This window comes from Bacillus salipaludis, from assembly GCF_004358205.1.
In genome coordinates this window covers 57,672-115,342 of record NZ_SMYO01000012.1, presented here as the reverse complement: position 1 = coordinate 115,342, position 57,671 = coordinate 57,672, and the positions used below count along the sequence as shown (strand labels likewise).

Here is a 57,671-nt window from a genome sequence, read left to right as displayed (position 1 = left end):
ATATGGCTTAATAATTGCTCCCTTGTCCACGGCTCCATGTTAGGGAAACAAACCTTCCCCAAGGCGATAATGGCATCAATATCATCCACACGTATATTACGGATTATAATTTTCTTTTCATATTTCGATATATCTGTCTCTGACATACTTTCACTTCCTGGTTTTCATGATTGGTAATTGATTATATAATTCCCTCTATTTCTAAAAACTAACGTATTTCTTCCATTAATCGATTTTTGAGTAAAAAAGACCCAAACTAAATGGAATATTAAGATTATGTAATTTTCTTGTAATTAGGGTTGAAATAACAATAGAGATGAGACTATACTTCCTTATACAAATTGACCAATGAAGGGATTAAGAAAAATGCATGAGAATCTCATCGCTTTTATTTTAGGAATCGTAGAAGGTTTAACAGAATATTTGCCTGTATCCTCCACCGGGCATTTAATTTTAGTAGGGAACTTATTAGGATTTAAAGGTCAAAAGGCCAATACCTTTGAGGTTGTGATTCAACTTGGCTCAATGCTTGCGATCTTAGTACTGTATTGGAAAAGATATTTATCTCTATTAAATTTCAGTACGATTGGAAAACCAGCTAAGAAATTAGATGCTATCCACATCATATTAGGAGTTATACCTGCGGCAATTGCCGGTTTGGTACTGCATGATTTTATAAAAACTCAGCTCTTTTCACCGAAGGTTGTAGTTTATAGCCTTATTGCTGGTGCTATTTTAATGTTATTCGCAGAAAAAAGACATGGAAAATTCACCTCTAATACAGTTGATGAATTGACGTACAAACAAGCATTAGCCATTGGACTTTTTCAATGCTTAGCTGTGATCCCTGGTTTTTCTCGAGCGGGATCCACTATTTCAGGAGGACTTTTAGTTGGAGCAAATCATCGAACGGCTGCCGAATTTTCCTTTTTAGTCGCTCTCCCCATTATGGTAGGTGCGACCGGCTTGGACTTAATTAAGAGTTTGGATTTTCTTCATACAAGCGACATCCCCATGTTTGCCATCGGTTTTATTACGGCTTTTGTTGTTGCGATGGTTGTTGCTGTCGTGTTCCTTAAATTAATTCAAAAAATTGGTCTAACCGTGTTTGCTTATTATCGAATTGCATTGGCTATTCTATTTACGGTATTTGTTATTCTTTAATTTCACTAAACTCTGAAATCTACCCGCTTTAAACAAACCAAAGAGCCATTAATAAAAGGGGATAATGCTCCCCTTTTATTAGTGGCTCTTACAAACTCTTTACATACTTTTAATAGTTGATTAATCTTGAAATCACAATTTCTTCAATATAATAAAAGTAACTTTATTATTTGGAGAGTGGTCAAATGGACACATTTTCTCACGTAATCATCGGTATAGGATTAGGTGCTCTAGCTCAAGTCGACCCGGCAATCGCAAATCAACCCATCCTATCCAATGCTGTCATTGCAGGGACCATCATTGGTTCAAATGCACCTGATTTTGACTTTATTTGTCGCTTAAAGGGAAAAGGCAGCTATCTCCGAAATCATCGAGGCTTTTCTCATTCACTCCCTGCTATTCCAATATGGAGTATTGTTGTCTCAAGCGTCATCTACCTTTTTTTTTCAAACACTTCATTTCTCCACCTGTATTTTTGGACACTTATAGCCGTATTGGTACATGTCTTTTTGGATTTATTTAATGTGCACGGTACGCAGGTTTTACTGCCTTTTTCTCGTAAATGGATTGCCTTTGATTCCATCCCGTTGGTCGATCCTTATATTTTATTCCTTCATGTTCTAGGAATCAGCTTACTCCCCTTCTATATGGCAGGGAAAACTTTTCTAATCATTTATATTCTCATCCTCATATACCTTGTTATTCGAGCACTTTCCTCCCTTTTAATAAAAAGACACTTACAAAATCATTTTAAAAATGCAGTTCGTTTAAAATTAATTCCAAGAATGACTATGTTTAAATGGGACGTTATCATTGAGACAAAGGAAGATTTATTATTTGGAGTTTACTTAAAGAATGATCTTTTTATTGACCACACTCTCTCTAAAAAAATTGACCTTCCAGAATTAGTTGAAGAGAGTAGAAATGACCCTTCCGTTTTAGACTTTTTATCAAGTACACACTTTGCCTATCCTTTTGTTAAGAAAAGAAAAAAGGGATTTTATGTTTATTGGAAGGATGTAAGATTTCGCACAAATAAATTTTTCCCTGCACTTGCAATTATGTTCATTTCATCTGACCTCAAAAACAAAAATAGTTTTATAGGGAAATTACATTCCTTAAAACAATACAAAAAGGTGCTTAGAGATTTAAAACGCTTCGATTCAAATTAGTAAATTCCTTGACTAGGTTTGTTAAAACTTAACATGGTTTTTACATTATTCAACTATGAAATTATTCTTATTTTGTTATGGTTTTACTAGGTCATTATGAGAGGCTGATAACATGGGGAAAACTGTACTTATTATTTCTTCCGATTATACCGGTCAAGGTCATAAAAGCATAACAGAGTCTTTATGTGAAAAAACTGAATTTCATCCTAACGTTAAAATTCATGTTGTAGATGGCTTTTCGCTCGGTGGACCATTTCTACTGAATATCGGCAAAATGTATGGACCCCTTACAAGAAATTCAGAGAATTTATGGAAGTATTTATGGAAATTATCAGCTATTAATCCTTCGTACCTTAACGATTTTTTAGAAGTTCTTATCAGAGATAACCTTCAAAAATTATTGGATGAAGTAAAACCTGATATGATTTTATCTGTTCATCCTAATTTTAATGGTTCTATCTTAAACATCTTAGAAAAACAGCATCTCAAAATACCTTTTATTACGCTTATTGCAGATCTTGTAAATATTTATCCTCTATGGGCTGATCTGCGGGCAGATTATATTATCAGCCCCACGTTTGAAGCTCGTCACAGGTGTTTAGAATATGGTATTCCAGATAAGAAAATAAAAGTTTTAGGATTTCCAGTCCGTTCTAAATTTTTCAAAAAAAATAAAATAGAAAAAGTTCATTATAAGAAAGAACAACCCTTCACATGCCTAATTATGAGCGGAGGTGAAGGCGTTGGAAATATGAAAAAGATCGCTCAAACCTTGCTTAATCATTTTGATTGCTCAGTAAAAATTGTAGCTGGAAGAAATGAAAAACAAAGAATTAAGCTAGAAAAATTGCTTAAAAGTCAATATGGAGAGAAAGTGGAGATTTACGGTTTTATCAAAAACATTCAGGACCTAATGTTAGCTTCTGATATCATTTTTACTAGAGGCAGTCCTAATGTAATGTTTGAGGCGATTGCTACTGCAACTCCTCTTATCATTACAGGTGCCTTACCAGGTCAAGAGGAAGATAATCCTGCTTTTGTTGAAAAATTAAATTTAGGAGTGGTATGTAAAAATCCGCATGATATTAAAAATACCATAAACACATTGCTTGAAAATAACGGTGAAAAACTAAAGATAATGAAGAAATGCCAGCAGGAATTTATCAATTCAAATGCTGCAGAAGATATCTTCCGATTTATAGTAGAATCTGCAGATCCTTATTATGAAGAGAAAATACTCCCCAAAAAGAAGCGATTACTATAATAGAGTAATGATTACAACTGCTGCGGTTTGATTTTACAAAAATTCTGTATTCTAATATGATTAAGACAATATAGATGAACTTTTCTAAAAATGAGGTCAGAATGATGCTGCAAAAGTTTGGTTTTTCACAGTATGAAAGTAAGGTTTATGAGATCCTTTCCTCCAATGATGAACCGCTGGATGCCACTCAAATTGTAAAATACTCCGGGGTTCCAAAAGCAAAGGTATATGAAGTGTTGACGCGGATGATTGAAAAAGGGCTGGTGCTGGATTCTGTTTCAGAGAAGAAAAAGCTCTATACGGCGCTGCCGTTGAATCTAGTCATAGAAATGCTGACAAAGCAATTCCAAGCCAATATCGATCGTTTGAAACAAAATTCATCAAAAAAACAAATAACCGATGACCGGGTGTGGAGTCTCAAGGTCGATTCCTCGATTCAATTAAAATGTAAACAGCTGCTACAAGAGGCAAAGAAAACAATACAAATTTCCCTTTGGGAAGAAGACTTCCAAGACTTTCTGCCTGTTTTACTCGAAAAAGAACAAGCGGGTGTGAAAGTAGAGGCACTTGTTGTCGGGAGTGTGGAGGCCGCGTTATCCTCGCTCACGATTTTGTCTCCGAATGAAGAGCATCAAATGTTAGAAAATAGCCGCTTAATCATAACGGATGAAGAGGAAATTTTGTTCGCCGGTGTGGAAAACGGTGCATGGCAGGCAATGATCACAAAATCACCACCCTTTGTAAAATTTTTTGCTGACTTTTTCTACCATGATTTAGCCTTAGCAAAAATTACGAAAAGATTTGAAGATACATTAATGCAGGATGAGGAAATAAAAAACCTTTTAATGAGGCTTCGATATTAAAATGGCAGCGGGGTTTGTGACCCGCTGCCTTTATTTTATAATGCATCCAGCGCAATAACGACCATTTCATTAAATGTCGTTTGGCGTTCTTCGGCTGTCGTTTCTTCCCCGGTAAAAATATGATCACTGACGGTTAAAATCGATAGGGCGTTCACGCCATATTTTGCTGCCAGCGTATATAATGCGGTGGTTTCCATTTCCACTGCGAGCACACCATAATCAGCCAGTTTTTTCACAATATCCATGCTGTCCCGGTAGAATACATCCGCTGACAATACATTGCCAACCTTTAGTTCCATCCCCTTTTGCCTGCCTGCTTGATAAGCATTATGCAGTAGATTAAAGTTGGCACACGGTGCATAATCAATTCCTGGAAAAGCCATGCGGTTGGTATTCGAATCAGTTGAAGATGTCATCGCCAGAACCACATCCCGGACCTTTATATCCTTCTGGATTGCCCCGCAGGAACCTACACGAATTAAGTTTTTCACTCCATATTCTCGGATTAACTCATTCACATAGATGGATATCGACGGAATTCCCATCCCTGTTCCTTGAACAGATACTTTTTTTCCTTTATACGTACCGGTAAAACCAAGCATACCGCGCACTTCATTGTAACAAGTCACATCTTCCAAAAAGGTCTCCGCGATATACTTGGCACGCAAAGGATCTCCAGGTAATAAAATATTTTCTGCAATTTCCCCTTGTTTTGCATTGATATGAACACTCATTCGGCCATGATGCTGAAGTGGATATTCCTACTCCATCATCATGCTCACCTCCTCTTGTCTATTTTCGGTTGGTTTTCTTGTGATAGAAAAAATGGCACATAGTAAAGCAAAGATGATAAAGACCCCGCCCACTGATGCATTCGCTTGAACTGAATATTGATTAATCACCATTCCGCCGATTACGGAGCCTAGTGCAATCCCAATATGCAAGGCTGAATTATTCAAGCTCTGCTGGATATCGGATGTTTCTGGCGCTGTTTCAATTAAATAATTTTGCTGTGCCGGTGTAATGGCCCAGCTTAACGCACTCCAAATCATCATCACGATGACAAAAATCGTAATTGAAGATGTAACATTCGGCAGGACAAACAGAGTTACAGCAAATACGGTTACGATGGTTAAAATGCTTTTCTTTGAACCCCATTTGTCGGCCAGCCAGCCGCCAAAGCCACCGCCAAACACTGCCGAGATCCCAAAAATAAAGTAAAAAATACTGACCCATGTTGCATCTAAATGTAAGGTTGATTTTAAAAACGGGGTCAGGTACGCATAGAGAGTTAAATGACCCGTTAGAAATAAAACAGATGTTAATTGTGCTGATAATGTCTTTGAATTTTTTAAAGTTTGTAATTGCTGTTTTAGTGAAATCATAGGTCTAGGCTCGATTTTATTTAAAAGGGCATAAACCCCAGCCATCGAAATCAGTGTCAGCACAGCGATAAACAGAAATGGTGAGCGCCAGCCGAAATGATTCCCAATCACCAGTCCAATCGGCACTCCTAATACGAGAGATCCGCTGATTCCCATAAAGATGACCCCAATTGCCCGCGCCCGATACTCTTCTTTTACAATACTTGAAGCAATGGTTACGGAAAGAACCACTAATAGAGATCCACTTGCAGCAGAGATAATTCTTGAAAGAAATAGAACAATAAAATTAGGGCTGATGAAGGCGATCATATTCCCGATTAAGAATATTAGCAGTGTCCAAAGCAGCAGCCGTTTTCTTTCAATTTTTGCGGTTACTGTTAAAAGGACCGGTGAGGCGATCGCAAAAACAAGCGAGTATACCGTGATTAGTTCTCCGGCTGTACTAATTGAAATTCCAAGGCCGTCTGAGACGATGTCAAGAATCCCGCCAACAATTAGCTCCGCCATTCCAACCACAAACGAAACAATCGCTAAAAGATAAATGCTAAAATTCACGAGGTGACTCCTCCCTTCGATTAGTTAATATTTCGAATGTTATCCATTTGGTTACTACCATTATAGTAACCCCTAGTAAACCTTATGGCAAGAGATTTTTTCAATAAAAAAAACCTAGTGAAATCACTAGGTTTGATTTTTATAAGACAATACTCACAATCACACCAGAAAGAACGCTGACAAGTGTCGCTCCGTAAAGAAGTTTTAAACCGAAGCGGGCGACGACATTTCCTTGTTTTTCATTTAACCCTTTAACCGCACCTGCAATAATACCAATTGAGGCAAAATTCGCAAAGGATACTAAAAATACCGAGAGAATTCCAACCGTCCGCGGGTCAAAACTTTTTACCGCTTTCGATAAATCCATCATCGCCACAAATTCATTTGTTACTAGTTTGGTCGCCATGATTCCACCCGCACGAACAGTTTCAGATGGGGTAATTCCCATAATAAAGGCCACCGGCGCAAAAATATATCCTAAAATTTGCTGGAAGGAAATCGAAAACAATAATTGAAATAAATTATTAATCGCAGCCATTAAGGCAACAAAGCCAATTAGCATTGCACCTACGATTATGGCCACCTTAAATCCATCCAGGATATACTCACCAAGCATTTCAAAGAAGGACTGTTTCGCTTCTTCATGGATCTCCAAAATATCTTCATTCGGTTCCACCCTATAAGGGTTAATAATGGATGTAACGATAAAGCCGCCAAAAAGGTTAAGGACAAGGGCTGTAACAACAAATTTCGGCTGAAGCATATTCATATAGGCTCCGACAATCGACATTGACACGGTGGACATCGCGGAGGCACAAAGAGTATACAAGCGATGCTCCGGCAGCTGTCCGAGCTGTTTTTTAACCGTAATAAACACTTCCGACTGTCCGACCATCATCGATGCCACTGCATTATACGATTCCAATTTCCCCATCCCATTGACCTTACTAAGAACCAGTCCAATTCCTTTCATGATAAGGGGGAGAATTTTTAGATACTGGAAAATCCCGATTAAGACAGAAATAAACACAATGGGCAACAGCACATTTAAAAAGAAAGGTGCCTCTCCTTTATTCGCCAGTCCGCCAAACACGAAGCTTACCCCTTCATTTGCGTATTCCAGTAATTTACTGAAAACAGTAGAGATCGCCCGAATAATGATTAAACCAATTTCGGTATTCAAGAGGATCCAGGACAAAAGAATTTGAATGACCACCATGATGATAATCGGTTTTACTCTTACCCTTTTCCGATCTTTGCTAGCCAATAGTGCTAAACCGAATACAAAAAGAAGACCAATAATTGAAATGACATATTTCATACATTACCCCCAGATGATATCAAACGGCAGCCTCTTGTAGACGCTTACAAACGTTTGTTTTGGTTACTACCAATATAGTAACTATTTTTAGAATTTTGTGCAAGAACTATTTATCTTTAATATGCCCCATAAACCAATAACATTTATCCCTTTTACAACTTTGTCCACCTCAGACGCACAAAATCATGTTTTTGTCCACGAACGGTGACAGGCACCGTATGAAATAAAAAAAGCGGCTAGTTGGGCACATGTATTGTGCACTCAGCTAACCGCCTTACTTTTGTTATTTTGTCACTTTGATTGTATATGGCTTGATTGTTGCGTTGCCATTAATATCCTTGACTTTGATATAGTATTTTCCTTTTTTGAGATGGACGCGCATGACTTCAGATTGCCCTTGAGCATAATAATCAGCAAGGGAGACTCTTTTACCTTTATGGTAAAGGGAGATGACCGTATCAATCTCAGGTCCGCCCGATACCGAAATATATCCGTTCCATTTGTCTTTTACATTCAACACATACCAATCTTCATCGCCATACCCTACTCCGCTGTTTAAATTGCCAGTAGCCATCAGCGTATGGGAGCCTTTCTTTTTCAAAGCAAGCGGTTTAGAAGGCACATTTTTCTTCACTTTCGATTTTGCGTCTTCATCTTTTGTCGGAACAGGTGCAATTGATAAATTATACGGTACTAAAGATATTTGAGAAGAACTCGCCGTGAGCCCAATAATGACGACAATATAGTTACTTCCCTTTTCCACTTTAAAGGAGCCGTAATTATTTGATGCACCCTCGAACAGCCCTTTTGCCATCACGCTGGCCATTTCGGCATCTGCTCCATCGATTTTCCGGTTCTTATTGACATCCTTGTAAACAATCGCCGCTCCGTAAATTTGTGAGAATAGCTCTTTTGGATATTTTTTCAGCAAGGCCGCACTAGGCTTTCCGCCCTCAAATAACAGACTGTAAGTACTTGATTTCTTCCCTTTTAAATAAAACATGTCCACATCATTTGGCGTTGCAAAATTTCCATGGACGGTTGAGGACGGCAAATTTTTTGGAACTGTATCATTGTCCTCATATTTATCTCCAGTATTCGAAATCAATAACTTTGATGATAATTGATACGGATTAAGGGAAATACCTCCCCCTGTCATTGGATTCCCCATTAAATGAATCAAATAAGTTTCATTCTTTTTTAATCCGGCAAAAATGGTATCGCTTAATTCTCCTGATACCCAGTTCGCATCATTCATATTGGTTCCAACTAAATCAAAATCAACAACATCCTTGCCATTTTCATCCTTGCCATTCAGCACATGTACAATTTCAATATACGGCTTTACTTCTAATCCCTTAGGCAGACTAAATTGATAAATTCCCGTTTTAGTTGGCTTAATCCCATACCAATCCTCATCATCCGGCGTTTGCAAATAGCCAACAAGTGTTTTACCGACAGGAGATGAAACAGCGCCATCCAAAATCGATTGATAATAATCAGAAAGAGATCCATCCGGATTCGTATTACCGCTGTTATCTTCATCCGGCGGTATCACCTTGCCTTGAATTTTAACGGTGTAGGGTTCTAGCGATGCCTGTGCTTCCTCACTCGACTTGTCGACAAGAACCATCCCTTTTTCATCTGCAAAATCCAGCATTGGTTTACTCGAAACCTTGACTAAATATTCTGTATTAGGCTGAGCAGGGAATGTCAACGTTTCCCCTTCCCCCATTCCTTTACTATCTGCCGCTGCAATTGGCGGGAGCTGATCAAGCGGGACATTATCCTCCGTGGCGTTTTCATCATTTTTTTCCGTTTCTTCATCCACCACAGACAGACTATAGACTTGAATATTCGTATCAATCCCCGCAATTCCCGAGAGCACTACTTTCGCAGCATTCTCATTTTTCGTCTTAAGAAAAAAGTAATCATCATCCCCATTTTCCCCCATTAACGTTTGCTGTGGGGATGTATACGGCAGTGATGTTACCGCGATTGGAGCATCCGCCGTCGACTCATCAGCCGGCATCACAGCAGAGCGTTTAATGGAAAGATGATAGGTCGACTGCTTTGCAGAGGAATCATCATAATGTCCATTGATATCATTCACACCAATTGCCATCATTCCGGAAAAAGGAACCTGGATTAGTTTCCCTTCCGTTTTTCCCGCTTGTACTTTGTTTACGTCAATCGAAAGGCTTTGGTCTTCTCCATAAACGCGAAGGGTCATTTTATAATCATATTGTTTTGCCCCCGCAAGCACAGTTTGGATATACTCACCTTTTTGAACAGGGAACTGATACCACTTTTGCTGCCGTGGTTTCGTTAAAGATCCTGTTACTGACTTTGTCTTTTTCACTGAAAGTGCAGTTGCATTTTGCAAAATTTCTTTTTTCGTCCAGACAGTATTTACAAAAGAAGGAAGCTTTTTAATATCATACTTTAAGGCTGCAGCAGGATTAACAAGGCCCTTTCCATATTTCACATCGTACCCTTTCGCTCCCAAATCATTGGTCGTATGCTCAAGAATATATTCAACCTGTGCCGGTTTTAATTTAGGGTACTTGGATAAAAGCAAGGAGGCTGCCCCCGCCACCATCGGTGACGCCATGGAGGTTCCGCTCAGAGTTTGAAAGGTTGATTTTTTCTCATAATCATAAAACGGGGCGTAAATATCCTCCCCTGGTGCCACGATGTCCATCGAAGGACCGTAGGACGAGAAATAACTTAAGTGCTTCGATTTATTGATCGAACCAACTCCAATGACTCCTTCGTAGCTTGCAGGATAATTCGGAACGGAAGTCCCATCATTTCCTGAAGCAGCGACAACGGTTACTCCTTTTTGAATCGCAGTTTTAACCGCATCTCCTAAAATGGAGGACGGAATGGGCGAACCAAGACTCATATTAATTACCTTTGCACCGTGGTTCGCTGCGTATAGCACTGCTTGGGCAATCGTATAGTCCGTTATAAAACCATCACGGTCAAACACATCAATGGGCAGGATTTTCACATTTGGGTTGATTCCATAACCGCCAATGCCATTTCCTTTTGCTGCAGCAATAATACCGGTCACATGGGTACCATGCTGGTCAGGGGCTCCATGATTCATTGGATTGATTTCATTTACGGCTGGAAGCACTTTTCCCTTTAGTTCCGGATGATTTCCATCAATCCCTGTATCAATGACAGCAACAGTTATTTTATTTTTCCCTTTCAGTTTTTGGGCTTCGGGGATCTTTAACATGGATAGATAGTATTCATCCTTTGTTTTTGGATCTGATGGAACGGAAAATGGTTTATATAGAACACTTCTTTCCACAGAAAGAACCTTACTGTTCTTTTGAAAGGCCTGGGTTACTTTTTGAAGGGAGTCTTTTTTTAGAAGCTTGACCACCATGTATCCCAGCTTTTCCACATTTTGAACGATAATATAATTTTTGTTTGCTCCTTTTACTTCACCGAGTAAAAGCGGCTGCTTATACTTGATGATGAGCGTATCTTCGCTAAATAATGGAGTCTTGTTTTCCTCGAGCTTTTCCTTAAGTGACTTTGTTTTCTGTTGAATCAATGCTTTGGATGTTCCAAACTTGCTTGCTGCCGATACCTCGACGGTGGTGGTCAATAGCGTGGATGTCATCAGTGTTGCGCCAATTCCGATGGCACTTAATTTTCGCCAAACCGACTTCATGGATACCCCTCTTTTCTATGAAACTAGCAATATCATACCATATGTTACCAAAAGTAAAAGAGTTTAATTTTCGGTAAATTTCCTCTGTTTTTCGACAAACACGGGGAACAAAAAAAGAGACATCAGGTCTTAACCCCTGATATCTCGATGGTTTTTGTTAAAAGTCAATATGATCTGGGTCTGGGCCAACGCGATGATTCTGATTCAACTGATCAATCCGATCCATCTCATCTTTGGTCAGCGTAAAATCAAAGACCGAGGCGTTTTCGATGATACGATGCTCTTTAGTAGATTTTGGAATCGTCACAACCCCGTTTTGCAGGTCCCAGCGCAAAATGATTTGAGCAGCCGATTTATGATACTTTGAAGCTATGTCTTTGAGAACAGGGTTATCAAGTAATTGTCCTTGCATCAGTGGAGACCAGGCCTCGAGCTGTATATCATGTTCCCGGCAAAATTCCTGAAGTGCTTTTTGGGTTAGTCGGGGATGATACTCTACCTGATTAATCACTGGTTTAATTTCCGCATCATTCATTAAATCCTCAAGATGGTGGATTTGGAAATTACTCACCCCAATTGCTTTTACCCGTCCCTCTTTATAAAGGGTTTCTAATGCTCTCCAGGCCTCTTTATATTTCCCATCAACAGGCCAGTGAATAAGATATAAATCCAAGTACTCTAAACCTAGTTTCTGCAGGCTTGTTTCATAGGCTGCTAGAGTGGATTCATAGCCTAGGTCAGAATTCCAAACCTTTGAGGTTACAAATAATTCTTCTCTTGAAATTTCGGCCACTTCTATTCCTTCATGGATTCCCTGTCCGACTCCTTCTTCATTTCCGTAAATGGCCGCTGTATCAACACAGCGATAACCATGTTTTATGGCTGTTTTAACAGCATTGACAAGCTCAGGACCTTCCTCTACTTTAAACACACCAATGCCAAACCAAGGCATTTTTACTCCATTATTTAATATGGTTGTATCTTGTAAGTTTTTCATAAATATTCTCCTTATTTTTAAGAAATTTTTTGTAAAACGATTTTTTCATCTTTCCGTTCCAAAGCACGGCTCCAGCCTGTTAAAATAACGGCACCAAAAACCATCAGTGCACCAACCCATGCTGTATGAATGAGTCCAATTGAATCGGTGATCACACCACCAAGATAAGATCCAATCGCAATGCCTGCGTTAAATGCGGCGATATTTATTGCGGAAGCGACATCCACTGCGCTTGGGACATAACGTTCGGCCAGCATCACAACATATACCTGTAATCCAGGAACGTTCATGAATGCCAATACCCCCATAAAAATAATCGTTATTAAGCCGGCCGCTTTAAATGGTGCCGTAAAGGTTAAAACAAACAGTACAATAGCTTGTAGAATAAACATATAGAATAAGGCTGAAATTGGCTTTCGGTTGGCTGCTTTTCCGCCAATCACATTTCCAATGGCAATCGCAAGTCCATAGACGAGTAAAATCACCGCTACAGACCCTTGTTTAAACCCCGTAATTTCTTGAAGTAATGGCGAAAGATAGGTAAAAACTACAAACGTCCCGCCATATCCTAAAGCGGTAATGATGAATAAAAGTAATAACCTTCCATTGGTAATAAGCTTCACCTGATCTCGGAATCTGGTTTTGATTCCTTTTGGTAATTCAGCAGGTATTAATAGACTGTTTGCAATAAACGCTATCACGCCAACTGCCACAATGGTTATAAAGGCAAATCTCCAGCCAAATTGCTGACCAATAAAGGTTCCGAACGGAACACCCGTGACCGTAGCGACGGTTAGCCCTGTAAACATAATCGAAATCGCACTCGCCCGACGATTTTCCGGCACTAAATTCGCTGCTATGGTAGAGCCGATCGACATAAAAACCCCATGTGATAATGCAGATACAACACGGGCCAACAGCAACACCCACACCATTGTTGCACTGGCAGCAATACTATTGCCGATGATAAAAATAACCATAATCCATAGTAATAATGTTTTTCTCGATATTCTCGATGTTAGCGAGGTTAGAATCGGTGCTCCAAAAGTAACCCCTAATGCATATAACGAAACCGTTAAACCAGCAGTTGTAACCGATATTTTTAAGTCCTTAGCGATCAACGGTAATAATCCGACACTGATAAACTCAGTTGTGCCAATCGCAAAAGCACTGACAGCTAAAGCGAGCAGCGCCAATGTACTTCTTTTTTTATCTAAACCCATTTTTTCTCCTCCTTATTGAAATAGTTATTTCTGGCAAACTATATATAAAATGTGTGGTTTTAATCAGCCGGCAAATGTTATTATGGGTTATAGTGAACATAAAGAAAAGTACGCACTTTAAAGTGATATAGGAACCAAAAAGTTATATAGGTACTTTTGGGTACCTATTGAGAAGGGGAGAAAAATGCAGAAGAAATATAATATTTCAGTTGAAGCTACGCTGGAAGTAATCGGCGGAAAATGGAAATGTGTGATCCTTTGCCATCTTACACATGGGAAAAAAAGAACAAGTGAATTGAAACGCCTCATGCCAAACATTACGCAAAAAATGCTGACACAACAATTACGAGAATTGGAAGAAGATGGGGTTGTAAAGCGGATTGTCCATAACCAAGTCCCTCCGAAAGTAGAGTACGAGCTTAGTGAATATGGATGGAGTTTAAAAGACATTTTAGATTCTCTTTGTGCATGGGGAGAAAAACATATTACTATGGTATATGGGGATAAATTTGCAGTCTTAGAGGAAAACATATTAAATGATCCGTTGAAGTAAAAGGTTTAAAAAATAGATTGAAAGGTCTCGTGATTCGAACTCAATTGGCTTTGAAATCAACAGCTTTGTACAATAGTGATTATGTGAGTAAAAATAACAAAGTTTACGAAAACAACCTAAAAAAAGAAGGCCATGATTTAAAAATCAGTGCCTTCTTTTTAATTTGTTTCATAAATAATTTTTCCTGTCTGAGAGGTATCATAATCTCCCAAAGCGTTAATTTCTGACTGAAATTGCCGGGAAGACAAAATGTTCTTTAGCGTCGTGATCAGTTGTTCCGTTTCCGAGTTTTTTAGAATAACCAGGTCGTAACGCTCGGTTATTATTGGGATAAAATCAATCCCCACTATTTTGGCAGCTTTTTCAATTCCCACTCCCACATCAGCTGCCCCTGAAGAAATGACGGATGCCACACTTAAATGATTAGACTCTTCGTGTTCATAGCCATTAATGTCCCTCGGCGAAATTTGGTAGAGTCGAAGTTGTTCATCAAGAAGAATCCTCGCTCCCGATCCTTTTTCTCGATTTACAAGCTTTATATGTTTCTGGTTTAAATCGGTCCAAGAAGCGATATTAAGAGGGTTGCCTTTTTTAACATAAAAACCCGCTTTCCTTGAGAGAAGGTTGAGTAAAATATAAGTCCGTCCGGCCAAAATTTTCTTTATGTATGGAGTATTATATTCCCCTGTATCCCCGTCAAATAGATGCAAACTAACAATATCACATTCGCCATTATACATGGAGATAAGACTGTTTAAACTGCCAGTATAGGAACGGAGCGGCTTATAGGTTGATTTATTCTCAATATACTTACTGAGAATATCCAAAACGATGTCCTGCCCGCTAATAATAATATGATTGGACTCCCTTGATTCATTTCTGTTAAGGTCCACCACAGGTGCCTGGAAATTGTTCCTATGAATCGTTTTTTGATTGTTTATATAATGGTCAAGGTCTACTGCATCAATTCTCATCTGCCGGCCCACACGGAAAGCTGGCAGCTCGCCTTTTTTAACAAGGTCGTAAAGGGTTAATTTCGATACTTTTAATAACTGTGATACTTCTTCAATCGTATAGGAAAGATCCTTTGACATTTGCATCTCCTCCATCCTTATATTTTAACTTACTGATTATAAAAAATATATTTCTAATAAAAAAATGCAAAAAGTGATTTTTGATATATTCTTTTTCGTTATAACTAATTATAATTAGTTATAACTAATTATATCCAATTATAAAGGGAGATGGATTATGAAGAAACAATATCTTTTATTTTTAACAATGGTACTGTTAATCCTGGCGATAGCTGGCTGTTCAACGAATGAACAGGCGAAAAAGCCGGAGAAGCAAAAAACAGTGGAATTAACCGTTTCAGCCGCTGCCAGTTTACAAAATGCTTTAAATGACATTAAAACAGCTTTTGAAAAAGAACATCCAAATGTCATTATAAACTATAATTTTGGCGCTTCCGGTACCCTTAAACAACAAATTTCACAAGGGGCACCTGTCGATCTTTTCTTCTCAGCCGCTGAGGATAAATTTGATAAATTAGTACAAGACGGACTAATTGAAAAATCAAAAGGAACAGATCTTGTTGGAAATGAACTGGTGTTAGTTGTTCCAAAGGATTCTAAAAAAGATATCAACACATTTGAAGACCTTGTTAAAGCGGATAAGATTTCGATTGGAACACCGGAGTCCGTACCGGCAGGTCAGTATGCCAAGGAGACTTTAGAACATATCCATGAATGGAAAGCCGTTGAAGGAAAAGTGGTCTATGCGAAGGATGTCCGCCAAGTACTTACATATGCGGAAACGAACAATGTGGATGCAGGGATTGTTTATAAAACGGATGCATTAATTTCTCCAAAGGTTAAAATTGCCGCTACGGCTAAGGAAGATAGTCATGGACCGATTATTTATCCTGTAGGGGTGATTAAGAATAGTTCCCACCCAAAAGAGGCGCAGTTATTTTACGATTATCTTAAAGGTCAAACATCCATAAATGTTTTGGAAAAATACGGATTTAAAGGACTTCATTAAAAGAGGAAGCAATTTTGCTTCCTCTTTTTTCAAAAAAACTTATACTCTTACTTCACTCGGCCGCTTTGCCTCCTGGCGTTGTTCTTTAATTAAGATTCCCCCAAGCAAGCCTAACAGAGTAAACATGACGGGAATGATAAAACCGTATTGGTAGCCAACACTTGCTGCTGAAGTATGAAAATGATCCAAAACCTTTCCAAAAATCGTTGGCAAAAGGACGGCACTTAAAAATCCACCTGTATTGGCAAATCCCGATACGACACCAACCTCTTTCATCGGGAAGGATTTCCGAACGACCGCAAAGGTTAACGCACTTGCCCCGTTCCCATAACCAATCATAAAATATAGGATCATCAGCATATAGAACGGAGGCTTACCATTAAACAAAAGAAATGCAGCCCAGCTTATAAAGATAATCACATGAACCACCATATAAGGGCGTTTAATGGAATCAACCCGATTGGAAATCCAGGTGGTTAGCGGTGCGCCGATAATTGCCCCAATCAAACCGATCATAATGAACTGGCTGGCATGCGACCGCGTCAATCCGTAAACATGCATCCCGTATGGTACTGCCCATGATCCGATAAATCCCACATACGTACCAACAGCGCCAAAATGGCAAAAGAAAGTCGCCCATGCCTGCCTTGCCGAGAAAATCCGGCGCAGCAACACCAATGGATTATCCTGTTTCTTCACCATTTTAACCTTAGGTGCCTCGTTCGTAAAAATCTGTTTTGGTTTTTTAACCAACACGAAATAAAGCAGCAGTGCACAAAGACATAAAATAATACCAATAACCAAAAAGGGCGGACGCCAGCCAAATAAGGAGATCCATGTTGAGAATGGAACGGTCGCCAGCAAAAAGCCCATACTGCCCGCTACGCCGGCCAGCCCCAGCAGTCCCACAAATTCTTTAACTTTGAACCATTGGCTTAATATTAATACCAAGTTCACCCAAATAGTCGCATCTCCCATCCCCACTAATAATCGGGAAAGAACAAGGATTGCCCCATTGGGAGCAAGACTATACACTACGGTTCCAATGGCATTCAGCAAGGTACCAATAATTAGAAAAAAGTTCGGGCCAAACCGGTCTGACAATATCCCAATCGGTATTTGCAGTCCTGCATACGCTAAAAATTGAATACTTGTCATTAAGCCCATGGTAGCTGCAGTTAATTTGAAATCCTTCATTAACTGGTCCGTAATTAATCCCGGTGCCGTTCTTTGGCTGACAATTAAAAAATACGTAAACAATACCGAGGCAAAAACAACCCAACGATATTTGCTGTTTTGTTTATTCAATATTCTCTTCTCCTGATCGTTTTTTTCTTCCTCATATTATACTCCATATTTATTTCGAATATAGAAATTTCCACTCATGTAGGCGTTTACACTTCGAAAAAATTTTTTCCCAACAAAAAAAGGAATTACAGAAGATAAATTTCTCCTATATTTCCTTTTAAAACTGAAGAACTGTCCACCCCACACGGACAAAGGCCGTCGGGTCTTTTTCCGCCACCACTTGATTCCGACCCATGCTAATAACCTTTCCGTTTTTAACAATAACGGCACCGAACGGACCCCCGCTGCTTGTCAGCACATTGTTAAGAGCAATATCAATAGCCGCTTTCATAAATAGGTTATCGATCGTTATCCCCCCTAATTCCATAAAACTTTATAAGGAATAAAACGATTACCGTGTTTTTATTCACTTCTAGTATATTGTCTATAGGGAGCGAAGATTCCCGCCATTTCCTCCCCCCCCACAACAAATGAAGGCAAATGTATATCCCAATTCAATTTAGGAAAAATACATAGGTAGGCATTATAAATCTAACTGGAAGTGTAAAAAACATGCATCAACTAAGTTACTTAATTGCTCATTTCGGATACATGGGGATTATTATCGCCTTAATTGGCGGAATTATTGGACTTCCGATTCCTGATGAGGTTCTTCTTACCTATGTGGGATATAACGTTTTTCAAGGAAACCTTAGCTACATCCCTTCCCTTCTTTGTGCCGCAGCCGGAGCTTGCGGCGGGATCACATTAAGCTATCTTCTAGGAGTAAAATTAGGGGTGCCTTTCTTAAATAGATATGGGCCGAAGCTTCATATTACAGAAGAACGAGTGAATCGGACGAAAAAATTATTTATGAAAATGGGACCCTTCCTCTTGTTTATTGGCTTTTTTATTCCCGGAATCCGCCATATTACTGCCTATCTTGCCGGGATTAATAGCTATACTTATAAAAAGTTTGCCTTATTTGCCTATTCGGGTGCAGTGATTTGGTGTTTTAGCTTTATTACATTAGGAAGGATATTGGGAGAAAATTGGACAGCTGTCTCAGGCTATTTTTCGAGATACAGCATTATTTTAATCATCCTTTTCATTCTGGTCACCATTATTATTTATACCTATCAGCGAAAAAGAAGAATAAGATTAAGAACTCCTTGAAATTAATTCAAGGAGTTCTTTCTATTTTTACACGACAGCCTTCTCACTATTTTTCCGATTTCTTCTAATTTTATCAGCCCGTAAGACTTTCATCGATAAGAAGATTCCAGATCCGGTTAGGAAAATCATCGCCAATGCCGTCAGGTCAATCAGCCACTTGATATTTGTTGTTCCGATTCTGCCTTCGTGAAGCCCTTTAATGATACCCATGAGGGAACCGGAGGTTCCACGTTCTCCTCCCGGTCCACCCGTCATACCCTCTCGTCCCGGAAATTGCCCGTTGGCGGTACTTCCCATCTGCCCTTGTAGTTGGCCATTGGACGTTTGACCGCTTGTCTGACCTTGTCCATTTTGAGAAATTTTCCCCTGGTTTTGAGCGTTAGCCTGCCCGGCTGTTTGACTCGAACCAGATGCCGATGTCCCTTGATTCATCTGTTGCGGCTGAAAGCCGCCCTTTCCTTCCATTTGTGTGGACTGTCCAACCAGCCATGGTTCATTCATTAATAATCCTGTTATCGACTCCATTAAGATTAATATCGAAGCAATTAACCCAATCCATAAGTGGGCTTTTCGTGTTTTTTTCATTGATCCATCTCCTCTTAATTGATTATTTTATAATGATGATAAAACCTTAAATTTTGCTTAAGTCCAATTCTTTAGCGCTAGGGAAAAATAATTTCTATAGATTCCCTTTACTCCTGACAAATCTGGTCCGCTGCCTATAAATTGGTTCCTTTTTCAAAAATCTGTTATTCATATCGTAATGCCTGAATTGGATTTAATTTCAATGCTAGCCCACTAATTGCCACTCCTTCCTCCTTGTCCCTGTCCACCGCTGCTTGGAGGCATACCGCCGCCCATGGCGTCCATTCCTCCCATACCTTTCATCATATTTCCTGTATTAGTAGAGGAAGTGTTCGCTAACTGCGGCAATTGAATGGATTGGCCTTCCGTAACTCCTTGGGTTATTTCAATATAATCGTCATTTGCCAGACCTGTTTTTACCGTCAACTGCTGGGTGCCGCTTGATTGCTCGGCAGCTGTATCTGTGGAAATAGCCATTACATACTTTTGATTATTTGCCGAGTGTACGGCATCTATTGGAACGTACAAGGCATTTTCCTTGCTAGCGGTTAATATGCTTGCTTCCGTTCTCATCCCAACCTTTAAGTTTTCAGGATTGCTAATTTTAATCGTCACATCAAAGGTTGAAGAACCGTTTGAGGATGTTCCCTCATTAGCAACTGCTGTTACCATGCCAGAGTAGGTTTTATCCGGGTAAGAGCTGACCGTAATGTTAACCTTTTGATCCTTTTTAATTTTGGGAATATCCAGTTCATCAATTTGGACGACTGTTTTTAAATTTTTATAGTTTGTCAGATGGGCAACAGCCTGGCCGTTTGTCACGCGTTCCCCAGCAGCAACGGAAACCATTGTGACCGTACCATCCGCAGGAGCTGTAATCGGGGCACTATCATCTGTAAAAGTAACCAATTTATCGCCCTTGCTTACCTTGTCACCAGCAGCTACTAACACTTCATCGATTTCATCACTATCGATTGTTGATTTAATATCTTCACTGGCAACCGGTTGTACTGTACCGGAACCGCTGACCTTTACCTGTAATTTTCCTTTTTGTACAACCGCCGTTCTCCCCTGTGTTGAAACATCTTGAGTAGTTGATTTCGATTCATAATACTGATAACCGACAAATCCAATGACTAACACACTTATGATCACGGCAATCCATTTCTTCATTTTCTAACTCCTTTTTCCACGGTAAGCTTGCGCCCTGAATGCCCATGGTTGATTTATTTGATAAGCCTATTATTAAGAGAAATCCTTAACATTCCCTTAATAAAATTAAAATTGGATTAAAAAATCAAAAAAACACATGGAACTGTTTTAACGTTCCATGCGTTTTAAAAGCTGCTATTTCGTAGAATCAGCTTAGTGGCAATCATGATTTTTTTCGCAATTTTTCTGCCTTCGATTCTTTCTAACAGCGTATCCACGGCTGTTTCCCCCATAAGTTCGGTATAAACCTTCACCGTACTCAAGGTTGGAAAAACATATTTTGCAAGGCTGATATCATTTACTCCGATAATGTTCACCCGGTCCGGTACAGAAATTCCTTCCTCCAGCAGCGCTCGTAGTGCACCAACGGCTATCGAATCATTAGCTGCAAAAAACGCCGTCGGCAATTGTTCCTTATGTTCGTCAATTGCCCTTTTCATCAACGAATGACCATCCTGAACTGAAAAGCTGCCATTATACATATAGGCTTCATTAAGAAGACCTTTTTCAGCTAAGTAACGCTTAAAGGTTGATTCCCGCAGGTCTTCAATCGTCGAAGTTTTGTCCCTAAATACTTCCCTGCCACCAATATACCCAATCCTCTCATGACCCTTTTTAATCAGATGGTTGAGTACCTTTTTTGTTGCCTTTTCAAAATCAATCACAATCGAATCAAATTGCTCCTCATCTGGGGAGTAATCGACAAAAACAATATTTTTCGTAATCGAACTTAATTCTTTTACCTGTTTGCTGCTGAACTTACCAATTGCAATCAGCCCGCGCAAATCGTCCAGCTTCAAATCCTCGATATTGTCTTGGAAGTATGACGCCATTTGAAGCCCATGATGGCGGCAGCGATTTTCAACACCTAATCGAATCGACATATAATACAAATCTTCCAGCTCTTCTTTTTCCGTATACCACTGGAGAAGGGCAATTTTTCCGGTTTCCTGCTTCCGAGCCGGCAGTTTTTTATAGGAGAGTTCTTCTGCTGCTTCAAAAATTCTTTTTTTCGTATCATCGCTGACAGATAGAGTAGTGTCATAATTCAAGACACGGGAAACGGTCGCGATTGAAACTCCAGCCAATTGGGCAATATCCTTAATTGTAGCCATAGTTAAAACTCCTTACTGATTAACAAAGAAACGGTACGTTGTTTTCCCAAAGTATACTTCTTCTGGATTCAAAATGATAGATGGAAACGATGGATGATGAATCGCATCTGGAAAACCCTGTGTTTCCAGACACACGCCTAAATAATCCCGAGCCGAAACACCTGAAATGGAATAGGGCCCCTCTAAAAAATTGCCAGTATAGAGGACAACACATGGTTGATCTGTTGTTACCTCAAGCGCACGTCCACTTCCTTCATCTTTGAGCCAAACGCAATTCTCACCTTTTTTTGAAAAAATCAGCGGGTGGTCGTAGCCATTTCCAACCAAAACATTCTGATCGTACGTTGAATTCATCCCATCCCGCAACCTTCTTCCTTGGCTAAAATCAAACGGAGTCCCGGCAGTCTCGATCATTTTACCAGTTGGAATTAAATCTGGCCCCAATTCTAAAAAGCGATGGCTGTCCAGCTGCAGGATGTGTTCAGTAATATCCCGTTTTATATGACCGCTCAAATTAAAATAAGAATGATTCGTTAAATTGACCAGCGTTTTTTGGTCAGTTCTCGCTTCGAACGTTATTTGTAATTCATTATTATTGGTTAATAGATACGTAACTGCTGTCTCTAAATTACCTGGATAGCCCTCTTCACCATCCGGAGAGTGATAAAAAAACTTTATACCGATTGCCTGGTCTTTTTCCAGTTTTTCAGCCTGCCAAATTACGGAGTTAAGGCCTTTTTGACCGCCGTGAAGATGGTTAGCTCCCTCATTTTTCGCAAGAAGATATTCTTTTCCATCCAACTTAAAACGGGCATCTTTAATTCGGCCTGCCACCCGGCCGACAACGGCGCCAAAATACGGAGACCACTCTAAGTAATCATTAAAGTTGTCGAATCCGAGCACAACATTTTCGATCGTTCCGTTCCGGTCTGGGACCATAATTTTCGTAATCACACAACCGTAATTCAAACACGAGATAGACATACCAGAATCATTGACCAGTGTATATTCGATTACCTGCTGGCCATGATTATCTCCGAATACTTGATCTATTATTTTCATGGATTGTTGCTCCTTCGTTTATAATGACGCAATAAAACGTTTAAACCCGGCCGTTCCCTCTTCATTTCGTTTGAATACACCGGCATCCTCGAGAACCCGTAGGAACTTCTTGCCGACTTCTTCTTTTACGAATAATCCCGCATTCATTTCGCCTGCAAAACGTGATTTTAACTGCTCAGCCCACTCCAAATGATAGTCCGCAACTACAGCTGCTTGGCTCTGGATGAATTTTTCCACCTCTTCCAGCTCCTCCTTTAATCGTGCAGGTAAAACAGCAAGTCCCATCACTTCAATCAGGCCTATGTTTTCCTTTTTAATATGATGAACATCTTGATGTGGATGGAATATTCCCAGTGGATGCTCCTTACTTGTCCGGTTGTTTCGAAGGACTAAATCCAATTCGAAAAAGTTCCCCTTTTTACGAGCAATCGGGGTAATCGTATTGTGCGGTGTTCCGTCTGAAGCCGCCAGAATTCCGAGCGAACCATCACTATAGTTTTTCCATTTCGTTAAGATATGCGCAGCGGCATCCACAAGGTCTGCTTTTTGCTCCGAACGGAGGCGGATAACCGACATCGGCCATTTCACCACAGAGCCTTGAACCTCTGGAAATCTATCTAGTGTAAAAACCCAATCAGCTTCTGCCTTGGCCATCGCAAATTCATAGTTGCCGCCCTGGTAATGATCATGGGATAAAATCGAGCCGCCAACAATCGGAAGATCCGCATTCGAACCAAGAAAATAATGAGGAAATAGGTCCACAAATGTTAAGATACGCAAAAAGGTTTGCGGAGTTATTTTCATATCGGTATGGTTCTCAGACAAGACAATGCAATGCTCATTGTAGTACACATAGGGCGAGTATTGTAAATACCAGTTTTGCTCCATAAGGTTCACGCGAATCATCCGGTGATTGGAGCGGGCCGGGTGGCCAATTCGTCCTGCATAGCCCTCATTCTCAATACAGAGCAGACATTTCGGGTACTCATTCTTTTTCGCTTCCCGCTCTAGCGCAATACTTTTCGGGTCTTTTTCGGGCTTTGATAGATTAATAGTAATATCTAATTCACCATATTCGGTAGCCGCTTTATACTCAATATTTTTGGAGATCCGCTTCGTTTGGATATAGTTACTGTTTTTACTTAAGTCATAAAAATAGTCGGTTGCTTTGTGAGGACTTTGTATATATTTTTCATAGAATATCTGATTCACCGTTGACGGTCTTGCCATCAAACCATTCATCACCTTACTTGAAAAAATTTCTTTTTCATCAAAAAGGTCCTCAATAATCCCTTGCGCGCAAGCATAATCGACAATCTGATCAAGCAAATCGGGGATTGAGGGACCTGATTCTGTTAATGGGCCGGATTCCATAAAATCCGTTAATTGCAGCAGAGACAAGATTTGATTACGGGCATAAATCTCATCTTCCTTCTGTATTAATTGGACAGCAAGCGCATGGTTTAGTAATTGCTGGATAACACGATCAATCATTTTTTTCACCTCTATTTTTGGTAGCCGTTCGGGTGATGCTGATGCCAGTTCCACGCATCACGGATAATTTCACGGATGGATGTTCTAGATGGGTTCCAACCCAGCACATGCTTTGCTTTTTCTGAGGAAGCGATAAGCGTGCTCGGATCCCCGGAACGTCGTTCGCCCATGACAACAGAAAATTCGATGCCAGTAACCTGCTTTGCAGTCTCAATAATTTCTTTTACTGAAAATCCTTGGTTGCTGCCAAGATTGAACACATTGCTCCCGCCGCCATTTTGCAAATACTTTAGGGCCAACAAGTGGGCTGCAATTAAGTCCTCGACATGAATATAATCGCGGACACAGGTTCCATCTTCTGTGTCATAATCCTCACCAAATACGGTAACGGCAGGTCTTTTTCCGAGTGCCGCTTCCAAAACAACAGGGATTAGATGTGTTTCCGGATTATGGTCCTCACCAATTTGTCCGTCTCCTCTGGCTCCGGCTACATTAAAATAGCGCAGTGATACATACTTGAGGTCAAAGGCTTTTTCACACCAGGACATCATTTTTTCCATGGTCAATTTAGTTTCACCGTAGGTATTGGTTGGATTCTTATCCGCGGCTTCTGTAATCGGCATGACCATTTGTTCACCATATACCGCTGCTGTTGAAGAAAAGACGATGTGTTTTACTCCGAATTCCTTCATCATCTCCAGCACGATTTGGGTCCCGTACACATTGTTATCAAAGTATTTTAATGGCTCTGTCATCGACTCGCCTACAAGGGAGTTTGCCGCAAAATGGAGGATTCCATCAATGGTTTCTCTTTCAAAAACTGATCGCATAAACACGCGGTCACGTATATCTCCTTCGTAAAAGTTTGCTTTTGGATGGACTGCCTCCCGGTGCCCTGTTTGCAAATTATCGATAACAACCACACGGAAATTTTGATCGACTAATTGATATACAGCGTGTGAACCAATATAGCCAGCTCCGCCTAAAACGAGAATACTCATCTTACCGCCTCCATTTCTACTTCTTTCGCTCCATCACCAATACTTGCTACATAGAAATCGGCATCATAGCCAATTTTTTCGCGATAGGCTGCACCGACATTGGCAACAAAGTTGTCGACTTTTTCGTTTTCGACAATTGCAATCGCACAGCCGCCAAAGCCGGCTCCCGTCATCCGGGCCCCAAGGACTCCAGGCTGTTTCCAAGCTGCTTCTACTAAGCGATCAAGCTCGATTCCGGTAACCTCGTAGTCGTCCCGTAAGGATAGATGGGATTGGTTCATTAATTTCCCGAAGGCCTCCAGGTTTCCAGCCTTTAATTCTTGCAGCGCCTTCAAGGTTCTCATATTTTCATAGACAGCATGTTTCGCCCGTTTGCGAACGGTTTCGTTTGTGATGAGGGATTGATTGGCATCAAACTCTTCTTCTGAAAGCTGTCCAAGCGCTTCGATTGGCAGTTTTTGCTGCAGCTGCGAGAGAGCCTCTTCACATTCACCTCTGCGCTCATTGTATTTCGAATCCGCTAATTCACGGCGTTTGTTCGTGTTCATGATTAAGATTTTGTGGTTTTCAAGTTTGATTGGGGCATATTCATAGCTTAATGTCTGGCAATCTAGTAAAATCCCTGCATCTTTTTGGCCCATTCCGATTGCAAATTGGTCCATGATTCCGCTGTTAACACCGATGAATTGATTTTCAACCTGTTTTCCTAATTTGATTAACTCAAGGCGTGGAATCTCTAAATCATATAGTCCATTCAAAAGGACGCCTGTTAACAATTCAATGGAAGCAGAGGAGGAAAGTCCGGCGCCATTTGGGATATTTCCTTGGATGACGCAATCGAGGCCAGTTGAAATTGGGTACCCCGCTTGGATGATATAGTGAATCATCCCTTTTGGGTAATTGGCCCAGTTATCTTCTTTTGCATACTCTAGATGGTTTAAGTCAAATTCAATAATACCTTTTTCAAGAAAGTTTGCTGAGTACAAGCGGACTAGCTGATCGTCCCGCTTTTTGGCAACCGCATAGGTTCCATAGGTAATGGCACAGGGAAACACATGGCCGCCGTTATAATCGGTGTGCTCGCCGATTAAATTGATTCTGCCTGGTGCGAAGAATGCTTTTTCAGGCTCGCTTTGAAACAAATCTTGGAAGGTTGTTTTTAAGGTAGTGACGTTCATTTCAGTGTCCTCCGTTATCTAGGAATCTTTCATTAATTTTATTTTACTGCTTTTAGTAAAAGTCGTGCAATAATTTTACTAAAATTTTTACTAAAATTTATTAAAAAAGAACGGGGGTTAATCCGTTCTCATTTTGCCTCATTACTACATTAAAATTGTCGCCAATCACTTACTTTTTAAATTAGCTCTGTTAAACTTGGTTGTTGATTTCCGCTCCAATCAACGTTTTTCAAAATCAACATTGTCCTTTAGCATAGCCTTTAAATAAAAAACCTGGGATTGATAGTCGCCGCCACGTTCTGCGGAATCCCTATTAACACCATTAAATTCCGTTGAAAGTGGAAGTCCCACCTGCATGAGTTCATCTCCATAAAAAATCTGATCACGTCCAAATACACTATAGGATTTCGATGGGTCTAACCCCATTAGTTTTACTGTTTGCTGTTTCAAGGAGGTCGGTGTTGCTAAAACCTTATACCAGCCAACTAACGCCTCAGATTTGTCCGAGCTGACAATCATCCAAGCCGTTTCATTCCCTTCAAAGGGACATAACAGACGATAAAAATGGCCGTCGCGTACCAACCTGCGATGCTGTTTATAAAAAGCAACCTGCTCTTTAATCGCCTCCCGCTCTTCCTCCGTTAATAACAATGGATTTAGTTCATACCCAAAAGTTCCAAAGTATGCTGTGTTTGCCCTGGTAGATAAAGGGGTTAACCGTAACGTTTGGTGATTCGGGACAGCCGACACATGTGAGCCCATACTATAAATTGGATAGGCGAACGATGTTCCGTATTGGATTTTCAGCCTTTCAACCGCATCCGTATCATCACTCGTCCAAGCTTGCGGCGCATAATACATCATCCCAGGATCAAATCGCCCTCCGCCTCCAGCACAGGATTCAAACAGCACCTCAGGAAACTCCGCAGTCAACCGCTCGTATAATCGATAAACACCTAATATATAACGATGGAAGAATTCACCTTGCTGGTTTGCAGCAAGTCTTTGCGAAAACGCCTCCGTAATATTCCGATTCATATCCCACTTAATATAAGAAAGGTTTGTCCCCCTGATGATATTGGACATTTTTTCATAAAGATATTCAACAATTTCTGACCTTGAAAAATCAAGTACAAGCTGGTTACGGCCAAGCGTTTGCGGTAAATGCGGCATCCCTACAGCCCAGTCAGGGTGCTCTCGATATAAATCGCTGTCGGGACTGATCATTTCCGGTTCAAACCAAAGCCCGAATTTCATTCCCAGCCCAGAAATTTTCTCCGCCAAGCTTTCCAGACCATTCGGAAGTTTGTTTAGATCCACATCCCAATCACCAAGCGAGGTTGTATCGTCATTTCTTTTTCCAAACCAGCCATCATCAAGGACAAACAATTCAATTCCTAATTCTTTCGCTGATTTTGCGATGTTTACGAGCTTTTCCTCATTAAAGTCAAAATAGGTTGCTTCCCAATTATTTATCAAAATTGGGCGATCTTCCTTCCTCCACCTGGCACGAATCAGATGCTCCCGATAAAGCGAATGAAAAGCTTGACTCATCCCATTTAAACCTTGGGCAGAATACACCATTACAACCTCCGGGGTTTGGAAAGAATCTTGCGGCATAAGCCCCCACTTAAAACCAAATGGATGAATCCCTGCCATCACCCGCGTCACATCATAATGGTCCACCTCTGCCTGCATGATAAAATTACTGCTGTAGACAAAATTAAAGCCATAAACTTCACCGGAATTCTCTGTTGCATGCGGCCTTTTTAAGGCTAAAAATGGATTATGGTGATGGGAGCTGGCACCGCGCAGACTTGAAATGGACTGAATTCCCGCTTCAAGCTTTCGTTCCTTAACATGACGTTCCCGCGACCAAGTCCCTGATAAGTGGACAAACATAAAATCTTTTTCGGGAAGATCAATCGAGGCTCCCATCACCCGGTCAATGACTAATTTCTGCGAGCCAGCATTCATTACCTGAGCACTTCTCGCAATAACAGGAAGGTCGCGGAATATTGTATAATTTAACGTCAACTCCGCTTGAAGGTGGTCATCCTTTAAGAGGAGTTGAAGCGTACTGGCAACTTGCGCGTCTTCAACATATGTTGCCGGCAGCCCCTCAAGCCTTGGCTTTCCGTCTAGTATTTTAAAAGTTTGATATTGAAAGTTTGAAATATGATGTTCGTCGTGTCTACTGATACTAATAGCGGGTTCACGGAAATCGGAATTACCGTAGGCCGGGTACTCCTGTCTCAATGTTTCCAAGCTAAAGGCAGGGTCATCCGCATAGGGATGACAGCTTGCAGCAGTTGGAACATCATAGGTTTGCAAATGTGAAAAATCCGATCGATGCCTTAGTGCCTTACCATAATAAAGGTGCCCTAGCTGGCCATTTTTCATTACGTGAAAAATATAGCTCACCTGGCCATTTGTTAAATGAAATTGTTTGGTTTCTTGATTCACATAGATTAACATACCCTTCACCTTTTCCTGCTTGGTTTATGTATGAGATAAGGGGGTTTTCTATCAAACCCCCTTAAGCTAAGTTAAAAATAATCTATTATTTACCCTTTTGATTTACAAACTCAATGCTGTACTCTTCAGTGTGTTTTTTATCTTCAGATGTAACAATAATGGTTGCTTTTCCAGGTAGAGATTCCGGCATTTCCACTTGTGCTGTTGCAAATAAATCATTGGTTACAGCCTCAACTTCCAATTCTTTTTTCGTCATACCATTTAGTTCAAAACGATAGTCAGTTTGATCAGATTGAAAATCCTTAAGAGGCTTGCCATTAATTAGAATACCTCCCAGTGATGTATCCTTTCCGATACTTGGAATTGTATTTTCCCCCATTCCCCATACCATCAATTCAGAAATAGCGATACAGGTGTTCGGCATGGCCTTCATCATAGCTCTTATCTTTGTAGTCGAAATTGGTTCAAACTGAAGATTTACAACACTTTTTGCTGAAACATCAGTTTGTGTGCCGTCAATGTCTTTCCAATCACTTCCATCCCAATATTGCAGCTTCAAAGATTCTGCTGGTCTTGTACCGCCGCCATCATCATAAAAATAGAAATCTACTTGTGAAATGGCCCTCTCTTTATCAAATTCAACCGCAACCCAATCTTCCGGCCGCCAGGTATTCGGATCCCAGTTCGTCCAACGTGCACTAGAAATGACTCCATCTGTTATATTTGCCAGACTGTCATATTGTCCTGTAAAAGAAGCACTCAACTTTGGAGGAGTGTTCGTTCCCTGCCTTAATAGATTTTGTACCCCCGGTTCCACCACTTGCACATTAGCAAATGCTTTAACCGGACTGTCCGGAATCTTCCCTCTTACTGTAAATTTTCCAAGTTCGGCATATTGCTGGGAGTCTATCTCATCCCACTTTACTGCCACCTTTGCATAGGTTCCAATTTGCAGCTTCGCTGTCACTTCATTCGGAAGAACAGGGGCCTGACCTGGTGTTGTTTTCATTTTAATCGGTTCAATACGATCAATCTTAGAAACTGTTACCGTAGCTGTTGCTTTTAATTTTGTTCCTTCCACGGTCCCTTGAACCGTAAAGATATTCTCGTGATCATATTGTGAAGGATCAATTTTATCCCAAACAACATTTCTTAAAACTTGATCCCCATCCTCATAGATTCCTGTTACCTTTTCAGGTAAAACGGGGGCTGTTTTTTTCTTAAGTACAGTTACTTCTACCGGGTCAATCTTCGTGATACCGGCTTTTACAACCTTCCAAACCTGATTGCTGCCTGCGTTAGCTGTCCAAACATCTACAGCGGCATCTTCATTTTTCGATTGCCCGCCTACTTCCAGCAATCTTCCATTCTGAATATTAATCAAAGTATATTCGCCGTTTCCATAAGTTGAAAGCATCCATTTTTGACTGGAGTCATTTTCATTAAAATCTTTCAAAACTGCTGAGCCATTTTCGACCCCAAGAACCTTACCAGTTTCTGTGTTGACTACTTTATAAACCTCTTTGGAGCTGAATCCTCTTGTCACCTTTTGAATTTTCCAACTTTGGCTTTCTTTTTCGTGTACTTTTGTTTTTTGTACAATGGATTGCTGATTTTGGGCGATGTCCATCGCTTTACCACTGTTTTTATTGATCAAGTTGTAATCTTCATCAGAGTTTAAAAAGCTGTTATTCGGATTCACCCCTGAAACACCTGAGACAACAAAAGTCGTAATCGATTGCGGTTTAACAGTGGCTGCAAGTTTTTTATCAGAAATCTTAATACTTGCTCCTTGAGCAATATTATCAGTTGCTGAGGTGATGTACGGAATGGCTGCAGCATCCTCTTTTACCGTACCAAATCCGGATAAATCAAAATTAAGTGATTTTTCTTCTGTTGAATTATTTGTGTATACAATGACAACTGAGTCTTCTTTTTTATTGATTGCAGCAAGTGCATTGTTATTATTTGCATTAATCACTTGATCTCCAGGGCGAATAAATTTACTGTAATTTCCCATTGCGTAGTATTTCTTATTTTTATAAATCTTTACCTTGCTAAAATCCTGCGGATCAAAGTCAACCTGGATCAATCCCCAGTTTCCATTTTCATGCTGCGGGTTCATATTGACTTCGTCTTCAACTGCCTGCCAGAGCACCCATGCGCCTGGTTCTAATGTTTTAATATCGTTTGTGACTCTCTCTGATAATCCGAGACCTGTTCGAATATCTTCAAAATCTTGACCGATTCCGCCAGGACTGAGGTCGACTTCGGACATCCAAAGATTTTTCCCGGCACCTTTTGCAATATCTCTCGCGCCAATTTGGTTTGTCGGGGAGTAGGTATGGGTATTTAATTGCCCAATATCTGCTCTTGTTCCAGCATCATACTGATCCCAATCCTCCCGGAACTTTTGCGGGTTCGTTTCATCCATTGCGGATACTACTGTTTTAAGGCTTTTCGCATCCAATTGTTTTTTTACAGCATTGATAATCTTTGCTTGGGATGCCGGTGACCAGTGGGAACCTTCCTGTCTTCCCTTCGCTCCCCAATAGTTTGTATTCGGTTCATTAACAGGTGAAAGGGTTTTAAACGCAATCCCTAAGTCCCTTTGTAAATGGTCTACAACCGTGGTTAAATAAGTGGCGAAGTTGTCATATTGGTCTGGTTTTAAATTATCTTTATTTGCATCCCAGTTCCCTGAAACATAACCGCTTTGAGTCATGAAATAAGGTGCCGAGTTGGAAAAAGCCTCAAATGTATCTGCGCCTCGTTCTTTCGCTGCCTTCAGCCACCAGCGCTGATTAGCATCAGCATTCCAATTCCAATGGTCTGGGTTTCCAGGGTTCCACCAATTTTGCGGTTCAGTCCAATTTTCTGTATTTCCTCCTGGCGGTCCGAATTCAGCTGGCCGATTCCAATACCCAGGTACTGCTCCGCCTTTTCGCATATATGGCACGGTTTCAGGTGAATCACCGCCGCCAATATTGTAGCGGGCAATAGTAAAATTCAACCCTTTTTCACCAAAGAGATCATCAGCCAACTTATTTTTAACCTCATCCGGCCATCCGCCTGTAATATTGGCAAACCAGACAAGAGCGGTTCCCCATCCTTGAAAAGGTTGATTTTGATAACTTGGATCCAATTGAATGGTTTCATCAACTGTGTCACTCTCTGTTCCTTCAGCAGAGGCTGTTTTGGGCATCGCTGGTGAAATGACACTAAAAATCAGTAAGACAATCAAACAATGAAAAAATAATTTTTTCCCTATCCCCTTTGATAACATAAATGGTAATTTCTCCTTTTCAATTAATTTAACTTCTTTTTCTACCTTTTTCAGTTAAGGAAATTGAAGTAAATTCTACTAGGATGGTAAAGATCATTATCCTTAGCCGCATTCCATAAACAAAAGTTTATGAACAGTTGCTTATAAATTAGATCAGTGTCATCACCCCCTAAAATGAAGAGAGATAAAATTACCATTCCTTTCTTGTATTTTTTCTATGTCTTTTGTAAGATACAAACTTAGTAATTTTATTATTTAGATTCTCTGAATCCTAAACTCAAATTCCATATCCTGATCGGCTCGGATTAAGTACTCATCATGCACCGGCGCCCCCCAGCTGTCATCCCCGCCAACTCCCATCTGCTTACCTGCAATCGTTACGACGGTATAATAGATATTTGGCAGTTCATAATGATGCTTCGCATTTTCGAGTTCGAACGCCGTATAGGGTGAAAAATTGCACTCTAGCGGTTCGCTGACAGAGGAGATCCGAATTCCCCGTCCGTCCTGATTTGTAAGATTTACCCGTCGAACTCCGGTCCGATTCCCCGATTCCTGCGGCATTACATAACCAGAAAGATTATCGGCAACCGTATTCTTAAAAAGACCGAGCCTTGCTCCATTATTGCGATCAGCGTAATTTTCCTCAGGCCCCATCGCATACCATTCTAATTGGTCATATTCCACCGGCACTTTAAAAGCAAGGGCGAAAGTCGGCATCTGCGGGAGATTTTCTACTCCGTGATAACTTGATTTCACGCGAATGCTGCCTTCTGGATACACCCTGTAGGCTACCTTTACATCTGCCGCATCGCTAATCGAAAATTTATAAGTAAAGGAAATCGTAACAAAGCCTTCCATCTCCTCCACTTCAAAACCAACGCATTTTCGGGCCAAGCTTGCCATATACCAAACCCCAGAATGGTAATCTTGTGAAAAACCTCTATCGTTATCCGTAGTTGCCCTCCAGAATAATGGCGCAGGAGGATAGGCAATCATTTCTTTTTCGGCATAATTAAGTGAGATCAGGCTGCCAGCCTGTTTCGAGAAGATTGCCGAGAAATCCCTGCCATGCACACCAATATTCACATCGCCATGGACAACCCTGATTTCCCCTTCAGGTGGAGGAGTCTCAATTAAACTTTCCCCCTTAAACACATATTGTCCGAAGGCAATCTCATAACCGGCATCTGCCCAAAGCTGTTTTTCCTTCAACCTGAAGAAGACATGGACACAATACTCACCCGGGGAGCTTTCTAATTCTTCAGGCCAGTCAAATTCCACCCGTCCATCACTCAAAGGAGCAACAACAAAATCAAGCTTTTTACGGTAGAGTTCCTTCCCTTCAAGATGAAGGACATATTCCAAATCATAATCTGATGTATCAATGAAAAGATTTTCATTCGTAATCGTCACGCCATTTTTGTCAGGTGTGAGCTTCACGTTTTGATACAAAAACTTTACTTCCTGCATTTTTGGCGACAGCTCCCGATTTGCATAGACGATTCCGTTCGTACAGAACCCGTAGTCTGTTGAACGATCATCAAAATCACCGCCGTAAGCTAAAAACTCCTTGCCATATCGGTCCTTTTTCATAATTGATTGGTCAATATAATCCCAGATAAAACCGCCTTGATACATCGGGTATTTCCGTTCCAGCTCCGTGTATTTATGCATTCCGCCAAGCGAATTTCCCATCGCATGGATATATTCGCAGCTAATGTAAGGCTTCTCTGGATTTTCCGATAAATATTTTTCAATATCCGCAGGCTTCGCATACATCCTGCTTTCCATATCACTTGTCTCATTATAATCGCGATTATGGAATACTCCCTCATAATGGACCAACCGGCTTGGGTCAACAGATTTGAAATAGCGGGAGACATTGAGAATCACCTCCCCTGCGTATGATTCATTTCCACAAGACCAAATCAAAATGGAAGGATGGTTTTTATCTCGTTCTACCATCGATATCGCCCGGTCCATGACAATTTCCTGCCACTCATGTCTATTACCCGGAATATTCCAAGATGGCTCAACGGCCCCCATCTTTTGCCACGACCCATGCGTTTCTAAATTCATTTCATCAATCACATAAATCCCGTATTCGTCACAAAGCTCATACCAATCACTCTGATTTGGATAATGGGAGGTCCGTACCGCATTAATGTTGTTTTGCTTCAGCGTTTTAATATCCCAGAGCATATCTTCTTTTGTTACTGCCCGGCCGCGGCGGCAATTGAATTCATGGCGGTTCACACCCTTAAACACAATGCGTTCACCATTAAGGTGCATGATTTTATCCACGAGCTCAAATCTGCGGAAGCCCACTTTTTGCGGGATAACCTCTACCAATTGGTCCTTCTCGTTAATAACTTGAACATATAGTTTGTATAAATAAGGATCCTCCGCACTCCACAGCTTCGGTGCATCGACAGAAAGCGAAATGGATCCTTTATCTCCCGCAAGAGAACCATTCACTGAGACTACTAATCTATCCATTGCATCATACAACTCAGCTACAATTTTCGCAGGAGGTCCCGATAAAAATTTCAGGTCCGCGGTAAGTTCTCCTTTTAAAAAAGATTTGTCCAGCTCTGTACGGACAAAAAGATCCTGAACATGAATCTCCGGCACCGTGTAAAGATAGACATCCCTGAAGATTCCCGAAAACCGCCAGAAATCCTGATCCTCGAGCCAGCTTCCTGTACTGCGCTGATACACCTCAACCGACAGCTTATTCTCTCCTTCTATTAAAAAAGGAGTAAGTTCAAATTCCGCTGGAGTAAAAGAGTCTTCACTGTAACCGACAAACTCACCGTTTAACCACACATAAAAGGCAGATTCCACTCCCTGGAAGCTAATAAATACAGGTTTATTTTTCATTTTGTCCGGCAGATAAAATATCTTCACATAGCTGCCAACCGGATTATGGTCCATCGGTATTTCGGGCGGCCGGATCTCATTATGCCCATCCCAAGGATACATTGTATTAACATACTGAGGTTTCCCATAGCCCTGAAGCTGGATATGTCCTGGGACCGTAATATTCCCCCAGCCTGAACAATCAAAGTCTTTTTTAAAAAAAGGCTCAGGTCTCGACGCTGGATTAACTGCATAATTAAATTTCCAATCGCCGTTCAAAACATGTCTCATCGCCATCGGCACAGTACTTTTTGCCTCTTCCAGCGTCTCATAATACTTGTGGTCAGAGTGTGCAGGAAGACGATTAACTGCAAACACATTTATGTCCGTAAGCCAATTAATTGTTGGAATTGTTGTCATTGTGATTTTCCTTCCTATCTAATCATTTATTTCACTGAACCCATCATCCCTGCAACAAAATGCTTTTGCATGAGGAAGAAAATAAGCGCCGCCGGCAAGGTTGCAATGACAATCGCTGTCATAATAATTCCATAATCGGGTGCGTAACTAGAGCCGAGATTGGAGATCAGTAATGGAATTGTCTGATTTTCAGGTGATTGTAAAATTACGAGCGGCCATAAGTAACTATTCCAGCTAGCCATAAAGGTAATGATGGCTGCCGCGGAATAAGAGGTCTTCATCGTTGGAATATAAATTCTAAAGAATAACCCCAGTTCCGTTAAACCATCAATCCGGCCGGCTTCCAAAATTTCTTTTGGAAACATCTTTGTGCTTTGTCTAAAAAAGAAAATTAGAAAGGCCGTTGTGACAGTCGGCAATACGACAGCTGTAAGTGTATCGATTCCAAGTACTGGGACTGTTTGTGAAATCGTTCCGAACATTCGGAATAACGGTACCATTAAAGCCGCAAACGGAATCATCATTGAAAGCAATAAGATATTAAACACGACATCCTTTGCTTTGCTTTTATAAATTTCAAAACCATAGCCGGCCAAGGAGGCGATGAGCATCGCTAATACGGTCGTAGTAATGGAAATCTTCGCTGAATTCATTAACGCTGTGCCAAGGTCTGCTGTATCCAACAAATTATGAAGATTTTGCATAAAATGACTGCCAGGCAGCAATCTGCCCTTTGTTACATCAACGGACCTATTCGTTGAGCTGACAATCATCCATAAAAATGGAAAAACCGAAATAATTGAAGCGATGATAAGGACTGCATAGCTGAATACACGTTTAAGATTAGTCATTTTTATCACCTGCTACTTTGAACTGAATAATAGAGAAAAAGATAATTAAAATCACAATGGCGTAAGAGACCGTCGCTGCATAACCGAAATCAGGTGTATATTTGAATGAGACATTATAGATGTACTCAGAAATGGTCATCGTCGCATTTCCTGGTCCGCCTTTGGTAATATTCATAACTTCGTCAAACAATTGCAGTGTACCAATTGTTGATGTGATTGTTGTAAATAAGATAATTGGCTTCATCATGGGAATCGTTATTTTGAAAAATTGCTGAATGGACGAGGCCCCATCAATTTTGGCCGCTTCATATATGGATTCATCGATGTTCTGCAAACCGGATAAAAAGAAAATCATGTTATACCCTGTCCAGCGCCAAGTAATCGCAATGATAATCGTAATTTTCGCCCAAAAAGGGTCTGTCAGCCATTGGATGGGTTCTGAAATAAGCGCAATCTTCATGAGCATGAAGTTAATGATGCCATCTTGACCAAATAAATATTTAAAAATAACGGAATAAGCAACAAGGGAAGTTACACACGGTAAAAAGATTGCGGTCCGAAAGAAACCCTTTAGCTTAAGTTTTTTATTATTCAGCAAAACCGATAGAAATAAAGCGAGAATAATCATAATTGGCACTTGAATGATCAAGTAAATCACGGTATTTTTTACGGTGGTGAGGAACACTGGGTCCTTGAATAAACGAACGTAATTTTCAAAACCTACAAATTTCAAACTGACTCCAGTACCTGACTTAAAGGACAGGATGAGGGATTGAATCATCGGGTAGAAATAAAATAAACCAATCATTACGGTTGCAATAGCAATAAAGGACCAGCCAATCAAGGTATTTTTCACCCGAAGGTTACGATTGGATTTTACTAATGGAAGGCTTTTGTCGGCTTTTGCGGGTATCACGATCAATCAACTCCTTTACCTTTAAAGAAAAAGCCCCGGAAATCCCGCCTGCCCATCAGTTTGCTCCATTAAACCGAGTAGGAGAAGCTAGCGAATTCCTGAGGCTAAAGTTCTCATTGTTTTTTTAAAATATGGCTCTGTTAAAGTTAGTTGTTGATTTCCACTCCAGGCACAAGCGGTTCGTGGGCGGTCCGGGGAGCCTCCTCGTCGCTTCGCTCCTGCGGGGTCTCCCCTGCCCCGTACTCCCACAGGAGTCTTCGTGCCTTCCGCTCCAATCAACGTTGTTCCAAAATCGGCATTGTTCTTTAACACAGCCTAAATTAATTTATTTAATTTGCTCTTCCGCTTGCTTTTGAGCATCTGTGAGCACTTTATCAAGGTCTTTACCTTTTAAATAATCCTGCATGGCAACAGCAAGAATGTCCTCAATAGCGTAAGTGTGTAAGCCGTAGTTTACTTGAGGAATTTGAGTAGTCCAATTTGCAAAATCAGTAATGACTTTTTGACCTCCGAAGAATTCATCACTTGCTTTATAAGCCTCACCCTCAGCAGCCGGCTTGTAAGTTCCAATTGCCCCAATTTCTTTAACTAATGTTTGATAAAAATCAACATTAGAACCAAAGGTTTTTGCTAAGAATTCTGCTGCCTTTTCTTTTCCTGGCACATTTAGAACGTACCATGAGCTGCCGCCTAGGTTAGAGGCATTAACAGAAGTTTCTACACCAGGAAGCTTTGGAAGCGGAGCAACTGCCCACTTGCCAGATTGTGACGCCTCTGCTTTGATGGATGCGGTAATCCAGTTACCAGTTGGAACAGTAGCAACTGCCCCGCTGTTAAAGCCGGCAACAAATTGGCTCCAGTCAGAAACCGGTTTAACAAGACCAGCATCTAAAATCGATTTATAAGTTTTAAAGGCATCTTTCAATGCAGCGTTGTCCGCTAGGTCAGGTGTTGTTCCATCGTTCTTTAAATACCATGAACCGGCAGATTGGATCATCATACGGATAAGTCCAAGGTCTTTTGGATCCTGCGTTAACATTTCTTTACCAGTTGCAGCTTTTACTTTTTTACCAATTTCAATATATTTGTTCCAATCGATACCTTTTAAATCATCGATTGTGTAGCCTGCTTTTTTCAAATAATCTGTTCTTACATATAGTCCTGTAACACCAGTGTCGAACGGAAGTCCGTAGTGCTTGCCGTCCAAGCTGGTTGGAGCTAGTTTATATTGAGCAAAATCATCAGCATTAAATGTTTTGCTTAAATCATAGAATGCGTCTGGATATGCTTTAAGGAAACTCTGCGCACGATAATCCTCAATTAATACAATGTTTGGCAGCCCTTTTGTTGTACCAGAGCTTAATGAAGTGTTGAGCTTTTGAACGATATCCGCTTGAGCGTTTTCAACGACTTTAATATTGAGCTTTGGATCAACGGACTTGTAAGCTTCTTTTGCTAGATTCATTGCTTTGATGTTAAAATTAGGATCCCAAGCCAATACGGTTATTTCTTTTGTGTCTTTCGCGCTGCCGGAAGTTTTCTCTTTTGTTCCAGAAGAGCAGGCAGACAATAACAGTATGCTTACTAATAACAGTGCAAGTACTTTCTTCATCGATATTTCCCCCCAATTTTAAAAAGGTATGTAAGCGTTATCTCCTTACATACCTAATGTTAGCATCTGCCCAACTGTAGACGTTAGGACGATATTTTTCTTTATTTGTAATATTTTTGTAAAATGAATACGGTTACATTCCCTAAATTTGTACTTTTTTTAGATAGTAAGACTTTTTTTAGATTGAATGAATGGGCAAGAGAATTCGAACCTTTGTCCCGTTTCCGATCTCACTAGAAATCGTTACACCAAAATCCTCCCCATAAATCAGCTGAATCCGCTCATGGACATTCCGTACACCAATGCCTGAGAAAAGCTGTTGTTTGCGCTTTGTTTTCGGAATCGAATTATCGACCCCAACTTCCATACCATCCCCATTATCGACTACTTCACAAATCAAGTTTTCACTATCTCTCCATACCAATACATTAATGTAACCTTCCGCTTTCCGGTTAAACCCATGGAAAAATGAGTTCTCCATAAACGGCTGTAAAATCAGTTTCGGAATTTGAAAGTCCATACAATCTGGCGCTAGAAAATAGTTGACCTTGATCCGGTCACCATAGCGTTTTTGATTAATTAATACATAGTTTTTCAGATTATCAATTTCCTGCTTAACCGAGATGGTTTCACTCACATTACCGATTGTATTTTGCAGTAAGGAAATCAAGGCATGAATGGTCGCTTCTGTCTCTTGCTTCTCACCCTGATTTACCATGAATTTAATGGAAGTCAGTGTATTGTATAAAAAATGAGGGTTTATTTGCTGCTGCAGGGCCGCCAGTTCTGCATTTCGTTTTTCCTTTTGCGACAATATCAATTGCTCGACATACTCATGCAATTCATCAAGCATAGAATTAAAGGCAATGCCAATTTGCCTTGTTTCATACGTACCTGATACGGAAACATACTTATCGAAATCGTGTTTTGGGGCACTTCCAATTTGCTTGACCAGGCTTGTTAACGAGTTCGTTAACCTTCTTGAGGCAAGGAAAACAATCATGAGCGCCAGCAAGACTATCGCCATTGCAACAAGTGCAATCGCCTTTTTGTCAATTAAATCGCCGAATGCAGTTTGCTTGTCGATAATATTAAACAAATACATATCAAATTGAGGGAGATAGTCCATTAAAATGATTTGATCCTTCCCCATAAATTTGCCGACGATATATTGGTGTGATTGATTTTTCAACTTATCCGCATAACCTAAAAGCTCTTTTGATTTTTCTCCGATAAGCTTCGTTCGATCACTCGAGACAATACCGCCTGACTTGTCCACTAGAAACACATGATTACCTGGGCTTGTATAGTTGCTATAGAATTGACGAAATTCATTTTCTCGAATGGCAAAATACATTGATCCATAGACGATTCCGGAAATCCGATCCATTAAGGCCTTAGAAGCAACGATAAACCGCTGATCCCCTGTTTCAGAAGCTGTATTGGGCCGCTGATCGTATTGGTACATCAACTTTTTTGGCTGCCCAATAGTATTCCTGACAAGAGTACTGTTTTTCAATTCTTGATCCGAAATCGTCCAAACATTCCGATCTGTTCGGAAGCTTACTCCATTCCTACCTAAAAGGATTATTTCTATTTCATATGGGTCCAAATTGGATTGGATGTGTTTTAACTGCTGCCCCACAGTATAAAAAGAGGTCATTTGTTGGACAGTAGTTTGTTTTTCGGTTAGTACGGAGCGGATTGTCCCACTCTCAAGAATATTGTTTGCGGATGTAACGATCGAGTAATTAAATGTTTCAAAACGATCTTTTACCTGGTTCATTACTTTAGCATTCATGATACTAAATCTTTGAAAAAAGAATTGCTCGGCCATTTGAATGGTTGTCCACGCAATGGTGGTGGAAACAATGATGATAATGACCATTGTGATCAGGAACATATTAATAAATAAACCATTATGTTTAAGGCGTTCAGGAACGAGTCTCATTGCTACCATCTCTTATCTGAAGTTTTGTTTTCGCTTAAATTGGCTGGGAGACAATCCCTTTATTTTTTTAAATACTTTACAAAAATAACTATGATCGGAATAGCCAACCATCGCACTAATCTCGGAAATGTTTGCTTCACCCTTTATCAACAGTTTTACAGCTTCCTCAATCCGAATCCTATTCAAATATTCAATAAATCCTTCATTATTATGTGCAGAAAAATAGCTTGAAAGATAAGAAGGATTAAAATGAAAATGCTTTGCTACTTCCTTTAAGGTTAGTGGTTGTGCATAATGCTCCCTCATGTATTCCATTAGCTTTTTCATATTGAGATTCTCAGGCTGATTTTGGGCAGAATTGATGCATTTCTTAACTTCCTCAATAAAACGATCCAGCAGTTGAACGGTTTCACCTGCCGTTTGAGCTTCATCAATCGCCCGAAAGTAGGAATATCTTGCGTTCTCTAATTCCTTTACACCATATTCCATATTGTTAAGGAGGACAGTGATGTTAAAAATGATGTTTCCAAAGAAAGCTTTATATTCAAAGACATCCATCGTATAGCAGCTAGATACTGATTGAACATGATCGACTAAATAACTTAATGCTGAATCAAACTGCCTGCGCTTAAACTCACTTGTAAACCAATCCAGATTAAAATTGTCACTTTTAGGAGGTAGTTTCGGTAGACTTTTCTCCATTAAAAGTGGAACATCCGGCAAATAGAATCGATAATTTAATAGCTTTATTAGACCCTCTTTGCATTGTGTACCAAGTTGAGAAAAATGGTCGAATGCTTCTGTTAAGGCGAAACCAATGTTAGAATCGGACTTTGCCAGTTGTCTAGCCAGTTCTATGACCTTGTCCGTTCCTTCAGTATTAAAATTAATGAGAAATACCTGGATTGCCTGGTCAAAGGGAAAGAAGTGGCATGCTGCCTCTTTTAAGTTTGTTTTGAGAGCATTTTCGATATTTTCTTTAATTCTTTCCGTAAATTCAACCGTTCCTTTTGATGGATGATTCTTCACGTCAACACCTAATAAACAGAAGTGACGATATGGAAAAGCTTTGGAGATGGTCACCGAATCAAAATCGGCCTCGTATCCTGAAATCAATTTTTGTATGATTTGGCCGATAGAAAGATTGGCTTCTACCTGATTTCCCACATCTTGAAGCGAGGGAATTCTTTCCCGGGCCGTATTTAATGCCTTTAACAGGCTGTTAGAATCAAGTTTCGGTTTTAATATATAATCCACGACTCCGCTTTGAAAGGTTGACCTTACGTAATCAAACTCTCCAAAACTACTAAGAATAATGATTTCAATATTGGGGTATTTATCCTTTACCAGTCTCGTTAATTCTTCCCCGTCCATAATCGGCATTACAATATCCGTGATGATAATATCCGGATTCGCTGTCTCAATTAATTCAAATGCTTCCTGACCATTGGCGGCTTCCCCAACAATTAAAAAACCTTCCTTTTCCCAATCGATATAATGTTTAATTCCTTGTCTAATCAATAGTTCATCATCTACGATAAGTGTTCTGCAAAGTTCTGGAGTTGTCATATTAATTCCCCCTTCCTTAAAAAGTTTTCAAATATTCTGCAATTCCCGAGTAGTCCTATTACCTCATTTTAGCACAAAAAAATGCAGGCATAATTTTTGCCTGCATTTCCCTTATTTCTTATTTCGATAATAGTGCGAGCGTCGTATCTAGTAGGACGTTTACACCTTTTTCGCATTCTTCCCATGTGGTCAGTTCTTCCTCGCAATGGCTTTTTCCGTTTTTGCTTGGAACGAACAGCATGGCTGTTGGAACAAGGCTTGCAATGAATTGAGCATCATGTCCAGCACCGCTGACCATGCGCTTATTGGAATAGCCCAGTGACTGGGCAGATTGCTCTAAGTGATTGACTACTTCTTCATTAAACCAAACCGTGTCACGCTCCCACAGCTTTGTTACTTTTACATCGCAGCCTTCGTCTAAGCCTAGATGTGGCAGGCTTTGTACAAAGTCCTTAAAGGTACTGACAATTTCCGTATCCTTGTGACGAGCTTCCAATGAAAAGACGACCTTATTTGGAATAACGGTATGGATACTTGGATAAACATTTACCCGCCCGATTGTAAATACTAAGTCTTCATCAAGTGAGCCTAAGCGGCTGCGGATTTCATTGATTAGATTATTTGTCGCAAATAAGGCATCTTTTCTCATATTCATTGGGGTGGTTCCAGCATGATCGGATTCACCGGTTACTTCAATTTCGAAGCAGGCCATTCCGACAACGCATTCGACAACGCCAATGGCGAGTGCTTCTTTTTCAAGGATTGGTCCTTGCTCGATATGCAATTCTAAAAGAGCAGTTGCTTCTTTCAAGCGGTTTGCCTCTTCGCCAACGTACCCGATTTTCTCTAGGGCATCTCCAAAGGTAATGCCGTCTGCGTCTTTCTTTTGTAACATGGTGACCTTGTCAAATTTGCCGGCAATGACACCGGAAGCCATCATTGAAGGTTCAAATCTTGCTCCCTCTTCATTTGTCCAGTTCACAATCGTAATCGGAATTTTTGGCTTTACGCCATTTTCCACGAGGGTTCGGACCACCTCTAATCCGGCAACAACCCCAAGTACTCCGTCAAAGCGGCCGCCCTTTTTTACCGTATCCAGATGTGAGCCGATGACAATTGGAGGTTTTTCTTCCGTTCCTGCAAGTGTGGCGTACATACAACCCATATCATCAATCTTAACTGTTAAGCCGAGTTCTTCACAGGTGGACTTGAAATAGTTTCTTACTAGACGATCCTGCTCCGAAAGGGCGAGGCGGGTGACCCCATTGCTTTCTGTTCGGCCAAAATCCGCGAACCGTTCTAGCTCCTGGTGAAGTCTTTCTCCATTAACCAATAACTTTTGACGTTGCATGATTAACCACTCCTTTTTACTTATAGATTTTCAGACCAGTTTCATAACAATTGGTACATCCGTGAAATCAATGTAAGCGTATACAGTTTTTAAAAGTGTCGGTAATCCTTGTTCCAAACAGTTATAGTTATCCATTTATGTAAATATTCAGACTTGTATATAAAATTATATACTATTCCAGCTCGTTGTCATTAGACAAAACATAAAATCTTTCCCTTAAATTGTTTTATAGTTTGTAAAGTTCTATTTAACAAAAAAGTGAGAGGCAGCTGCCCCTCACTTTTTTTCTTCATTATTAAGGATTAATTTTTGTATTGAAGACTTGTTTACCATCTTTATATTCTAGGATTGTTGCTGATTTAATTGGGTTATGATTTTTATCAATGGATACAATTCCGGTTACAAGTGATAGATCCTTCGTTTTTGCCAATTCGTCTTTGATTTTGGTTGAGTCTGTGCTGCCGGCACGCTTGATTGCATCGGCTAACATATAAACGGTATCATAGCCAAGTGCGTTGAAGGCATTTGGTGATTCGCCCTTGTTCTTATCTTTAAAGAGTGTAACAAAGTCTTGGATCTTTTTATCTGGGTCTTCAGATGAATAATGGTTTGTAATATAAGTGTTATTCAATGCATCTTTTCCTGCGATTTCAATTAACTTTGGAGAATCCCAGCCGTCAGCACCCATAAACGGTACAGTGATTCCTAATTCACGAGCCTGCTTAATGATTAAACCTACCTCTTCATAGTATCCAGGGATAAAGATGAATTCAGGCTTTTTAGCCTTAATACGAGTTAATTGAGAGCGGAAATCAGTATCTTTAGCAACATAAGCATCTTCTGCTATAACCTTGCCGCCATCTGCTTCAAAAGTCTTTTTGAAGGATGCAGAAAGACCTTTAGCGTAATCACTAGAGCTGTCTGCGAAAATGGCTGCGTTTTTAACCTTTAATTTTTGTGCTGCAAAGTTTGCTGCAACTGTTCCTTGGAATGGATCGATAAATGATGTACGGAAAACAAATTCATTTAACTTTCCTTTGTCATCAACTGTTACGTTCGGGGCTGTACCCGATGGTGTTAATAAAACCGTCTTCGTATCATTTGCGATTTGCGCCTGTGCAAGGGTGTCACCGCTGGTTGCTGCTCCAATAATAGCTGTTACATGGTCTTGGCTGGATAACTTAACCGCACCGTTGGTTGCTTCGGCTGCATCTGATTTATTATCGACTTTTACCATCTCAATCTTTTTGCCGTCAACTCCACCTTTTTTATTGATTTCATCGACTGCAATATTAATCCCGTCAAGCAGCGATTCACCGTAAGATGCAACCCCGCCAGAGAGCTCCAAGTTTACCCCAACTTTAATAGATTTGCTATTGTCGGAGCCTGAACCTGAACTGCTATTTGCTCCTGAGCATCCAGCTAGAATTCCAGCCACTAAGCTCGATGCCATAAAAAGTTTTGCCATTTTCTTTTTCATACTAGTAATCTCCCTTTTCTGATTTTATCTCTCTGATGCAATTTTTAATGTTTTCAGAATATAACTTATGGACAGCCCTGTCAATGTTTTTTCAGAATAATTTTTAAAATTAAATTTTTCCACTTCAGCAACGAGTGTCCACCACAGGAGGACAAAATCACGAAATGTCCACGAACGGTGCCTGTCACCGCTTTTAGTTGTTTACGTACTGAAGGTCTAGTTCGGATTGTGCGTTGAGGTCAAGTTTTTTTGGAATTTGGAGATAGAGGATGCCTTGGCCTTCGTAGAAGTTGGATTCATGTTGGAACCAGCCTGTACCGGTAAATTGGTTAATGGTAAAGACATTTTCAAACTGTGAGAATTTTAATTCGACTCTTTCTGGTTGCCCCAGCATGAGTGTATCCTTTGATAATTGTATTCTAATTGGACGCTTCTTCTCAGTAATTTCCCGCTGATCCACACTTGACCTTGTATGATAGTAGATGGCATCGATTTTCCCGTCATTTTCCTTCTTCCCTTCTACTACAACTCTTGCATTAAAGAACTCCCCGTTTTCAGTCCTGATTTTCAGCTTTTTCCCTTGATAATCAAAGTCCCATTTTTTTACGACAAATGGGTTTCCAGTTTCAGCAATTTTCCCTTCTAAAGCTGCTACATATAATTCCGAGTTTTCTTGAGCAAGATCTTTTTCTTTAACTATTTTTCGGTCTGTCATCATGCCGTTAACTGGATGTGCAATATCTATAATAAAACAGACCAATAAAACCGTAATATAGCCTCCCAAAATCCAATAAACTCTTTTTCTAAAATTATATCTGCCTTTTCGCTTACCGCTTCCATTCATCATTTTTACTACAAAGAAGGCAATGATCATTCCGATAATTATAATGATGATAATCGGCATCAGGTTTGCAACCATCATGACCTGACCTCCATTCGATTGGATAAAACCACTGACCCGTAAAATAGCAATACAACAGCGACGACAATTTTAACAATAAATAGTAAAAGCGATGACTCTGTAAAGAAAATAGCAAATAGATTGATTAGCAGTTTTTCCTTACCAATCCCAATTCCTAAGAAAATAGCGGGCAGCACAATGATAAATATTTTATTGATCTGAACAAGCATCCCGACAAAATAACCTAATGCACAAAATAGAAAAATATAAAAACTAGTGGTCATAATACCAAGTAGAAATTCTGAAGGGACAAACATTTTGCTCGAAGAAGCCACCAATTGCTCCCCTCTAAAATACACCATAATGACCTTTAGTAAAGAAGTGGAAAGCACTGATGTGCCCCCGCCAATGACACTTGCCGCCAGCAGAAACAGTATATTCGATAAATTACTGCTGACTCTATTTGTAATAAATGCGAAATCATCATAACGATACGCTTTTGTCGTTAGGTTAATCGCGGTAACAAACGCCCATAAAAACGTAAAACCGACGACTATGTCAGCTGAATAATATCGGATATCAATATTGATGCTTTGACTACCCGAACCCATCGATCCAACACCATTAAAGGAAAAGAATATCGCAATCACCTGAATAATGACGAGTGTAGTAAAAACCTGTTGATAGGCTTTGAGTTTATAACAAAATTGTTTTTTGACCACATGACCCAGACTAGGATTTGATAAAGACACCATCAATTCCACCTTTCGTTTTACCAGTTAAATAGACACATAGGTCACTAGAGTCCACTGGCGAAATCTCAATTCCAGCTGCACGAACTTCTTTTAACTCCGCTGGAGAAAAGCTATTTTTCACCACAACATATAAATAATTCCCTCCGATCGCCTGGGAATAAAGGATTCCCCTATCTTCTACCCATTTCGTTACAATAGCAGCACTCCCCTGCAGCCCCACTGCCCATTCCTTCAAATCAGCTGACGGGAGATGAAGCAGTTCTTTTCCGTCTTTTATCAGCAGAATATCCTCGATTAAATCCTCTATTTCGTTCAAGTGATGACTTGAAATGATAATCGTCCGGGGATGGGCAATGTAATCCTTTAATAAGGCGCGATAAAAATCTTTACGGACAGCTGCATCCATTCCAGATGTTGGCTCATCAAAAATGGTAATCGGGCATTTTGCCGCCAATCCTAAAATCATCTTAAACGTACTTTTCATCCCTTTTGAAAGACCATCAAATTGCTGCAGCGGGTGAAAGGAGAAATAGTCAAAAAGACGATGAGCAAGCTCCTCATCCCAGTTTTCATAAAAGCCAGCAGCTGTTTCTAAAATCTCCATCAAACCTAATGCTGAAGGAAGAGTCATTTGCTCATGGATAAAGATTAGGTTTGCCGAAACCTTAAGATTGTTAAAGGGATTTTCAGAAAAAACCTTTATTTCACCGGATGTCTCTTTTAAATGACCGGCAATGATTTTTAGCAAGGTCGTTTTCCCGGCACCATTTCTGCCAATCAGTCCAGTAATTTTATTTTCAGCAATTTGAAACGTTATCGCGTTTAACGCATTTTCTTCCCCATAGACCTTCATCAATCGATCGCATTCAATTACATTCATTCCTCTTCCTCCCCTATTTCTTCCTTTCTGATCATTTCAAGTAATTCATTCTTGCTAACATTAAGTCTTGCGGCTTCCATAACGATTTCCAAAACCAGGCGCTTAAGCGTTTGGTTTTTCCGTTTTTTTAGGATTGTGTCCTTTGCAGCTTCTGCAACAAACATCCCCAGACCACGTTTTTTATAGAGAATTTCTTCATCAGCCAAAATATTGAGACCCTTTGCTGCTGTCGCCGGATTAATAGTAAACATCTCCGCAAGCTGGTACTGGGAGTAAATTTTTTGGTCCTTTTCAAAATTTCCATTTAATATTTCTGTCTCCAGCCACTCTGAAATCTGAACATAAATTGGCTTCGATCCATCCAAATGAGGAATCACCCTTCTCCTCCTCCCCTAACACAGTACATTAGTGTTGTAATGTAGTATATTATAATTCCCAAATAATAACAATACATTTTTGGAAAATACTTCAACAAATAAAAAAAGAGCGTCTGTCATCATGCTCAGCATGAAACAGACACCCTTCAATTCGATCAATTAGTTATTTATTTCTATAATTTTCAACTGTCCTCCTAGAGAGGACAAAAAGCTCAACTTGTCCACGAACAGTGACAGGCACCATGTAAAAATTCACATGGTGCCTGTCATGGTCATTTATGCTTCTATTACTTTTGAATTTTGGTAAACTTCTTTTTCGAACTCCCCAGTGACCTTACTTGTTAAGACACCAGCTGTCATCGCACCACTGACATTCAGCGCAGTACGCCCCATGTCAATTAATGGTTCAACAGAGATTAAAAGTCCAACGATCGCAATTGGAAGATTTAATACTGATAATACAATCAGCGCTGCGAAAGTAGCACCGCCACCCACACCAGCCACACCAAATGAACTTAGGGCGACAACCAGGATTAGAGTGAGAATAAATGATGGACTTGTAGGATTAATGCCTGCAGATGGAGCCACCATTACAGCCAACATTGCCGGATAAATACCTGCGCACCCGTTTTGGCCGATAGAAAGTCCAAATGAAGCAGCAAAGTTCGAAATCCCTTCGGAAACCCCAAAATCCTTTGTAAGTGTTTTTGTTGTTAAAGGTAATGTTCCTGCGCTAGTACGGGAAGTAAAGGCAAACGTTAAGGTTGGTAAGCCTTTTTTAACATATTGGACCGGGCTGAGTTTAGCAAGTGACAATAATAATAAATGGACAATGAACATAAGAATAAGAGCTGCGTAAGAAGCAATAACAAACTTGCCTAATTTTGCAATGGCTTCGTAATCGCTTGTTGCAGATACTTTTGTAATAATTGCCAAAATCCCATAAGGCGTTAATCTGAGAATAAGTGTTACAACTCGCATGATGATGGCGTATAAGGTATCTATAATTTTAGCGAAAAATTCCCCTTGCTCTTCATTCTTCTTTCTTACTCCTAAATAAGCAATCCCGATAAAGGCTGCAAAAATAACTACAGCTATTGTAGATGTAGGACGTGCACCCGTTAAATCTTGAAATGGATTACTCGGAAATAGCTGCAATATCTGTTGTGGGATTGTCGCATCTTTCACGGTAACAACGGTTTCCTTTAATTCTGCATTACGAGCAGCCTCCGCGTCACCTTGGCTCAAATGAATACCATCAAGCCCAAATCCAAGTGCGGATCCAATACCGATGGCTGCAGCAATAGCAGTTGTTCCAAGAAGCAAACCAATAACCAGGAAACTGATTTTCCCAATATTTTTCGTAATCTTTAGTTTCGTAAATGCACCAACAATGGAAATGAAAACAAGTGGCATGACCACCATTTGTAAAAGTTTTACATATCCACTTCCAACAATACTAAACCAATCGATGGTGTTAATCGTAACATCCGATGTTGTTCCATAGATTTGATGAATAGCTAAACCAAATATAAGACCTAAACCTAATGCAGTGAAAACACGTTTGGAAAAAGATACATGCTTTTTTTGCATTAAGAACAAACCTGAAATAAGCAATAATAAAACGACTAAATTGACTATTACTAGAATAGTATTCAAAATAATTCCCCCTTTTTCCATTTTTTTATGTATACGGGGATTTTATTACAATTATTCCTATTGGTCAAGTAGGAATTATAATATAGTTCTTCCCTCTTCGAATAATACACAGTCTTTATTTTCAAAATAAAACGTAATGCCTGTCACCATTTACATAGGTGACAGGCACCGCTCGTGGACATTTAGCTTATTTTATCCATTCCAGATGGACAGTTTTGTCGCAACCGCCGCAGCAGTAGTTCGGCAAACTTTCGGCACCGTTTTAGGTCCTGCAGCTGTGGTGTTAATTCCACCTTCAAGGTAACCGCTAATTCGCTCTGGACATAAAGCATGTCCCGGAACTTATCGACAGCCCCGCAATAGTGGGGGTAGAATTGATCTCCTGTGCCGAAAACCCCGGTTACGATTGTATCCGTCTCCTGTGTCTCAAATGCCCTAAACAAAGGCAGTATCTCTTCGGGTATTTCCCCGTTTCCCCATGTATAGGTTCCGACCACCACTCCATCAAATTGACTTATTTGCCATAAAGGAAACTCCTCAATCGTAAACAACTGTGTATCTATGTCATAGCCCTTGATTAATCCTCCTAAAATAGTTGCGAGTTCTTTCGTATTCCCTGTAATCGAGGTATAAACGATGGCTAACTTCATTCCCGTCTCCTCCTACAGTTCATCAAACCCATTCGATTGTGTCACCTTGGAATAAGTTCTGGATTTTTGCTCAAAGAAATCCGACTTCGTATCATTGATCATTTCATCGCTAAATACATGAATCCACGGCATTGGGTTTTCACGATCTGGGTAAAGATTTTGTAATCCCAGCTGCCGCAGGCGTTTGTTCGCCAAATATTCAACATAGCCACTGAATTCCTTCAAATCAATTCCTTCGATATCCTCTAAGATAAATCCGGCCCATTCTTTTTCAAGCTCCACTGCCCGGTCTATCGTTTGGTAGATATACTCCACATTTTCCTCTGTATTCAGCTCCGGATTCTCACTTAAAAGAATACGAATAAACTGCGCGATAAAATAAGCATGCTGCATTTCATCCCGCTGGATATAGCTGATCATCGTGCTCGTTTTGAGCATTTTTTGCTGGCGGGCAAGATGATAGAAAAAGGCAAACCCGGCATAAAAATAGATTCCTTCTAGATTAATAGAATTTACCGCTAGTTTAAATACGTTTAATGGTGTAGGGTTTTGTCGGAAGTTCTCATATGATTCTAAAATTAATTGATTTCTTTTCCGGACAATCGGATCATTTTTTGCTTGGTCAAACCGATTGTTTTGTTCACTTAACGGTACTAGTGAGCTCAAAATATAGGAATAGGATTCAGTATGTACTGCCTCCTGCTGTGAAATCACGGCAAAAATTGCCTTAAAGCTTGAGTCCGATACATAGTCCATGACCTGGCTCATCGTCGGTGTTTGCAGGCTGTCTAAGGAGGCTAGTTGGGTGTTAATCCTTAGAAAAACATCCTGTTCCACCGGTGAAAGGAATTCCCATTGCTTCAGGTCATCCTGCATATTAATCTCCTGAGCTTTCCAGAAGTTTGAAAGCAAGGTTTGATAGAGGTCATACATTTGCGGGTATGCAATGTCATTCCAGTTCAGTAGACCGGAGGATTTCCCGTTGATGACTCCGGTTGATTTATTTGGATATTCCGGGTTTAGTAGTTTTATTTTTTTTAATGGTAGATGGATGTTCATTTTGATGGCCTCCTTCAATAATTATATTGGGTCATTTAGTTAGTTTTGTAATTCAAGAGTTGTTTGAAGGACATTTAGTTTTTGAAGGACATTTCCATTCAGCTCTCCGCTAATTTTGTCCTTCATTCGGCTTTTGAAGGACATTTCCATTCGGCTCTCCGCTAATTTTGTCCTTCATTTGGCTTTTGAAGGACATTTCCATTCGGCTCTCCGCTAATTTTGTCCTTCATTTGGCTTTTGAAGGACATTTCCATTCGGCTCTCCGCTAATTTTGTCCTTCATTTGGCTTTTGAAGGACATTTCCATTCGGCTCTCCGCTAATTTTGTCCTTCATTTGGCTTTTGAAGGACATTTCCATTCGGCTCTCCGCTAATTTTGTCCTTCATTTGGCTTTTGAAGGACATTTCCATTCGGCTCTCCGCTAATTTTGTCCTTCATTTGGCTTTTGAAGAACATTTCCATTCGGCTCTCCGCTAGTTTTGTCCTTCATTCGGCTTTTGAAGGACATTTCCATTCGGCTCTCCGCTAATTTTGTCCTTCATTCGGCTTTTGAAGGACATTTCCATTCGGCCCTACGCTAATTTTGTCCTTCATTCGGCTTTTGAAGGACATTTCACTTGGATTTCATGCCAATTCTGTCTTTTAAAATCTTTTTTATACATGTCGATTCGGCGGCTTTCTTAGTCTGTCCTTACTCCATGCAAAAGTGTATTTCCCCTAGCTATGACACGCTTCACACTCCTCAATCTCCGCCTGAGACGTACTCCGGATATAGTAAGTAGTTTTCAGCCCCTGCTTCCATGCCTCCAGATGAAGATTTAGTAACTCCCGTGCCTTAATATCATGACGAACATACAGATTAAAACTGATCGCTTGGTCAACGTGGCGTTGGCGGGCAGCGTTTTGCTTAATACTCCAGACCTGATCTAAATCATGGCGGGCCCGGCGGAAATACTCATACGTCACATGATCCAAATCTGGAGCCGTTACCTTGAACTTAAAGTTTTTCTTTTCCTCCGCGTACTCTACAGAATAAATTGGATCAATTCCATCCGTGGATCCGCCAATTTTAGCCGTCGAAGAATTCGGAGCAACCGCCATTAACCAGCCATTGCGAACCCCGAACCTCGAAACCTCCTGCTTCAATGAAAGCCAGCGGTCCGAGCGATACTTTTTACGTTCAAAATATACCCCAGTCTGCCATTCCGAACCCTCAAACTTGTTGTAGGCCCCTTTTTCTCGAGCAAGCTCAACCGAAGAACGAATCGTATAATAAGCTATTTCCTCGTACAGCTCATCAGCTGCCCCGACCGCATCCTCCGATTCCCAATGAATTTTTTTCAAGGCAAGCAAATGATGCCACCCAAAGGTCCCGAGCCCAATGCCACGATATTTTTGGTTCGTTACCTGTGCCTGTCCGACCGCAATCGTATTTAAATCAATCACATTATCCAACATCCGCACCTGAATTGGGATCAGCCGCTCTAATACACCTGCCGGAACCGCCTTTGCCAAATTAATAGACGATAGATTACAAACAACGAAATCCCCAGGTCTGCGGACAATAACAATATTTCCATCCTCATCAACATGCTCTTTAACAACGGTGGAAGCAGACATGTTTTGCGCAATTTCCGTACACAAGTTACTGCAATAAATAGAAGTCCGCCCCGCCCCTAATAAGTGTTTATTTGGATTTTGCCTGTTCACCTCATCTCGATAGAACATATAGGGAGTCCCGGTTTCCAGCTGCGAGACCATAATCCGGGCCATAATTTCCATTGCCCGATAAGTTTTACGCGGAAGAAGCGGATTCCGGACAGCTTCCTCATATTTTTCGGTAAAATAAAGCTTGTCCTCCTCATCGTAAAAATCCTCCAAGCCAAGAGGCTGGCCAAACTCGTCCTTCCAGCCCATTATCTGCTTCACTTGATGTGGACAGAACGTGCACCACTGTCCAATACTTCTACCATTCTCGTCTGCTTCTTCAAGCTTTTTCATAAATAAATCCGGAATCGAGACTCCTGTAAAAATATCATGGGCTTTGCGCCGTTCATCACCATTGTTTGTTTTTAAATCCAGGAATCCATTCATCATATCCTTATGAAAAATATCCAGATAAACCGCAATAGCCCCCTGCCTTTGACCTAACTGATCAACGCTGACCGCTGTATCATTGATCAGCCGGATCCACGGGACAACACCTGAAGAATTGCCTTTAAATCCTTTAATATCGGAGCCAAGGGCGCGCACCTTACCAAAGTAAATGCCGATTCCACCGCCATCCTTACTTAATCTGGCACTGTCCCAATTGTTTAAATAAATCCCATCCAGCGAGTCATCGACAGTATCAATAAAACAGGACGACAACTGACCGAAGCTTTTCCCCGCGTTAGATAAGGTCGGTGTAGCCACGGTCATATAAAGATTGCTCATGGCCCAGTAGGCCTCTCTAACCAAGGCCATTCGGCGGTGAGGCTGCTCTTTTTGCATCAAGGTCATCGCAATTACCATGAATCTCTCCTGTGGAAGCTCGTATAAATTTCGCTCATGATCCTTGGCCAGATAACGATCTGCCAATAAAAATAATCCTATGTAGTTAAACAGGTGATCACGTTCAGGCTTGATTTCTTTACCCAGCTTCTCGATTTCTTCCCGCCCATAGGAATCCAATAATTCACTAGAATAGATTCCTTTATCCGTTAAAGACATAATCAACTGATAAAAATCACCATAATGCTCCACCTGTGAATAACCACGGTTGCGTGCAGCCTCCATATATAATTCCTGTAAATATAATCGTGCAGCGACAAACGTCCAATTGGGCTGATCCATCGCAATCCGGTTGAGTGCGTACATAAGAGCTTGCTGAGTTTGTTCTTTTTCTGTTGCATCTTGTATTTTTTGAACCAGTTCTGCAGTATCAAGACTATATTGCTCCGCCGCCTGCTGGATTACCTCGGAAACGTATTCTTTCGTGATCATTTAAAAACTCCTCCTAAAATAAAAAAATCCGCTCGGGGCGGATTCGAGCAGATGAAACGACAACAGAAATGAGGATTCAAGGCACGACTTTCTTCCTTGACCTAATTTGCCACCGTTCCAGCTCCCAATCCCCGAGGAAGTGAAACATCTCAAATTAGGACAGGTCTCCTGACTCATGCTTCTCCCTACTTTGAGCCCTTCCCGTATAAGCACCTATTTTCACAAGAAACTTATACAGTGGTCATCGCTCATTTCGTCTGCATTTACAGTTGCGGGGGCAGCTCTGGATTCTCACCAGATTCCCTTTTAAGCCGTATGGCATCCTAATTCAAGGCTAACACAATATGTAGATGTTTTATTTCTCACTAAAATCAATATATAGTAATAGAATTATTTTTTCAAGTTTAATTGTTTTCACTTCTATATATTGGTAATATTTATCTAAAAAAATAGGTGATAATCCATGACACTAGGAAAATTGATTGGGCGTGGAAACACAGCGGAAGTGTATGAATGGGGAGAAAATGAGGTCATCAAACTTTTTGATCAGCGGATTCCAGAAAGTCTAGTAGATGAAGAATATCAATCTAATCTGCTGATTCAAGGTTTAAAGCTGCCTTCCCCTCTTGTAAAAGGGAAAACAGAAATAGATGGTACGAAGGCAATTATCTATGAAAAAGTTAATGGCAATAGTCTGACAAAACAGCTTACAAGGAATCCCTTTGCAATACGGGACAAGGCAAAACTTTTTTCACAATTACACCAGCAAATTCATGAAAAAGATGGCGCAGCCCTTCCGAAACAAATGGCTCACCTCACCGGAAATATTCAATACACCGATTTATTAACCACTGAAGAAAAGCACACTATTTGTGATTTTTTGCAAGAACTGCCTGAAGGTAATCAAGTCTGCCATGGCGACTTTCATCCCGACAATTTACTCGTCTCCGAGAATCAAGTTAAAGTAATTGATTGGATGACTGCAACCTGCGGCAACCCTATAGGAGATATTGCGCGAACTTATATCATTTTAAAACATGCCTATTTGCCAAAAAACATGCCAGCTTTTGTAAGAGCTTCACTCAAGCGAGTTCGAAACAGATTTTGTACCTATTATCTTGAGGAATACGGGAAACAGCAATCGCTGAACATGGAAGAACTAGAAAAATGGACAATTCCAGTCATGGCTGCCCGGTTAATAGAGGGGGTTCACCCGGATGAAAAAGCGGTATTACTCGAGGAAACTCGTAATCTTCTAAAAAAATATTTTTCTCATTAAAAAAACGATCCTGCCCTCCTAATAAGAGTGGCAGGATCAGGTTTCCACAGATCAAGCTGATACTTTTTCAGTGTATACATGCTTCAGCTGTTTTCGAGCCCGATACAGACGGGTCTTAACAGTTGCTATTTTAAGATTTAACAGACTGGCAATCTCATTTTCTTTTAAACCATAATGGATTTTCAGGATCAGCACCTCCTGAAATTCCTTTGATAGACACCCCATCGTCTCGTTTACCTCTTCCTTAAAAAGACGGACTCCAACCTCTTCTTCGAGATTTTCCCCGGACCGTTCCAGTCCGATGATCGGTTCTATGATCGCAGGGTCTACGAGCATCCAGTTTTTTCTTTTTTCCATTCGTAAAAAATCAATCGCGGTCCTGGCTGTAATGGCGGACAACCAGGCACCCAATTTATTTGAATCTTCTACTGTATCCAGTTTCTTATAGGCTTTCAATAAGGCTTCCTGAACGATATCCTCCGCGAGAAATCGATCCTTGGCGTAGGAATAAGCAATATAGTGTAGGCGCTGTGAATATTCTCTAAATATTTGATTAAAATCAATGGAGCCCATGACTCCACCTCCTTTATAAGAAAAAACACCATTATTTGAAATGTTCTTTTACAAAATCCGGCGCATGTGCTTCATCGAAAAATAAAACCTCTTTATAGTTACCCTTCTTATAGTAAAAAACAACAGTATAATCTTTTTGAGGATGACTCCCCGCTCTTTGCAGCGCAAGTTCAATTTCTTGCTTATTTGTACTTTTTAGTGAATTATTATCCTTTTCCAGCTTTTCAATTGGTTCCTCTGTTTCGAATGCATGAGAGTAATCCTTCTTTACGACCAGGATTTTTGAAATATCCTTGTTCGTAATTGTCACCCTTTCCAGCTGTTTCTTTTTCGTTAACCACTCTGTAAAATTAACAAAGGACGGTCTCAAAGTGAAATAGATATTTCTGTTTTTTCCCATATCCACTTCAATCCCAGAACCCCGATCCTGGTAATAAAGATTGTCCTCATAGGATTCTGCTAAAATATCGGACTTTAAGATCGAAATAGCCTCTTTTATTTCAATTGGATCAGCAAAAGCGGCTTCTTTGCCAACCGGCCCATTCGTACTAATACGAATCGATCTGATTTGATTCACATTGATTTTAAAAATCTCGTTCGTCGCAAGTTTATATTCTTTCGAATCGTTAATTGTTTTGAATAGATCCGCGTAAAGACGCTTATCCACCCTGTATTCTCGAGTTACATATCTTCCGTTTTTCAATTTATATCGTAAAAATAAATCCTGGGTCTGTTCAGAAATATGCCCCTTATTTAGCTTCTCATTCGCAATAATTTGCTTATGGAGCTTTCGCACCGACTCAATATTTGCTTCTTCTTTCAATGGTTCAGGTACCCGAAATTTTTCAGTTGATGAATATTGACTCATGAAAAGATATGGGTTATCCGTAATTAAAACGTTTTGGATTTCCGTTTGGTTCGGTACCCGTTTTTCATAAACTCCTAGTGTCTTAACACCTAGGATTAGCACTGCCGATATGGCTGAAAATACAACCAAACCCTTTAATCGTCTAAGGCTGAAAACGCGCCATGTTTTTTGCAGAACCATTTCCGCAATAAAATAGCCGATTACTGCTCCAATCACATATCCAAAGATAATCCAGCCGGTGTTAGCATTTTGTACTTCACTGAAATACACTCCGCCAAGGAACATGACGCAAATCGTCACACCATATTTAAAAACTGAACGTAAACGGACAATCGCAATTGCTTCGGTAACTGTTTCCAATTTTCTTTTTTTATAAAAAAACAATGAAAGGCCATAAAGGACCACCGATAAAAGCAAATAAATAACAACATACTCCCATTTTAAATCGGCATTATTAAGGGTGATCGCCGTCGTAATCGGTGACATCTTTTCCAAGTCCCTATTCAAAAGATAATCGCTTGGAAAACCATATAATAATATTTTTAAATTAGAGCAAACCAAT

45 protein-coding genes and 1 riboswitch (2 of these 46 cut by a window edge) are annotated in these 57,671 nt (G+C 40.3%); of the genes, 8 read left to right on the top strand and 37 right to left on the bottom strand.

What is annotated here, in order from left to right:
* A protein-coding gene (locus tag E2K98_RS22670) for a bifunctional GNAT family N-acetyltransferase/carbon-nitrogen hydrolase family protein (protein ID WP_133338218.1) crosses the window boundary here: on the bottom strand, positions 1-146 show its 5' end (the start). 1,396 nt of this gene lie to the left of the window's left edge; 146 of the gene's 1,542 nt are visible here — the first part of the coding sequence; the start codon lies at positions 144-146; the stop codon falls past the left edge of the window.
* Between the two features lie 220 nt (positions 147-366).
* On the opposite strand from E2K98_RS22670, the gene bacA reads away from it, so the two are divergent.
* The 4 genes from bacA to E2K98_RS22650 all read left to right on the top strand — a co-directional run bounded on the left by bacA (position 367) and on the right by E2K98_RS22650 (position 4,463).
* Positions 367-1,164 carry an undecaprenyl-diphosphate phosphatase gene (bacA, locus tag E2K98_RS22665; RefSeq protein ID WP_133338216.1) on the top strand — a complete coding sequence of 266 codons (798 nt, stop codon included), beginning with the start codon at positions 367-369 and terminating at the stop codon, positions 1,162-1,164.
* A 185-nt stretch (positions 1,165-1,349) separates the two neighbouring features.
* Complete coding sequence (locus E2K98_RS22660) at positions 1,350-2,336, top strand: metal-dependent hydrolase (RefSeq protein WP_133338214.1); 987 nt, start codon at positions 1,350-1,352, stop codon at positions 2,334-2,336.
* A gap of 112 nt (positions 2,337-2,448) precedes the next feature.
* The gene (locus E2K98_RS22655; protein ID WP_133338212.1) at positions 2,449-3,600 is read left to right on the top strand and encodes an MGDG synthase family glycosyltransferase; all 1,152 of its coding nucleotides are present in this window, start codon (positions 2,449-2,451) and stop codon (positions 3,598-3,600) included.
* Positions 3,601-3,704: 104 nt separating this feature from the next.
* Positions 3,705-4,463, top strand: a complete 759-nt coding sequence (locus tag E2K98_RS22650; RefSeq protein ID WP_133338246.1) for a TrmB family transcriptional regulator — start codon at positions 3,705-3,707, stop codon at positions 4,461-4,463.
* 35 nt (positions 4,464-4,498) lie between these two features.
* Here the strand turns inward: E2K98_RS22650 and deoD are convergent, their stop codons facing one another.
* The 6 genes from deoD to E2K98_RS22620 form a co-directional block, all read right to left on the bottom strand.
* On the bottom strand, positions 4,499-5,197 hold the full coding sequence (gene deoD / locus E2K98_RS22645; protein WP_133338210.1) for a purine-nucleoside phosphorylase: 699 nt from the start codon (positions 5,195-5,197) through the stop codon (positions 4,499-4,501).
* 27 nt (positions 5,198-5,224) lie between these two features.
* Positions 5,225-6,403 (bottom strand): MFS transporter, encoded by a 1,179-nt coding sequence (locus E2K98_RS22640; protein WP_133338208.1) that lies wholly within the window; start codon positions 6,401-6,403, stop codon positions 5,225-5,227.
* A 139-nt stretch (positions 6,404-6,542) separates the two neighbouring features.
* The gene (locus tag E2K98_RS22635) at positions 6,543-7,724 is read right to left on the bottom strand and encodes a NupC/NupG family nucleoside CNT transporter (protein ID WP_133338206.1); all 1,182 of its coding nucleotides are present in this window, start codon (positions 7,722-7,724) and stop codon (positions 6,543-6,545) included.
* A gap of 283 nt (positions 7,725-8,007) precedes the next feature.
* Positions 8,008-11,418, bottom strand: a complete 3,411-nt coding sequence (locus tag E2K98_RS22630; protein WP_133338204.1) for a S8 family peptidase — start codon at positions 11,416-11,418, stop codon at positions 8,008-8,010.
* A gap of 157 nt (positions 11,419-11,575) precedes the next feature.
* Entirely contained in the window at positions 11,576-12,415 is an 840-nt protein-coding gene (locus E2K98_RS22625; protein WP_133338203.1) for an aldo/keto reductase, read from the bottom strand.
* A 17-nt stretch (positions 12,416-12,432) separates the two neighbouring features.
* On the bottom strand, positions 12,433-13,638 hold the full coding sequence (locus E2K98_RS22620) for an MFS transporter (RefSeq protein WP_133338202.1): 1,206 nt from the start codon (positions 13,636-13,638) through the stop codon (positions 12,433-12,435).
* 184 nt (positions 13,639-13,822) lie between these two features.
* Between E2K98_RS22620 and E2K98_RS22615 the strand changes: the two genes are divergently transcribed.
* Entirely contained in the window at positions 13,823-14,191 is a 369-nt protein-coding gene (locus E2K98_RS22615; RefSeq protein WP_133338200.1) for a winged helix-turn-helix transcriptional regulator, read from the top strand.
* Positions 14,192-14,349: 158 nt separating this feature from the next.
* On the opposite strand, the gene E2K98_RS22610 is transcribed toward E2K98_RS22615, so the two are convergent.
* Positions 14,350-15,285, bottom strand: coding sequence for a substrate-binding domain-containing protein (locus tag E2K98_RS22610; RefSeq protein WP_133338198.1), 936 nt, complete (start codon positions 15,283-15,285; stop codon positions 14,350-14,352).
* A 157-nt stretch (positions 15,286-15,442) separates the two neighbouring features.
* On the opposite strand from E2K98_RS22610, the gene modA reads away from it, so the two are divergent.
* On the top strand, positions 15,443-16,234 hold the full coding sequence (gene modA / locus E2K98_RS22605) for a molybdate ABC transporter substrate-binding protein (RefSeq protein WP_133338196.1): 792 nt from the start codon (positions 15,443-15,445) through the stop codon (positions 16,232-16,234).
* 39 nt (positions 16,235-16,273) lie between these two features.
* Here the strand turns inward: modA and E2K98_RS22600 are convergent, their stop codons facing one another.
* Together E2K98_RS22600 and E2K98_RS22595 are read right to left on the bottom strand one after the other, a co-directional pair.
* Positions 16,274-17,542 (bottom strand): MFS transporter, encoded by a 1,269-nt coding sequence (locus E2K98_RS22600; RefSeq protein WP_133338194.1) that lies wholly within the window; start codon positions 17,540-17,542, stop codon positions 16,274-16,276.
* Positions 17,543-17,699: 157 nt separating this feature from the next.
* Positions 17,700-17,873, bottom strand: a complete 174-nt coding sequence (locus E2K98_RS22595; protein ID WP_208025409.1) for a tRNA-specific adenosine deaminase — start codon at positions 17,871-17,873, stop codon at positions 17,700-17,702.
* A gap of 221 nt (positions 17,874-18,094) precedes the next feature.
* Here E2K98_RS22595 and E2K98_RS22590 point away from each other — a divergent pair, with 221 nt between their 5' ends.
* Positions 18,095-18,697, top strand: a complete 603-nt coding sequence (locus E2K98_RS22590) for a DedA family protein (protein WP_133338190.1) — start codon at positions 18,095-18,097, stop codon at positions 18,695-18,697.
* A 27-nt stretch (positions 18,698-18,724) separates the two neighbouring features.
* On the opposite strand, the gene E2K98_RS22585 is transcribed toward E2K98_RS22590, so the two are convergent.
* The 25 genes from E2K98_RS22585 to E2K98_RS22465 all read right to left on the bottom strand — a co-directional run bounded on the left by E2K98_RS22585 (position 18,725) and on the right by E2K98_RS22465 (position 54,389).
* On the bottom strand, positions 18,725-19,282 hold the full coding sequence (locus tag E2K98_RS22585) for a PepSY-associated TM helix domain-containing protein (RefSeq protein ID WP_133338188.1): 558 nt from the start codon (positions 19,280-19,282) through the stop codon (positions 18,725-18,727).
* A gap of 213 nt (positions 19,283-19,495) precedes the next feature.
* The gene (locus tag E2K98_RS22580) at positions 19,496-20,455 is read right to left on the bottom strand and encodes an efflux RND transporter periplasmic adaptor subunit (protein WP_133338186.1); all 960 of its coding nucleotides are present in this window, start codon (positions 20,453-20,455) and stop codon (positions 19,496-19,498) included.
* Positions 20,456-20,619: 164 nt separating this feature from the next.
* Entirely contained in the window at positions 20,620-21,609 is a 990-nt protein-coding gene (locus E2K98_RS22575) for a LacI family DNA-binding transcriptional regulator (protein ID WP_133338184.1), read from the bottom strand.
* A gap of 12 nt (positions 21,610-21,621) precedes the next feature.
* The gene (locus E2K98_RS22570; protein ID WP_133338182.1) at positions 21,622-22,671 is read right to left on the bottom strand and encodes an aldose epimerase family protein; all 1,050 of its coding nucleotides are present in this window, start codon (positions 22,669-22,671) and stop codon (positions 21,622-21,624) included.
* Positions 22,672-22,689: 18 nt separating this feature from the next.
* Positions 22,690-24,165: a UDP-glucose--hexose-1-phosphate uridylyltransferase gene (gene galT / locus E2K98_RS22565; protein WP_133338180.1), complete on the bottom strand. Its 1,476-nt coding sequence runs from the start codon at positions 24,163-24,165 to the stop codon at positions 22,690-22,692.
* An 11-nt stretch (positions 24,166-24,176) separates the two neighbouring features.
* Positions 24,177-25,166, bottom strand: coding sequence for a UDP-glucose 4-epimerase GalE (gene galE / locus E2K98_RS22560; protein ID WP_133338178.1), 990 nt, complete (start codon positions 25,164-25,166; stop codon positions 24,177-24,179).
* A complete protein-coding gene (locus E2K98_RS22555) occupies positions 25,163-26,344 on the bottom strand; it encodes a galactokinase (RefSeq protein ID WP_133338176.1) in 1,182 nt (393 codons plus the stop codon). The genes galE and E2K98_RS22555 overlap by 4 nt, the downstream gene beginning before the upstream one ends.
* Positions 26,345-26,563: 219 nt before the next feature.
* A complete protein-coding gene (locus E2K98_RS22550) occupies positions 26,564-28,822 on the bottom strand; it encodes an alpha-galactosidase (RefSeq protein WP_133338244.1) in 2,259 nt (752 codons plus the stop codon).
* An 85-nt stretch (positions 28,823-28,907) separates the two neighbouring features.
* On the bottom strand, positions 28,908-32,108 hold the full coding sequence (locus E2K98_RS22545; RefSeq protein WP_133338174.1) for a glycoside hydrolase: 3,201 nt from the start codon (positions 32,106-32,108) through the stop codon (positions 28,908-28,910).
* Positions 32,109-32,363: 255 nt separating this feature from the next.
* Complete coding sequence (locus E2K98_RS22540) at positions 32,364-35,393, bottom strand: glycoside hydrolase family 2 TIM barrel-domain containing protein (protein ID WP_133338173.1); 3,030 nt, start codon at positions 35,391-35,393, stop codon at positions 32,364-32,366.
* Between the two features lie 26 nt (positions 35,394-35,419).
* The gene (locus E2K98_RS22535; RefSeq protein ID WP_133338172.1) at positions 35,420-36,244 is read right to left on the bottom strand and encodes a carbohydrate ABC transporter permease; all 825 of its coding nucleotides are present in this window, start codon (positions 36,242-36,244) and stop codon (positions 35,420-35,422) included.
* On the bottom strand, positions 36,237-37,163 hold the full coding sequence (locus E2K98_RS22530) for a carbohydrate ABC transporter permease (RefSeq protein WP_133338242.1): 927 nt from the start codon (positions 37,161-37,163) through the stop codon (positions 36,237-36,239). Before E2K98_RS22530 ends, E2K98_RS22535 begins: the two co-directional genes overlap by 8 nt.
* Before the next feature lie 322 nt (positions 37,164-37,485).
* Positions 37,486-38,772 carry an ABC transporter substrate-binding protein gene (locus E2K98_RS22525; RefSeq protein ID WP_133338171.1) on the bottom strand — a complete coding sequence of 429 codons (1,287 nt, stop codon included), beginning with the start codon at positions 38,770-38,772 and terminating at the stop codon, positions 37,486-37,488.
* Between the two features lie 178 nt (positions 38,773-38,950).
* Entirely contained in the window at positions 38,951-40,723 is a 1,773-nt protein-coding gene (locus E2K98_RS22520) for a sensor histidine kinase (RefSeq protein WP_133338170.1), read from the bottom strand.
* 12 nt (positions 40,724-40,735) lie between these two features.
* The gene (locus E2K98_RS22515) at positions 40,736-42,292 is read right to left on the bottom strand and encodes a response regulator transcription factor (RefSeq protein WP_133338168.1); all 1,557 of its coding nucleotides are present in this window, start codon (positions 42,290-42,292) and stop codon (positions 40,736-40,738) included.
* Between the two features lie 118 nt (positions 42,293-42,410).
* Entirely contained in the window at positions 42,411-43,643 is a 1,233-nt protein-coding gene (locus E2K98_RS22510; RefSeq protein WP_133338166.1) for a Zn-dependent hydrolase, read from the bottom strand.
* Between the two features lie 295 nt (positions 43,644-43,938).
* Entirely contained in the window at positions 43,939-45,123 is a 1,185-nt protein-coding gene (locus E2K98_RS22505; protein ID WP_026573618.1) for an ABC transporter substrate-binding protein, read from the bottom strand.
* Between the two features lie 193 nt (positions 45,124-45,316).
* Positions 45,317-46,045 (bottom strand): hypothetical protein, encoded by a 729-nt coding sequence (locus E2K98_RS22500; RefSeq protein WP_133338164.1) that lies wholly within the window; start codon positions 46,043-46,045, stop codon positions 45,317-45,319.
* On the bottom strand, positions 46,042-46,779 hold the full coding sequence (locus tag E2K98_RS22495) for a hypothetical protein (protein ID WP_165976349.1): 738 nt from the start codon (positions 46,777-46,779) through the stop codon (positions 46,042-46,044). The genes E2K98_RS22500 and E2K98_RS22495 overlap by 4 nt, the downstream gene beginning before the upstream one ends.
* A complete protein-coding gene (locus E2K98_RS22490; protein ID WP_133338160.1) occupies positions 46,757-47,659 on the bottom strand; it encodes an ATP-binding cassette domain-containing protein in 903 nt (300 codons plus the stop codon). The genes E2K98_RS22495 and E2K98_RS22490 overlap by 23 nt, the downstream gene beginning before the upstream one ends.
* Entirely contained in the window at positions 47,656-48,036 is a 381-nt protein-coding gene (locus tag E2K98_RS22485) for a GntR family transcriptional regulator (RefSeq protein ID WP_133338158.1), read from the bottom strand. The genes E2K98_RS22490 and E2K98_RS22485 overlap by 4 nt, the downstream gene beginning before the upstream one ends.
* Positions 48,037-48,312: 276 nt before the next feature.
* A complete protein-coding gene (locus tag E2K98_RS22480; RefSeq protein ID WP_308912903.1) occupies positions 48,313-49,716 on the bottom strand; it encodes an L-cystine transporter in 1,404 nt (467 codons plus the stop codon).
* A gap of 161 nt (positions 49,717-49,877) precedes the next feature.
* Positions 49,878-50,345, bottom strand: a complete 468-nt coding sequence (locus tag E2K98_RS22475; protein WP_133338154.1) for a flavodoxin domain-containing protein — start codon at positions 50,343-50,345, stop codon at positions 49,878-49,880.
* A 12-nt stretch (positions 50,346-50,357) separates the two neighbouring features.
* The gene (locus E2K98_RS22470; protein WP_133338152.1) at positions 50,358-51,404 is read right to left on the bottom strand and encodes a ribonucleotide-diphosphate reductase subunit beta; all 1,047 of its coding nucleotides are present in this window, start codon (positions 51,402-51,404) and stop codon (positions 50,358-50,360) included.
* A gap of 717 nt (positions 51,405-52,121) precedes the next feature.
* Complete coding sequence (locus tag E2K98_RS22465) at positions 52,122-54,389, bottom strand: ribonucleoside-diphosphate reductase subunit alpha (RefSeq protein WP_133338151.1); 2,268 nt, start codon at positions 54,387-54,389, stop codon at positions 52,122-52,124.
* A gap of 141 nt (positions 54,390-54,530) precedes the next feature.
* Positions 54,531-54,730, bottom strand: a riboswitch (cobalamin riboswitch).
* Between the two features lie 122 nt (positions 54,731-54,852).
* On the opposite strand from E2K98_RS22465, the gene E2K98_RS22460 reads away from it, so the two are divergent.
* Positions 54,853-55,668, top strand: a complete 816-nt coding sequence (locus E2K98_RS22460; protein WP_133338149.1) for a phosphotransferase family protein — start codon at positions 54,853-54,855, stop codon at positions 55,666-55,668.
* 51 nt (positions 55,669-55,719) lie between these two features.
* On the opposite strand, the gene E2K98_RS22455 is transcribed toward E2K98_RS22460, so the two are convergent.
* Entirely contained in the window at positions 55,720-56,241 is a 522-nt protein-coding gene (locus tag E2K98_RS22455) for an RNA polymerase sigma factor (RefSeq protein WP_133338147.1), read from the bottom strand.
* Between the two features lie 31 nt (positions 56,242-56,272).
* Positions 56,273-57,671: the 3' portion of a DUF6449 domain-containing protein gene (locus tag E2K98_RS22450; protein ID WP_133338145.1), read on the bottom strand. Its footprint extends 575 nt past the window's final position; the window shows 1,399 of its 1,974 coding nt (coding positions 576-1,974); the start codon falls outside the window, past its right edge; its stop codon occupies positions 56,273-56,275.

What these genes read in the sequence shown, in the direction of transcription:
- E2K98_RS22660 (WP_133338214.1), top strand. Translation starts at nt 1,350, where the DNA reads ATGGACACATTTTCTCACGTAATCATCGGTATAGGATTAGGTGCTCTA.
- E2K98_RS22510 (WP_133338166.1), bottom strand. Translation starts at nt 43,643, where the DNA reads ATGCAACGTCAAAAGTTATTGGTTAATGGAGAAAGACTTCACCAGGAG.
- E2K98_RS22535 (WP_133338172.1), bottom strand. Translation starts at nt 36,244, where the DNA reads ATGACTAATCTTAAACGTGTATTCAGCTATGCAGTCCTTATCATCGCT.
- E2K98_RS22550 (WP_133338244.1), bottom strand. Translation starts at nt 28,822, where the DNA reads ATGTTAATCTATGTGAATCAAGAAACCAAACAATTTCATTTAACAAAT.
- E2K98_RS22490 (WP_133338160.1), bottom strand. Translation starts at nt 47,659, where the DNA reads ATGAATGTAATTGAATGCGATCGATTGATGAAGGTCTATGGGGAAGAA.
- E2K98_RS22540 (WP_133338173.1), bottom strand. Translation starts at nt 35,393, where the DNA reads ATGACAACAATTCCAACAATTAATTGGCTTACGGACATAAATGTGTTT.
- E2K98_RS22650 (WP_133338246.1), top strand. Translation starts at nt 3,705, where the DNA reads ATGCTGCAAAAGTTTGGTTTTTCACAGTATGAAAGTAAGGTTTATGAG.
- deoD (WP_133338210.1), bottom strand. Translation starts at nt 5,197, where the DNA reads ATGAGTGTTCATATCAATGCAAAACAAGGGGAAATTGCAGAAAATATT.
- E2K98_RS22590 (WP_133338190.1), top strand. Translation starts at nt 18,095, where the DNA reads ATGCATCAACTAAGTTACTTAATTGCTCATTTCGGATACATGGGGATT.
- E2K98_RS22615 (WP_133338200.1), top strand. Translation starts at nt 13,823, where the DNA reads ATGCAGAAGAAATATAATATTTCAGTTGAAGCTACGCTGGAAGTAATC.
- E2K98_RS22620 (WP_133338202.1), bottom strand. Translation starts at nt 13,638, where the DNA reads ATGGGTTTAGATAAAAAAAGAAGTACATTGGCGCTGCTCGCTTTAGCT.
- E2K98_RS22625 (WP_133338203.1), bottom strand. Translation starts at nt 12,415, where the DNA reads ATGAAAAACTTACAAGATACAACCATATTAAATAATGGAGTAAAAATG.
- modA (WP_133338196.1), top strand. Translation starts at nt 15,443, where the DNA reads ATGAAGAAACAATATCTTTTATTTTTAACAATGGTACTGTTAATCCTG.
- E2K98_RS22505 (WP_026573618.1), bottom strand. Translation starts at nt 45,123, where the DNA reads ATGAAAAAGAAAATGGCAAAACTTTTTATGGCATCGAGCTTAGTGGCT.
- E2K98_RS22610 (WP_133338198.1), bottom strand. Translation starts at nt 15,285, where the DNA reads ATGTCAAAGGATCTTTCCTATACGATTGAAGAAGTATCACAGTTATTA.
- E2K98_RS22455 (WP_133338147.1), bottom strand. Translation starts at nt 56,241, where the DNA reads ATGGGCTCCATTGATTTTAATCAAATATTTAGAGAATATTCACAGCGC.
- E2K98_RS22525 (WP_133338171.1), bottom strand. Translation starts at nt 38,772, where the DNA reads ATGAAGAAAGTACTTGCACTGTTATTAGTAAGCATACTGTTATTGTCT.
- E2K98_RS22635 (WP_133338206.1), bottom strand. Translation starts at nt 7,724, where the DNA reads ATGAAATATGTCATTTCAATTATTGGTCTTCTTTTTGTATTCGGTTTA.
- E2K98_RS22655 (WP_133338212.1), top strand. Translation starts at nt 2,449, where the DNA reads ATGGGGAAAACTGTACTTATTATTTCTTCCGATTATACCGGTCAAGGT.
- E2K98_RS22470 (WP_133338152.1), bottom strand. Translation starts at nt 51,404, where the DNA reads ATGAACATCCATCTACCATTAAAAAAAATAAAACTACTAAACCCGGAA.
- E2K98_RS22580 (WP_133338186.1), bottom strand. Translation starts at nt 20,455, where the DNA reads ATGAAGAAATGGATTGCCGTGATCATAAGTGTGTTAGTCATTGGATTT.
- E2K98_RS22555 (WP_133338176.1), bottom strand. Translation starts at nt 26,344, where the DNA reads ATGAACGTCACTACCTTAAAAACAACCTTCCAAGATTTGTTTCAAAGC.
- E2K98_RS22515 (WP_133338168.1), bottom strand. Translation starts at nt 42,292, where the DNA reads ATGACAACTCCAGAACTTTGCAGAACACTTATCGTAGATGATGAACTA.
- galT (WP_133338180.1), bottom strand. Translation starts at nt 24,165, where the DNA reads ATGATTGATCGTGTTATCCAGCAATTACTAAACCATGCGCTTGCTGTC.
- E2K98_RS22500 (WP_133338164.1), bottom strand. Translation starts at nt 46,045, where the DNA reads ATGATGGTTGCAAACCTGATGCCGATTATCATCATTATAATTATCGGA.
- E2K98_RS22545 (WP_133338174.1), bottom strand. Translation starts at nt 32,108, where the DNA reads ATGTTATCAAAGGGGATAGGGAAAAAATTATTTTTTCATTGTTTGATT.
- E2K98_RS22495 (WP_165976349.1), bottom strand. Translation starts at nt 46,779, where the DNA reads ATGGTGTCTTTATCAAATCCTAGTCTGGGTCATGTGGTCAAAAAACAA.
- E2K98_RS22480 (WP_308912903.1), bottom strand. Translation starts at nt 49,716, where the DNA reads ATGGAAAAAGGGGGAATTATTTTGAATACTATTCTAGTAATAGTCAAT.
- E2K98_RS22520 (WP_133338170.1), bottom strand. Translation starts at nt 40,723, where the DNA reads ATGAGACTCGTTCCTGAACGCCTTAAACATAATGGTTTATTTATTAAT.
- bacA (WP_133338216.1), top strand. Translation starts at nt 367, where the DNA reads ATGCATGAGAATCTCATCGCTTTTATTTTAGGAATCGTAGAAGGTTTA.
- E2K98_RS22460 (WP_133338149.1), top strand. Translation starts at nt 54,853, where the DNA reads ATGACACTAGGAAAATTGATTGGGCGTGGAAACACAGCGGAAGTGTAT.
- E2K98_RS22630 (WP_133338204.1), bottom strand. Translation starts at nt 11,418, where the DNA reads ATGAAGTCGGTTTGGCGAAAATTAAGTGCCATCGGAATTGGCGCAACA.
- E2K98_RS22595 (WP_208025409.1), bottom strand. Translation starts at nt 17,873, where the DNA reads ATGAAAGCGGCTATTGATATTGCTCTTAACAATGTGCTGACAAGCAGC.
- E2K98_RS22570 (WP_133338182.1), bottom strand. Translation starts at nt 22,671, where the DNA reads ATGAAAATAATAGATCAAGTATTCGGAGATAATCATGGCCAGCAGGTA.
- E2K98_RS22475 (WP_133338154.1), bottom strand. Translation starts at nt 50,345, where the DNA reads ATGAAGTTAGCCATCGTTTATACCTCGATTACAGGGAATACGAAAGAA.
- E2K98_RS22575 (WP_133338184.1), bottom strand. Translation starts at nt 21,609, where the DNA reads ATGGCTACAATTAAGGATATTGCCCAATTGGCTGGAGTTTCAATCGCG.
- E2K98_RS22585 (WP_133338188.1), bottom strand. Translation starts at nt 19,282, where the DNA reads ATGAAAAAAACACGAAAAGCCCACTTATGGATTGGGTTAATTGCTTCG.
- E2K98_RS22465 (WP_133338151.1), bottom strand. Translation starts at nt 54,389, where the DNA reads ATGATCACGAAAGAATACGTTTCCGAGGTAATCCAGCAGGCGGCGGAG.
- galE (WP_133338178.1), bottom strand. Translation starts at nt 25,166, where the DNA reads ATGAGTATTCTCGTTTTAGGCGGAGCTGGCTATATTGGTTCACACGCT.